General features: G+C 39.4%; 45 protein-coding genes (2 of these 45 cut by a window edge). 15 read left to right on the plus strand and 30 right to left on the minus strand.

Annotation, left to right across the window (positions count from 1 at the left end):
• The 3 genes in view from H7U17_RS18350 to H7U17_RS18360 are tightly spaced (at most 16 nt apart) and all read left to right on the plus strand, a layout consistent with a single transcriptional unit that may run on beyond the window.
• Positions 1–326 carry the 3' portion of an ROK family protein gene (locus tag H7U17_RS18350; RefSeq protein ID WP_186758220.1) on the plus strand. Its footprint begins 502 nt before the window's first position, so only the last 326 of its 828 coding nucleotides appear in the window; its start codon lies beyond the left edge, outside the window; the stop codon is at positions 324–326.
• A gap of 16 nt (positions 327–342) precedes the next feature.
• Entirely contained in the window at positions 343–1,602 is a 1,260-nt protein-coding gene (locus H7U17_RS18355) for an MFS transporter (protein ID WP_186758221.1), read from the plus strand.
• Between the two features lie 2 nt (positions 1,603–1,604).
• Entirely contained in the window at positions 1,605–2,768 is a 1,164-nt protein-coding gene (locus H7U17_RS18360) for an AraC family transcriptional regulator (RefSeq protein ID WP_186758222.1), read from the plus strand.
• Positions 2,769–2,780: 12 nt separating this feature from the next.
• Here the strand turns inward: H7U17_RS18360 and H7U17_RS18365 are convergent, their stop codons facing one another.
• The gene (locus H7U17_RS18365; RefSeq protein ID WP_186758223.1) at positions 2,781–2,969 is read right to left on the minus strand and encodes a hypothetical protein; all 189 of its coding nucleotides are present in this window, start codon (positions 2,967–2,969) and stop codon (positions 2,781–2,783) included.
• Between the two features lie 69 nt (positions 2,970–3,038).
• Complete coding sequence (locus H7U17_RS18370; RefSeq protein WP_186758224.1) at positions 3,039–4,139, minus strand: acyltransferase family protein; 1,101 nt, start codon at positions 4,137–4,139, stop codon at positions 3,039–3,041.
• A 250-nt stretch (positions 4,140–4,389) separates the two neighbouring features.
• On the opposite strand from H7U17_RS18370, the gene H7U17_RS18375 reads away from it, so the two are divergent.
• A complete protein-coding gene (locus tag H7U17_RS18375) occupies positions 4,390–4,932 on the plus strand; it encodes an RNA polymerase sigma factor (RefSeq protein ID WP_186758225.1) in 543 nt (180 codons plus the stop codon).
• 109 nt (positions 4,933–5,041) lie between these two features.
• Here H7U17_RS18375 and H7U17_RS18380 read toward each other — a convergent pair whose 3' ends face one another.
• The 6 genes from H7U17_RS18380 to H7U17_RS18405 form a co-directional block, all read right to left on the minus strand.
• On the minus strand, positions 5,042–6,628 hold the full coding sequence (locus tag H7U17_RS18380) for a DUF4127 family protein (RefSeq protein WP_186758226.1): 1,587 nt from the start codon (positions 6,626–6,628) through the stop codon (positions 5,042–5,044).
• Complete coding sequence (locus H7U17_RS18385) at positions 6,625–8,361, minus strand: FAD-dependent oxidoreductase (RefSeq protein ID WP_186758227.1); 1,737 nt, start codon at positions 8,359–8,361, stop codon at positions 6,625–6,627. Before H7U17_RS18385 ends, H7U17_RS18380 begins: the two co-directional genes overlap by 4 nt.
• 2 nt (positions 8,362–8,363) lie before the next feature.
• Complete coding sequence (locus tag H7U17_RS18390; protein ID WP_186758228.1) at positions 8,364–9,233, minus strand: alpha/beta hydrolase; 870 nt, start codon at positions 9,231–9,233, stop codon at positions 8,364–8,366.
• 226 nt (positions 9,234–9,459) lie between these two features.
• Positions 9,460–10,629: an AGE family epimerase/isomerase gene (locus H7U17_RS18395; protein WP_186758230.1), complete on the minus strand. Its 1,170-nt coding sequence runs from the start codon at positions 10,627–10,629 to the stop codon at positions 9,460–9,462.
• Positions 10,630–10,677: 48 nt separating this feature from the next.
• Positions 10,678–12,099, minus strand: a complete 1,422-nt coding sequence (locus tag H7U17_RS18400; RefSeq protein ID WP_186758232.1) for a sugar porter family MFS transporter — start codon at positions 12,097–12,099, stop codon at positions 10,678–10,680.
• Positions 12,099–13,184 (minus strand): DUF4434 domain-containing protein, encoded by a 1,086-nt coding sequence (locus tag H7U17_RS18405; protein ID WP_186758234.1) that lies wholly within the window; start codon positions 13,182–13,184, stop codon positions 12,099–12,101. Before H7U17_RS18405 ends, H7U17_RS18400 begins: the two co-directional genes overlap by 1 nt.
• Positions 13,185–13,665: 481 nt before the next feature.
• Here H7U17_RS18405 and H7U17_RS18410 point away from each other — a divergent pair, with 481 nt between their 5' ends.
• Positions 13,666–14,907: an ROK family protein gene (locus H7U17_RS18410; protein ID WP_186758236.1), complete on the plus strand. Its 1,242-nt coding sequence runs from the start codon at positions 13,666–13,668 to the stop codon at positions 14,905–14,907.
• A gap of 228 nt (positions 14,908–15,135) precedes the next feature.
• Here the strand turns inward: H7U17_RS18410 and H7U17_RS18415 are convergent, their stop codons facing one another.
• The 4 genes from H7U17_RS18415 to H7U17_RS18430 all read right to left on the minus strand — a co-directional run bounded on the left by H7U17_RS18415 (position 15,136) and on the right by H7U17_RS18430 (position 23,480).
• On the minus strand, positions 15,136–16,416 hold the full coding sequence (locus tag H7U17_RS18415) for a glucuronyl esterase domain-containing protein (RefSeq protein WP_222439242.1): 1,281 nt from the start codon (positions 16,414–16,416) through the stop codon (positions 15,136–15,138).
• A 154-nt stretch (positions 16,417–16,570) separates the two neighbouring features.
• On the minus strand, positions 16,571–19,075 hold the full coding sequence (locus tag H7U17_RS18420) for an alkaline phosphatase D family protein (RefSeq protein WP_186758238.1): 2,505 nt from the start codon (positions 19,073–19,075) through the stop codon (positions 16,571–16,573).
• 280 nt (positions 19,076–19,355) lie between these two features.
• Complete coding sequence (locus tag H7U17_RS18425) at positions 19,356–20,555, minus strand: glycoside hydrolase family 27 protein (RefSeq protein WP_186758239.1); 1,200 nt, start codon at positions 20,553–20,555, stop codon at positions 19,356–19,358.
• A gap of 654 nt (positions 20,556–21,209) precedes the next feature.
• A complete protein-coding gene (locus tag H7U17_RS18430) occupies positions 21,210–23,480 on the minus strand; it encodes a glycoside hydrolase family 2 protein (RefSeq protein ID WP_186758241.1) in 2,271 nt (756 codons plus the stop codon).
• Positions 23,481–23,983: 503 nt separating this feature from the next.
• Here H7U17_RS18430 and H7U17_RS18435 point away from each other — a divergent pair.
• The gene (locus H7U17_RS18435; RefSeq protein WP_186758243.1) at positions 23,984–25,126 is read left to right on the plus strand and encodes an MBL fold metallo-hydrolase; all 1,143 of its coding nucleotides are present in this window, start codon (positions 23,984–23,986) and stop codon (positions 25,124–25,126) included.
• An 85-nt stretch (positions 25,127–25,211) separates the two neighbouring features.
• Here the strand turns inward: H7U17_RS18435 and H7U17_RS18440 are convergent, their stop codons facing one another.
• Both H7U17_RS18440 and H7U17_RS18445 read right to left on the minus strand, forming a co-directional pair.
• Positions 25,212–28,529: a tetratricopeptide repeat protein gene (locus tag H7U17_RS18440; RefSeq protein WP_186758245.1), complete on the minus strand. Its 3,318-nt coding sequence runs from the start codon at positions 28,527–28,529 to the stop codon at positions 25,212–25,214.
• A 5-nt stretch (positions 28,530–28,534) separates the two neighbouring features.
• Entirely contained in the window at positions 28,535–29,926 is a 1,392-nt protein-coding gene (locus H7U17_RS18445; RefSeq protein WP_186758247.1) for a sugar porter family MFS transporter, read from the minus strand.
• Between the two features lie 218 nt (positions 29,927–30,144).
• Between H7U17_RS18445 and H7U17_RS18450 the strand changes: the two genes are divergently transcribed.
• A complete protein-coding gene (locus H7U17_RS18450; RefSeq protein ID WP_186758249.1) occupies positions 30,145–31,032 on the plus strand; it encodes a helix-turn-helix domain-containing protein in 888 nt (295 codons plus the stop codon).
• A gap of 37 nt (positions 31,033–31,069) precedes the next feature.
• Here the strand turns inward: H7U17_RS18450 and H7U17_RS18455 are convergent, their stop codons facing one another.
• The 3 genes from H7U17_RS18455 to H7U17_RS18465 form a co-directional block, all read right to left on the minus strand.
• Positions 31,070–31,408: a hypothetical protein gene (locus tag H7U17_RS18455; RefSeq protein ID WP_186758250.1), complete on the minus strand. Its 339-nt coding sequence runs from the start codon at positions 31,406–31,408 to the stop codon at positions 31,070–31,072.
• Between the two features lie 139 nt (positions 31,409–31,547).
• Positions 31,548–33,104: a family 43 glycosylhydrolase gene (locus tag H7U17_RS18460; protein WP_186758252.1), complete on the minus strand. Its 1,557-nt coding sequence runs from the start codon at positions 33,102–33,104 to the stop codon at positions 31,548–31,550.
• Positions 33,105–33,370: 266 nt separating this feature from the next.
• The gene (locus H7U17_RS18465) at positions 33,371–34,483 is read right to left on the minus strand and encodes a glycoside hydrolase family 88/105 protein (protein WP_186758254.1); all 1,113 of its coding nucleotides are present in this window, start codon (positions 34,481–34,483) and stop codon (positions 33,371–33,373) included.
• A gap of 605 nt (positions 34,484–35,088) precedes the next feature.
• Between H7U17_RS18465 and H7U17_RS18470 the strand changes: the two genes are divergently transcribed.
• From H7U17_RS18470 to H7U17_RS18480, 3 genes are all read left to right on the plus strand, one after another.
• Positions 35,089–36,291, plus strand: coding sequence for a DUF5723 family protein (locus H7U17_RS18470; RefSeq protein ID WP_186758256.1), 1,203 nt, complete (start codon positions 35,089–35,091; stop codon positions 36,289–36,291).
• 162 nt (positions 36,292–36,453) lie between these two features.
• A complete protein-coding gene (locus H7U17_RS18475; RefSeq protein ID WP_222439243.1) occupies positions 36,454–37,125 on the plus strand; it encodes a DUF4136 domain-containing protein in 672 nt (223 codons plus the stop codon).
• Positions 37,126–37,143: 18 nt separating this feature from the next.
• The gene (locus H7U17_RS18480; RefSeq protein WP_186758258.1) at positions 37,144–37,764 is read left to right on the plus strand and encodes an OmpW family outer membrane protein; all 621 of its coding nucleotides are present in this window, start codon (positions 37,144–37,146) and stop codon (positions 37,762–37,764) included.
• A gap of 80 nt (positions 37,765–37,844) precedes the next feature.
• Here H7U17_RS18480 and H7U17_RS18485 read toward each other — a convergent pair whose 3' ends face one another.
• From H7U17_RS18485 to H7U17_RS18520, 8 genes are all read right to left on the minus strand, one after another.
• Positions 37,845–38,309: a COG2426 family protein gene (locus H7U17_RS18485; protein WP_186758260.1), complete on the minus strand. Its 465-nt coding sequence runs from the start codon at positions 38,307–38,309 to the stop codon at positions 37,845–37,847.
• 108 nt (positions 38,310–38,417) lie between these two features.
• Complete coding sequence (locus tag H7U17_RS18490) at positions 38,418–38,771, minus strand: hypothetical protein (protein WP_186758262.1); 354 nt, start codon at positions 38,769–38,771, stop codon at positions 38,418–38,420.
• Between the two features lie 180 nt (positions 38,772–38,951).
• On the minus strand, positions 38,952–40,334 hold the full coding sequence (locus tag H7U17_RS18495; protein WP_186758264.1) for an aminopeptidase P family protein: 1,383 nt from the start codon (positions 40,332–40,334) through the stop codon (positions 38,952–38,954).
• A 110-nt stretch (positions 40,335–40,444) separates the two neighbouring features.
• Positions 40,445–41,671, minus strand: coding sequence for an alkaline phosphatase family protein (locus tag H7U17_RS18500; protein ID WP_186758271.1), 1,227 nt, complete (start codon positions 41,669–41,671; stop codon positions 40,445–40,447).
• On the minus strand, positions 41,668–42,558 hold the full coding sequence (locus H7U17_RS18505; protein WP_186758273.1) for an endonuclease/exonuclease/phosphatase family protein: 891 nt from the start codon (positions 42,556–42,558) through the stop codon (positions 41,668–41,670). The genes H7U17_RS18500 and H7U17_RS18505 overlap by 4 nt, the downstream gene beginning before the upstream one ends.
• A 147-nt stretch (positions 42,559–42,705) precedes the next feature.
• Positions 42,706–44,499 (minus strand): RagB/SusD family nutrient uptake outer membrane protein, encoded by a 1,794-nt coding sequence (locus tag H7U17_RS18510; protein WP_186758275.1) that lies wholly within the window; start codon positions 44,497–44,499, stop codon positions 42,706–42,708.
• Between the two features lie 19 nt (positions 44,500–44,518).
• Entirely contained in the window at positions 44,519–47,752 is a 3,234-nt protein-coding gene (locus tag H7U17_RS18515) for a SusC/RagA family TonB-linked outer membrane protein (RefSeq protein ID WP_186758277.1), read from the minus strand.
• A 513-nt stretch (positions 47,753–48,265) separates the two neighbouring features.
• Positions 48,266–49,165 (minus strand): metallophosphoesterase family protein, encoded by a 900-nt coding sequence (locus tag H7U17_RS18520; RefSeq protein ID WP_186758279.1) that lies wholly within the window; start codon positions 49,163–49,165, stop codon positions 48,266–48,268.
• 245 nt (positions 49,166–49,410) lie between these two features.
• Between H7U17_RS18520 and H7U17_RS18525 the strand changes: the two genes are divergently transcribed.
• The gene (locus tag H7U17_RS18525; RefSeq protein WP_230981491.1) at positions 49,411–50,019 is read left to right on the plus strand and encodes a TetR family transcriptional regulator; all 609 of its coding nucleotides are present in this window, start codon (positions 49,411–49,413) and stop codon (positions 50,017–50,019) included.
• A gap of 101 nt (positions 50,020–50,120) precedes the next feature.
• On the opposite strand, the gene H7U17_RS18530 is transcribed toward H7U17_RS18525, so the two are convergent.
• The gene (locus H7U17_RS18530; RefSeq protein WP_186758281.1) at positions 50,121–51,035 is read right to left on the minus strand and encodes a DUF5996 family protein; all 915 of its coding nucleotides are present in this window, start codon (positions 51,033–51,035) and stop codon (positions 50,121–50,123) included.
• A 117-nt stretch (positions 51,036–51,152) separates the two neighbouring features.
• Entirely contained in the window at positions 51,153–52,367 is a 1,215-nt protein-coding gene (locus H7U17_RS18535; RefSeq protein ID WP_186758283.1) for an OprO/OprP family phosphate-selective porin, read from the minus strand.
• A gap of 326 nt (positions 52,368–52,693) precedes the next feature.
• On the opposite strand from H7U17_RS18535, the gene H7U17_RS18540 reads away from it, so the two are divergent.
• The 4 genes from H7U17_RS18540 to H7U17_RS18555 all read left to right on the plus strand — a co-directional run bounded on the left by H7U17_RS18540 (position 52,694) and on the right by H7U17_RS18555 (position 55,227).
• Positions 52,694–53,623: a ribose-phosphate pyrophosphokinase gene (locus H7U17_RS18540; protein ID WP_186758350.1), complete on the plus strand. Its 930-nt coding sequence runs from the start codon at positions 52,694–52,696 to the stop codon at positions 53,621–53,623.
• A 42-nt stretch (positions 53,624–53,665) separates the two neighbouring features.
• Entirely contained in the window at positions 53,666–54,253 is a 588-nt protein-coding gene (locus H7U17_RS18545) for a 50S ribosomal protein L25/general stress protein Ctc (RefSeq protein WP_186758285.1), read from the plus strand.
• 91 nt (positions 54,254–54,344) lie between these two features.
• Positions 54,345–54,905, plus strand: a complete 561-nt coding sequence (pth, locus tag H7U17_RS18550; protein WP_186758287.1) for an aminoacyl-tRNA hydrolase — start codon at positions 54,345–54,347, stop codon at positions 54,903–54,905.
• Between the two features lie 25 nt (positions 54,906–54,930).
• A complete protein-coding gene (locus H7U17_RS18555) occupies positions 54,931–55,227 on the plus strand; it encodes a thiamine-binding protein (RefSeq protein ID WP_186758289.1) in 297 nt (98 codons plus the stop codon).
• Between the two features lie 42 nt (positions 55,228–55,269).
• On the opposite strand, the gene H7U17_RS18560 is transcribed toward H7U17_RS18555, so the two are convergent.
• The 3 genes in view from H7U17_RS18560 to H7U17_RS18570 are tightly spaced (at most 17 nt apart) and all read right to left on the minus strand, a layout consistent with a single transcriptional unit that may run on beyond the window.
• Positions 55,270–56,532, minus strand: coding sequence for a replication-associated recombination protein A (locus tag H7U17_RS18560; protein WP_186758291.1), 1,263 nt, complete (start codon positions 56,530–56,532; stop codon positions 55,270–55,272).
• Positions 56,533–56,549: 17 nt separating this feature from the next.
• Positions 56,550–57,575, minus strand: coding sequence for a threonine aldolase family protein (locus H7U17_RS18565; protein ID WP_186758352.1), 1,026 nt, complete (start codon positions 57,573–57,575; stop codon positions 56,550–56,552).
• Positions 57,565–57,671, minus strand: partial view of a glycerophosphodiester phosphodiesterase family protein gene (locus H7U17_RS18570; protein ID WP_230981493.1) — the end only. It continues 811 nt past the right edge of the window; 107 of the gene's 918 nt are visible here — the last part of the coding sequence; its start codon lies off the right edge, out of view; its stop codon occupies positions 57,565–57,567. The genes H7U17_RS18565 and H7U17_RS18570 overlap by 11 nt, the downstream gene beginning before the upstream one ends.

Raw genomic sequence — 57,671 nt, forward strand, 5'->3', positions numbered from 1 at the left:
CCAGTGGAAATTTCTTCAGTGTTACTTATGGCATTTCTGCATTAGAGGCATACCGGTCAGCCTGTAAAGGGGACTTAGAAGCACTGGATCAATGGAGAAAATTTGGACGCCATTTTGGTAAAGCTGTGCTGGCTGTACTTTATGCTTATGATCCCGAGGCCATCGTCATAGGAGGATCAATTTCCAAAGCTTATTCCTTCTTCCAATCCGGAATGGAAGAAAGTCTATTGGAATTTATCTACCCAGAGTCATTTAAACGGCTCAAAATATTAATTTCAGAAAACGATCATATTCCTGTGTTGGGAGCTGCAGCTTTAATCAATTAAAAATCACCTCATACCTATGAAAAAGAAATACTTTATTGTTCTGTTGATCCTGTTAATTTTCTTTGTCATTTCTTTTTTGACCAATATACTGGGGCCCATCATTCCAGATATCATTGATAGCTTTGAGCTTAGCTTGGGACTTGCTGGTTTCCTGCCCTTCTCCTTTTTTGTCGCTTATGGTGTAATGTCCATTCCATCGGGACTTTTGGTGGAAAAATACCATGAAAAAAAAGTGTTGTTATTGGCCTTCTCCATGGCCTTTTTTGGCGCATTGCTTTTTGCCATTTTGCCAAGCTTCGTAGTGGCCTTACTTTCCCTCTTTATTATAGGGGTGGGCATGGCCATGTTGCAGGTAGTCATCAACCCCTTATTAAGAACTGCGGGCGGTGAGGAGCATTTTGCTTTCAATTCTGTATTAGGTCAATTAGCCTTTGGAGCCGCTTCATTCCTTAGCCCCAATTTATACAGTTTTTTAGTCCAAAACATCCATCATGAAAATGCCTCTGCCCTCACCAATTTACTGAGTCCATTGGTTCCTGAAAGTCTCAAATGGGTTTCTCTCTACTGGGTATTTGCAGCTATAGCTCTTTTGATGATCCTGATTATTCTTTTCGTTCGTTTCCCCAAAGTAAAATTAAAAGCCGATGAAAAAATGAATATCAAAGAGGCTTTTAATGACTTGATTAGCAACCAATCCGTATGGCTCTATTTTCTGGGTGTTTTTTGCTATGTAGGCACTGAACAGGGCATTGCCAATTGGATTTCAAAGTTTCTACAAACTTACCACCAACTTGATCCAGCAGTGGAAGGCGCCCGAACCATATCCTATTTTTGGGGATTGCTTACTATTGGTTGTTTGCTTGGGTTAGTACTATTAAAAATTGTCAACAGCAAAAAAGTATTGGTTTACTTTACTTCCGGGGCCATACTTTGCCTGCTGATCGCATTGTTTGGGACCACACAAATGGCGCTGATTGCTTTTCCTTTAACAGGATTCTTTGCCTCCGTAATGTGGTCCATCATCTTCTCCCTGGCCCTTAATTCTGTACCAAAGCACCATGGCACCTTTTCAGGTATCCTTTGCTCTGGAATCATTGGAGGCGCCATCGTTCCTTTAATTATCGGAGGAATCGCAGAACTGATTGGCTTACAGTTGGCCATGCTGTTTTTATTAATAACTTTAGGTTATGTTTTAAGTATCGGCATCTGGGCCAGACCATTGGTCAACAATGCCACCATTACTAAAATCAAGGACCTTTTTCAAACCGCCACCTAGCCATGCATAAGGTAATTTTGTTATTGGACTTTGCAGAAGAATACAGTAAAAGTCTTCTTAAGGGGATATCAAAGTATAGTGCAGAACATGGCCCATGGACTTTTTGCAGGATGCCTCTGTATTATCGGGAAACGGTAGGGATCCAGGGCATTTTAGCTTGGGCAAAGGATTGGGGAGCTGATGGAATCATCGGCCAGTTTTATAATGACATGGACTTGGATGTGATCCTTGATTCAGGCATTCCTATTATCGCCCAGGATTTTAAGGAACGATTCGAAGTACTTCCTAATATCACTGGAGATTACCATAAAATGGGTGCACTCGGAGCAGCTTATTTTCTAAAGAAAGGCTTCAAACATTTTGCCTTCTATGGCTTTAATAATATCGTTTGGTCAAGAGAAAGAGCCGAAGGTTTTGAGCAGCAAATCAATGAGCATGGCCATAAAGTACACTACTTCGAACACCGAAAAGCACGGAGCACAGACATCTGGCATTTTAAAAGTAATTCTCTGATCAATTGGTTACAAAAACTACCCAAACCTATTGCTCTGATGACTTGTGACGACAATCAAGCCCTACATATTACTGAGGCCTGTCGTCAAAACAAAATCCGTATTCCTGAAGAAATTGCCGTGTTAGGAGTCGATAACGATGTCATGCTTTGCGAACTTTCTGATCCTCCTTTGTCCAGCATTGCTATGGACATAGAAAAGGGAGGGTATGAAGCTGCCAAATTATTAGAACATATGATCAACAATGGCAATACAGCCCATTATGATATCATCATCGAAGCTACCCAAATCATCACCAGACAATCTACCGATATCTATGCTACCAATGATGAACACATCGCTTCAAGCCTGAGATACATTCACCAGCATATAGAATCCAATCTTCAGGTAGATGATGTGGTTAAAGAGGTTCCTCTCTCCCGGCGGTCCTTGGAAAAGCGATTCTTGCAGATTACCGGCTATCCCATTTACAAATACATTTCCAATCTCCGAATTGAAAAGTTCACCCAAAAGCTACTGGAAACCGATATGACAGTATTCGAAATCGCCATGGATATGGGATTAAATGACAGTAAAAATATTGCCAGACAGTTTAGGCAAATAAAGGGCTGCAATCCCATCGCCTATCGCAAGAAATATCTTGCGGGTAAATAACACAGTACCATTTCAACCATCATTTTGGGGCTTTCCGTGGAATTCATTCAATACTTTTTCAAAATAAGCCCTCAAGTAAATTTCTTGTGTTTGGCAAAAGCCCTTATCCTCCATAGCGTCAAGCATTTCCTCCATCTCCTCTCTGCTGATTTTATTTTCTATTAACTTCTGCAATAATCGATATGAGCGTCCATTCTCCATACTAAATCAAATGCGCACATTCAAAACATGCCGTACTTCCAAGGATTAATAAACAGCATAAATAATTGATCAAAGCTTAATAAATATTCTTTTTTGGTAAAGGATATAGGCTGGTATAAAATTAATTCCGACAAAAAAGACCGCGAAGATCATACTGGCTAACTCAGGTATTATTCCCAAATTTATAGCTGTAGCCATAAATTGTTCACTTATGCTTTCTTGACCTATGATGGGCCACTCATAAAACAGTAAGGACAACACATCGGCCAGTACATAAACAGCTATCGCATTGGACCCAAAAATAATCCAAGGCTTAGTGCCCTTTAAATTGCCTTTGACATCAACCCAAAAATAAAAAGCACCTAAAAAACTGAAAGCAACACCCGCTGTCACCAATACAAAAGAACTTGTCCACAGATTTTTGTTCAAAGGGAAAAACAAGGACCAAAGCAAGCCTAAAACAGTTAGAACCAGACCTACAAACATCAAATTATTAGCTTTTTTCACTCCTTCTGATGCTGACAACAACAACTTCCCTGCGAGCATACCTAAGATTCCCGTCGCGATTGCAGGTAGTGTGCTGTAGATCCCTTCTGGATCCCAAGTGCCATTCCACATTTTACCAAGAAGAAGCAATTGATCGATCCATGCGGCCAAGTTTTTTCCCGGTTCCAACATCACTTCCCCAGTACTTGGATTAGGAATCAAGGTCATGCTCAACCAATATCCAATTAAAATCAAGCCCACTGAATAAACTTGCTTCTTCCACCCAATATTAAGGAAAATCAAGGTACATACGACAAAAACAATGGCAATGCGCTGCAGTACCCCCGCTATACGAACATCAGTAAAATCAAATTGAGGAATCAATCCCAAAACAACGCCCAAAGCGAATATTTTAAGGCCCCTGATAAACAGTTTTTTATAAAGATCACTTTTTGATCCTCCTCGATTTAATCTTTTGGAATAGGCTAAAGATATAGATACGCCAACAATAAATAGGAAAAATGGAAAGATAAAATCCGTTGGGGTGATCCCATTCCAATGGGCATGTAATAAGGGTGGAAAAACGTGATCCCAACTGCCTGGATAATTCACTAAAATCATTGCGGCTATGGTAGCCCCCCTCATCGCATCTAGAGAGATCAATCGCTTACTGTTTCCTTTCATCCTTTGTTTTTTCTTTTAGATAACACTATTTAATACTAAGAGAAAAGAGTTTAGGCTACTGTTTCACCCATCCAAAAGTGGAAATTTCATAACATTTTTAATCCGATAATTAACAAAAATTTAACCCACTTTAAATCAAGCAGTAACATATTGAAAGAATTCGCAAAATGAGGGTTTTAATACGTGTTTTACGAACAATTTATTATTTGAATAAGGGATATTTATTCCATGGAAACAAAATTATTTGACCATGGACCAACCTAACAAACAAACTTTAGCATTATTTATACAAGGTGATCCTTCTGCCACGGACACTATTTACCGATACTATAGGATCCCTATTATCCGGTTTGCCAAGTCGATCTTAAAAGACGAATTCGAGGCTGAAAACATCTTTCATGAAGTCTTCACCAAAATGATTTCACGAAGAGAAAAAATCAATCCGGACATGAATTTCAGCTCCTATATTTTTACTGCAGTAAAAAATGAGATTTTTGATTATTTCAAAAACGTAAAAAAGAGCCATCAACTTAAAGAGCAATTCTGGACCAATATTCAAATGACCTCAGTAGAGGAAAAAGTAGAAAAGGAAGTACAGTTGGACAGATTGGAAGAATTGATCGGGCAGCTTTCCCCCAAGAGGAAGTTGGTTTTGGAAATGAATATCTTCGAAAAAAAATCCTATCAGGAAATTGCCAATGAACTGGCCATATCCATCAACACTGTCAAAAATCAGTTGATCAAGGCCAAAGCTCTCATTCGACAGGAAATGGATAATGTACTTTCAAAGTAAAAGATATTTCCCTCAACTTAGCTTATGGGGAAGAATGCATATAGATCCGTTTTTTAGCTTGCAAAGCATAACCCAAAATGCCGCACTATTTATTTCATAAAAATACAGCTCAGCGAACAAGGTCAAAATCCACTAGGGCCTCAAAGGTTCTGTTCCAAGGGAGCGAAAATTGAATATTTTCAATATTGTACCTGTACCGAACAAAAAACACTTCTTCTAAGCGTTTCACCTCTTTTTCCAGTTCATCCCTACCCTTCCTTTCCATTTCTAAAACAATATCTTCCGTCCTTATAGAGGCACTACGACCTACTTGCTGATAGTAGCTGTTAAGGTATTTACGAATTGGATTATTATAATAGTAATCATTCATCAGCCTATGCAGCGTAAACCAATACTGTGCTTTTTGCACATTCTCCAGCAAATTTTGATCTTCCCCTGTCATTTCTAGGCCATTATAATAAACAACACCATGAGGAATCGCTGTACCAATGGTATTCCCAGCTGTATTCCAAGAAGCATAGCCGTAAACTTTATCCAAAACACCCTCTTCCTCCAGCAAATTGGTAAATTCCTCATCCCCTCCCTGAACATCTCCTACAGGGTCTATATCCGCAATTATCAAGCGCTTACCTTCTTTAATTGCTTGGCTTATCTTTTCCACAAAAGGCAAAGCTTCAGCATCTAAATTCCTTGAACTATAGACATAAAAGATCAAATCAGCCTCCTCCTCGGAATTGACCAAAATACCCCCAGAAGCCTCAATATGCTTGGCCACAGTTGTTTTTAAGGGCTTATCTTCAAAAGCCATTACCTCTTCTGACATTGTATTGGAAGAAAAAACTGGTTTTATCTTGGGGGCCAACCCTGTAAAATCATTAATTGCCCTAGCTAAAAGTAGCATAGCCACTTCATCTGTACCGGCCTGAATAGCCACCTTTTCTTCCAACTGATGCTGCTCCAAAAATTTCCTTAAACCTTTCTTTTCCTTCATATGCACTCCTTCCGGCTTGGCATCATCTTGTGACAAAATCAAGTAATCGATTATTCCTTTGTTTACATAGTCCATCATCAGTTGATTGACCTGCAAATTTCTTTTTCTAGCGGTCTTATAATCCTTCAATGCTTTCTTGGGAATTATATTCTTCAGCTTTTTGACCTCCTCCCTAGCACCCGCATCTGATTTCACCGAAATCTCAGCCCATTTAGCCAGAGCCTCCCTGTAATCTTCATTGGTACCATCAGCTGTTGGTGCCAAACGCATGACTACACTTTGGACGTACAAAGGCACCTCAGGAGCGATTCCATGGAGGCGTTCAATAACTTTCACCCTGTCCAGGGCTATTTCAGCGTCTACCTGATGCACCCGACTGGCTACCAAACCTCCATATGCCAACATATCAGCAGCAATGATTACTGCATCCACATCTGAATAGTCCTGCGCCAAAAGCCACTGTATAAGCACCTCCGACTGCCCCGGCTCCTGCAGATTTCCTAACAGGGCCTCTGGCGGACTTACAAGTTGGGTCAAAGCGATCTCCCCCATCCTAACCGGGAATTGCAAGCAAGGAGGCCGATTATCCAAAGGGACAAAAACCACCTTTTTACCTGGCTCCCTGTCTTCTACCTGTGCCTTAGACGTCAGAGACACCATACCCAAACACATACAAATGTAGATTGCAAATATCTTTTTCATCATTCAGTTATTGGAGACCACTTATTAGCTATACCTTGAGACTGTAAGAATCCTTGAAACTCACTTAACCTTTCCCTCTCTTTCCATACAGTTTTCGGGGAAATTTCATGAGAAAGGGAATAACAGCATAACATTCCAACAGCTTCTCCTATGCTCCACTCTACTGGATGCAAGCGGTAGCATCCGTTGGTGATATGGGTAGTACCTATATTTTTATTGGCAGGAAGCAAATTTTTCATCTTCTTGGGAAGCAAGGCTCCAAGAGGGATTTCAAAACGCAAAGAACTGAAATCTATATAATTATCACCCCCGGTACTTGGATGTAAATCAATATGGTAATAACCAACCCCAACACTATCATCAAAACTAGCTGCCTCCACCTTCTCCTCTGGCAGTCCTAATTTCTTCGCCCGCTGTTCTTTACCCACATGTTCTTCCAAAATGGTAAACGCTGCCTTTATCCTTCTGGCCTCTCTTATATAAGGATATTTGGCCAAACCATCCTCTGTCCCCATAATATCATTCCTCAAACGCAATCCTCGCCAACCTTTGCCTCCATCGGGCCTAGGGGCTTCTGTCTGCAACCAATACAAAAGGGAAAGACTCAGCTGTTTGGATTGTTCTACATGCTGTCTAAACTCACTCTCTTTTACATCCACCAGATTACCTAGGAAATAATCATTTTGAGGCCAGTTTACTACAGAAATATCACCTTCAAAAAAGCCTTTATCAAAATTATGCTTATCAATAATCTTTCTGTAATTCCACAAATTCAATTGTCCATCAAATTCAGTTCCCCGAGGATCAAAAGCCAATGCCTTCGGCTTTAAGGTTTTGGGGTTGCTATAATTCAACTCCAATAACTTCCCCGCCCACTTTGGTTCCATTTCAGGTCTAAAAGACTGCCAGAAATCATAATTATCAGGCTTCGGAATCGTCCAGTCCTCCCCTTCCACATAATCCATCGCAAAACACATAGTAAAAGCCTGTTGATTATCTGGATTGGCTTGTTCGGCAGCATGCAATTCCCCTGTCTGATGCTTAGATTCAGTACCTTTCTGATAGGCTGTCCCGGTCAGTGGCAACAAGTCTCCCAATTCTGTGGCGTCCACAAAGTATTTGCCCTCCAATACCTGCTCCCTTCCAGATCGAAGGGAAACAGCCACAAGCTGGCTCACCATATCACCTTCAACCATAGCATCTTTGATCTTCCACTCCTTCAACAATATCAACTGACGATTGCTTATATAGGGAGCAAATAACTGTTCAAGGACCTTAACTGCTACCAATGGCTCATGACATAATGCAGAGACCACTCCATTTCCTGGATTCAGAAGGGGATTTTCTGCTTCCTCTTTAACAAGCGGATAATGGTCCATATAATAAGCCCTGACAGCTTGACGGAACAACCTGTAAAGCTCAGTGCAACCCTGATTTTCTATCCAATCATGCTCATCAGGCGGCACACCTTGCTGACTTAACTGACCTCCTATCCAATCAGTTTCCTCCGTCATAACTACCGAAAGGCCATTTCTAAGTGCTGCCAAAGCAGATGCACAACCACCTAAACCAGCCCCAGCTATAACTATATCTGCACGATAGAGATTGGATTCTGGAATATATCTGGCCTTACTGACAGCTTGGTTACTTATAGCATTTGCAGCAAATGGCCAGTTCACCGGACTTGCCAATAGGCTACCTAAACCTGCTTTGGCTATAAAACTTCTTCTATTCATTTTTATTTACCTAAATTCTCCCAGTCTGATCTATCATGAAGATAATACCAAGCCTCATCACTCTCAGTAGCTGGTGTGTTTTTAATAAAATCATCCATTTCATCAAAGGCCCGAAACATCGCGCTACTGATTTCATGCCCTCCATCACGATAGGCATGCAGCTCTACTGATAAGCCCAAAGATTTTGCTTTTTCAAAGATGGACATGGATCCAAATAACATCATATACCCAGGACTTGTACCTGGGCAGAAATGGTGCGGCGCCGTTTCATATGGCACTAATTGGTCATTGGAGCCATGATAAAGCAAAAGTGGCACCCAATTCTCCCTATTTACCAGCCTTAGGTCTAATACGGCACCTGCAAAAGACATAGCTCCCTTGAATTTGAAACCCTCAGCAATGTAAAATACATCTGGCATACTTGACTTGAAAGGATTAAAAAGAACCTGCAAAATAGCTTCAGCTCCAGCACTACTACCAGCCAAATAAATCTCATCTGGATCAACCTGATAAGCTTCCGCATGTTCTACAATATACCTTGTGGCTGATACAGCATCTTCTGCGGCATACCTTATTGCTTTGAGTTTTTCAGGTGTTGGAAAATCACAGCCAAAGCCATGACCTTTAGCATAAAGGCGATAGGAGATAACAAAAACATTATAACCTCTTTTTTGCATTTCCTCGGCAAAAGGTGCTTGATTTTTAGGACTCCCCCCAGAGAACCCACCACCATGAACAAACACAATACTTTTTTGACTATCTCCTATTTTGGCAGGATAATAATCGAAATAAAGCTCCTCGCCATCGACTGTCTTATAACTTACGCGCTCAGAGACCTGGGCTTCCACATTTATATGGCAAGACAAAAACATACTTAAAAATAATATCCCGAGATACCTCATCGCATTTTGATTATTGATCTGTAATTAATTTTTTTATATATATCCGCAATTTTATCAGGTAAGATTAAAAGCGAATTGAAACAACTCTTTTGATTAAAGTATCAGCTGCTTAGGTCTTCTGACTTCAGTCTTCCGACCACTTGAGCAAAGGATTTATAGTTACTGACATCATAGCGGATAATCAGAAATTTTTATCCTATTCTTTCTCTCCCTGAAAACGCTCGAAAGTTTTCCAAATCAAAAGCAAGGCCCTAGGGACATGGAAGCATCCCTTCCACTTTCCCCCTTTGGCAGGAATAAGCACATCACCATACCTGTCCAAATACCCAAACCACTCCCCATTTTCCTCATCTCTAAAATGCTTCCAAGCATACTGATGTACCTTCTCGAACCAATCTAGACATTCCTCCCGCTTGGTATGCTGATAAGCCTTGGCCAAGAAAACCAAAGCTTCCAAATGGACCCACCAAAGCTTCTGGTTCCATTCTAACTTTTCAGATGGAAGTCCTTGGATATCCAAAAAATAATAGATCCCTCCATATTCTTGATCCCAGCCCCATTCCAAGGTCTTCATGCCAATATTAATCACCTGATCTATTAAAGACTCATCTTCAAATCTTTCAGCTACATCCATCACAAACCACATGGCCTCCAGAGCATGCCCCGGATTGGTCAAGCGTCCCTCATACGTATCAGAAAATCCCCCCTTCACAGGAACATTTTCCCTCATCAATCCAAATTCTGGATCGTAAAAATCATTTAGTATTTGATGGACCGTCTCCCTTGCCAACAAGTCCACCCTAGACTTGTCCAGCAAATGCTCTAATTCCAGTGTCAAATTGCATAAGATCATTGGCAGGGAAAAGTCCTTCATATCCCTTGTACCAGGATATCTTTTATTATATTTTCCTTTTGGATTTTTTTGCCTTCGGAGAATGGCTTCAAATATCTCCAAGGTGGTTTTGGCATAAACCTCTTGTTTATCAATGCGGCTGTATTCACTTAAGGCCATCGCTGCAAAACAATCAGAAAAAATATTATACGCTTCAACTAAGGGGGCTCCCTTCTCATCCAAAGAAAAATAAAAGTTTCCTTCAATGTCCCTACCATTTTTAAGGATAAAATCAAGTCCATGTTTGGCCATCTCCTTCCACTCGGCTTTTGGACTTAGCTCATTATACAGTTTTGAAAACATCCACACTTCTCGTGCTTGAAGCCACATAAACTTGTCCCTGTCAAACACCCTGCCTTTTACATCTAAACTAGTATAGTAACCTCCATTTTTGGCATCCTTACTATATTTCATCCAGAAAGGCACTACATTATCCAGAAGTTCACTTTTATATAAACGCGCGTAATCTTTCATATTCCATTGTATTTTAAGCCATCATATTTTATCAAAATGGGCTTATTTTTAAACTTTTCCCCCTACATCCTCGGCTTTCAATTTCCAAAACTCCTCTATTTCCTCCAATGACTTCCCTGCCGTCTCAGGAACCATATAATAGATGATATACAAATAAGGCAAACACATAAAAGCAAAAAGTACAAAGGTTCCTGCTGGGGACAATTCCTCCAATAAAACCGGTGTCAGCTGCCCCACCAAATAGGTTCCTAACCATAAGGAAAAACCTGCAATGGACATGGCCACACCTCTAATTTTATTTGGATACATTTCCGATAGCAACACAAAAATCACTGCAGAAATAGAAATGGCAGTGCAAAACACATAAGCCAAGAACAAACCCAATAAAATCAATGGAGGTAAGCCCCACTGCTCCCCTTTACTAAAAAAAACACTGATTAGAATTAGGGTAATCAGCATCCCTGAGACCCCAAAATACACCAACTGTTTCCTACCCAGCTTATCAATGATCAATAAAGCCAGCACAGTAGTCAATACATTCACCAATCCAACTAGTACTTGATAAAATAAGGCATCATTTCCTGGAAGGCCACTTTGCTCAAAAATAGTAGGCCCATAATACAGAACTGCATTCACCCCCATAAACTGACCCAAAATAGCGATCGCAGCCCCAATCAATACTGGCCGAATAACAGACTTTGATTTCATCAGGCCCCAAACACTTAAAGAATCATCCTTTCTATGCTGGTTCAGTATTTCGTTGATTTTATCCTTGGCAGATTCCACTGAGCCTGTTATTTTCGAAAAAATCTGCTCAGCCAAACTAGCATATCCTCTAACAATTAACCACCGAGGACTTTCAGGGATAAAGATCAAAACGCCTAAAAACAAGCCTGCCGGTAATATTTCCATCAATAGCATCCCTCTCCAAACTTCTTCCTGAAAAACGAGCTCCATCCAGCCAAAAGTATTCAATCGATCAGCAAGCTTGGCCAATTCAAAATTCATCAAGTAAGCCCCTAAAAAACCGATGGTTATTGCCAGTTGGTACAAAGAGACCAAGGCCCCTCGATATTTTGGTGCCGCAATTTCCGATATATACATAGGGGAGATGATAGAAACCATGCCAATCCCCACTCCACCTATGATTCTATAGAGGACCAAATGGGTATAACTACCGGCCCAAGCACAACCAACAGCTGAAACGGAAAACAATAGGGCAGAAAGCAATAACATTTTCTTCCTACCAAAATAATCGCTCATCACTCCAGCACAAGCCACTCCTCCGATAGAACCTAATAATGCACAGCCAACATACCAGCCTTGCTCCATGGAGCTAAGTTGAAACCGGGAGGTCACCATATTAACGGTCCCCGAAATTACTGCCGTATCATATCCAAAGAGGAAACCTCCTATGGCAGCTATAACCGACAAAAAAATAATATACCTCAGATTAGTTCCGGCCTCCATTATTTCTTGATTTCAAAATATTCTTTGTAACGATTATATAAATGGCCTGCCTGAAGATAGGCTGACTGAGGGCTCATAAAGTGGGAAAACTCAAAAGTAATTGCTTTATCATAACCAGCTCTTTTGGCGGCCTCCAGCTTCATACAGAGTTTATCAAACTTAATGGGAAAAAACTTAATGGGCATATCCCGATCAAAGCTCTCGGCATTGGTCCAGCATTTCATCCCATACTTATCCGCCAGCTGTTTATTCACCGTAAAAAATGCATCCAATTCATCATAATCAATATGACCATCCTGGAAAGCACAGGCGTCAACAACCTCATGGATTCCTGAAAATATCTCGCCCCATTCCTGTTCATGCTCCTTTACCGATACTGACTCAGCCTTGCTAAGATCATTTGATGCAGCAGAAACAGCCTTTTTTCCATCTATCCAAGGAGAAATAAAGGTAGGTAGCCCTCCACTCACATCTTTACATTGTTTTCCCAATGTATAAAAAGAATCAATTGCCCCCTTGGTTTTCCTGCTGATTTCTCCACTCAAATACCAACCCTGAAAACTTTTGTACTTTTGACCGTATTGCTCCCATACTTCATCGATTACAAATCGGTTATGCTCTATTTCTGCAGCTAAATTCCCCGTGTCCCAGTATTCCCCTGAATCATATAATCCAAAATAAAACTTCATCCCATATTTATCCGCCAATCTGAGGTACATATCAAGAAGATCAGTCCCTGGACGATAACAGCCCCTGTTCATCAAATACTTGGAGGGATAAGTCAAAAACTTGCGATAACCAGACCTAATCATAATAACGGTATCAATACCGATATCCTTCATATGACGGAAATCCGCATCCCATTCTTCTTCACCCCAATTCTGGTGAGGAATATCATGGGAAATCTCATCCAAAAAAGTCCCTGTGATCGGAAGCCCAACATCATCCTTTTTTACAAGATCAAATGGAGCTGCTCCTTCCAATACTGGTGATTGCCCTCCCTTAACCAAAGCTGGCCCTGCAAATAAGGACGCTCCTATCAAGGAGGTATTTTTCAAGAATTTTCTTCGTTTCGGTGAATTCATATTATTCAATGTTTTTTTCGGGGACCTTTCTTATAGAACTAATTTACCCTAATTCATAGGGTAACCTCCTTTTCAAGCTTATTTATATGCTTTAAATTGACTACTGTTCATCTGCAAAGCCAAGAAAAGAATCTTTCAAATCAACCATGCATAAATGCGGTGACTTCCAGCTCAATAAATAAACCGAGGCTTAATTAATAAATTATTTTTCTAATTAACAACATTATAACTAATTTTTATATTAAATAGTGCCAGAGAAAATTTATAGAAACATATAATGGATTAGCCCAAGACTTTGTAAAGCCCGTTTTTAATTAAAACCAAATTTTCAATTAAAAATTAAAACAATCCCACTTCAAAACCATGTCCACATAAAAACAAAAGCCGAAATACTTTAAAAATTTATTTCTTAATAATAGCTTATTTAATTAATTTAGTTGATTAATTAGATAATACTACTCCATATAAGACACCATCAATTATGTCAAACCTGCCTGAAAACAGCTTTTTTGAAAGCCTTAAAGCCGAAGATCTATCTGGAGTAGCTTACAAAAACCATCTATTGAAAAAAAAGGTGCTCAATTATTTTTCCAACTTTGGTAACTCCACCATTCAGGACTTAAGTAAAGCCCTCAACATCAGTACTCCAAAAATGGGACAGATCATACTTGAACTGACAGAAAATGGAGTCGTACAAGACTATGGAAAAGTCGATTCATCCGTGGGAAGACGTCCCAATCAATATGGATTAAATGCTTCATCTGCATTTTTCGTTGGGATAGAAGTCAAAAAGGAATATATTAACCTTGGCCTCACCGATTTCAAAAACCAATTACTCAAATTCCTTCCACACATCCCTTACAACCTGGACAATACCGAAGAAGCCCTTGACGAACTATGCAAGATAATCAACCAGCAAATTGATAAGTTCAATGTTCCCAAATCGAAAATCATCGGTATAGGCATCAATCTCTCCGGAAGGATCAACTATAAGACAGGATACAGCTACAGTTATTTTAATTTTAGTGAAAATCCATTAAGCAAGGTATTCAGAACAAAAACCGGCTTCCCCACCTTCCTAGAAAATGACAGTCGGGCAATGGCCTTTGGGGAATTTAAAGGAGGAGGAATAGTAAAGGAAGAAAAAAATGTACTTTTCATCAATGTCGGCTATGGCATCGGCATGGGAATTATGATCAATGGAGAGCTTGTATATGGAAAATCTGGTTTCTCAGGAGAAATCGGCCATATACCTTTGTTTGAAAATGAAATCATTTGCCATTGTGGTAAAAAAGGATGTCTTGAAACCGAAGCATCCGGACGCGCACTGATCAGTAAATTCTATAAAAAATTACAAGAAGGCTCGCAGTCCACACTATCTCATAGGATAAAATCAGAAAATGACTTAAAATTAAATGACATCATAAACGCCGCTTTAAACGATGATGTCCTAGCCATAGAACTCATCGACGAAATAGGCAAAAAGTTGGGAAGAGGAATATCTGCATTATTGCATTTATATAATCCTGAACTGGTCATCATTGGTGGAAGCCTTGCTAAAACAGGTGATTATTTGTTTTTACCCATCAAAATGGCCATCAATAAATACTCGCTGAGCCTAGTCAGCAATGATAGTAAAATCGTCTTGTCAGAACTTGGAGAAAAAGCTGGTGCTCTGGGAGCCTGTCAACTAGTGAGAAAAAGACTGCTGCAATCCGAGTAAATAATTTTCTATCCCTTTTGACCTTCCGTGACACCAGCCCAATTAATTCTCAGAAGAAGAGGAGTTGATATTTTTTTTATCCAAAGGATCAAGGCTGTAAAAAATCCAAGTAATTAAATCCTCCAATGACTTTAACCTTTTCTAAACAATAATATTTACTAAACCTAAGCCTAGTTCAGTTGGTCCTCCCTATTTTTTATAAACCAAAACTATCCTGCCGAGAATGAATCATTTTTCCTTCATAACCACATCAGAGGCCCATTTTAAATATTGTCCCCAGTCATAATCGGTCACATTATGCTTTCCCTCTCGAATATGGTAAGCGACTGATTGATGCAAGGGTTGATGGATTTCGGGCATTTCAGGATTTTCCAAAACAGATTTACCAAAAAGTTTGTAAACTTTCCCCGAATAATAAGCTCCAAGGTATTCCCCTTTGGGATCTGCCCACCTATCCTCTACTGCACTGGCCACATACACTGGTCTCGGTGCTATCAGTGAAATCAGTTCATGTTGGTCTACAGGGAGTTTTTCTTCGTTGTGACCATATTTTTTAAAATTCTCTGTAAACCAGTGTGGAAAGGACTTATTGATGACTGCTAAAGTCTCTCCATACTTCCTTTTGGACAGGGCAGCTCCCCCACATCCCGAATTATTGGAAATTGCTGCTGCAAAGCGATCATCATTTGCCGCTGCCCACAAAGCAGTTTTTCCAAGCCTAGAATGACCAAAAGCAATTATATGATCTGAATCCACCTTTTCATTTTCCTGCAAATAATCCATTGCACGACTCATTCCCCAAGCCCATGCGGCAATACTTCCCCACTCCCCATTTTTAGGACGCGACTGGCCTGACTGATAAAAGAATGGGTGTATTCCATCTGAAAAATCATTTTTATCAGGATCTATTTCCCCGTAATAAAAAGTGGCCAAGCCAAAGCCAGCATCTATAATATCCTGAATAGCCCATCTATAACTGCGAACCCCTCGGGAAGTTTCAGTAAAACTATTGTCGCTTATATCATAAGATGGATTATTCCTGGCCCAAGCATCTGAAATCACCACTTTCTCGTCTAGGGTTACAGAATGGTTGCCATAAAAATTTGGACCAAGAAATATAGGAGCCTTTGTTTTACCTTTCGGCAGATACAGCAATAGATTAAAATCCAATTGGCTATTTCCCTTTATAATACTAATCTTCACCTGCTGGCGCAAAGCTCCTGAATAAACGGTAGATGGCCCTTCTTCCAAAATCTTAAACGAAGTCATGCCCAATTCACCGGGAATTTTCCCAAACATTTCTGTAGTAAAAAAATCCATCAACTCTGGTCGACGTTTCTCCAGCCAAGTCTTAGCATCTTCTACCTGTTCCCCCGAAAAAGTCATCAGAGGATCAGGAATTTCAAATTGAGGAACCTGCTCCTCATCATAATTAGTTCTTGACTGGCTATATGACCAATGACACAAAAAAAGCAGCACTATGCTGATAAGACCAACTCTATTCATCATGTATATAAAGTTTGATAAAAGCTTGAGTTTAATAGTTTTTCAAGATCAATAAACACAAAAAAGCCACATTTATCAATGCGGCTTTTGAAATTTAATGTTAAAATCTATGACATGGCACTTCTAAATAGCCATCTATTTTTCACATCATTATGACCTAGACTTTAATCTCATCAGCTGCATTGGTAGTAATTTTTATCCCTTTCAAAATCACTGGATCAGCCTCTCCAATCTCCAAGCGATAAGTTCCGCCCTCATATACTGCGGGGATAAACTCGTTTCCTCTAACCCTTAATGCTTGAATAAGCTCTCCACTAGGCTCATGGTAAATTTTAATGACCTCATTGGCTTTTTTAAATTGAATTTTTGGCAAATACCCCATGGGCTTTCTGCCATCATTATCCAATTGGGAAATTGTCAGCGGCCATCCAGGAAAGGTGTTTTTTTCAGATGGATTATCCAAATCTGCCAAAAACCTGATCGCCTCCATTTTAATGGTCCTGTGTACTTGGTCAAAAGTTATCAATCCAAAGCCAGAGGCCTTTGCTTGTGCCATCTTATATCTATTGGGTTCCTTAGGAAGCTTATCTACAGGATTTCCAGTAGCATAGATATAATTTCGGTTTCCGAAAACATCCCTATAAATACCGGTATTAGGAAGATGGTGACTAGGACGATCTGAAAAAGGCAAATTCAAGGTATCTGGCTGACACCACCTTGGATATCCTGTAGAAATGGCAGGAGTACAGAAAGTCCATCCAGCATCCCTATCTGCATCCAAACTGTACTGCAATAAAAATGGAATATGCTGATCACCATTGACATGAAAAGCACTGGCTTTTCTAATTACTCGCAATACTTGATCCCGCTGACGTTTTGGCCATCCTCCTGAATCCAAATCTCCCTGAAGATAATCTTTTTTCGGGCCATGATAGGTACAAACATTGGCAAATAGCGTTTGGCTAAGTAGTACTTTCATATCCACACCCTGCCAATCTTCTACCCAGTTTTGTAAAAACTCCAATTGTTCCTCTCCTACCAAATTCAAACCTTCAGGGTTGAGCTCGCTGGACGGATAAAAATCCTTAATATGATCTATCCTGCCTGTATTTTCTATATCCAGCATCTCCGGTCCAGACTTAAAAATTCTGTCACTTACAATGGCAAAACTGACCCTCCCATACTTGAGCTGGGTAAACCAAGTAGTAAACCCCGCTTTTAAAGGGCTGGCTTTTACGGGGTCTGGCAGGTGAGATGTTTGTGTTTGATTGACCACATTGATCATAGGAACTGACTGAACAAAGCCCCCATGTGCATCCATCACGCTCTCCCATTTTTCTATGGAGACTTGCAGGCCTCCTTCACCCCACAAATTCCCCTGAAAGACATCATGGTCATCAGGTGTGCATATGGTGGGACGATCTTTCATGACCTCTCCAAATGCCCAACCAAACATATACCATTTCCCTAAGTAACTTAAAATGGATGCTTCAACAGGTGCTCGCTTGATCGGGTAGCCACCATTACTTTCATAAATCTGGTCTCCGGAAAAATACAGCAGATCAGGATTGGTCTTTTTCAGATTTTCAGTCAATGGGCGATAGGGATACCCTGAAGCATGTTGGCAGGTCAAGCCACCTAATACAAGATTTTCACTGACAGGCTCCTTCCTGACAATTCCCTTATAAGGATATAGCTTTCCATCCAACTTATACTCCACTTTAAAAGGAACATCATGGCCAAAACGCCAATCTGACACCTCAAAACGTGCAGTATAAGCACCCTTGTCCACCTCGTTTACCTGAATTTCCTTCCATCTCTTGCCCGATTTTATAGAAAAGCGAACCTCTTGGGCATCATTTTTTCCAATAGGCGGGAGCTGTGCTGTCAGTTTCAATTTATCATCGGAAAGCGTATACATGGTCCATAATATCGGACCAAAGGATTCCTCAGGCATATAAACCACCTTCGTACCTCCTAAGTGTAGATTGTTCCAAGAAACACTTGGGCTTTCTTCTTTTCCCTTACAGGTAATAGCGACCAAACCGGAAATTCCATGATTCACTTCCCCAACCAAGGATTCCACAACTGATTTATCCTGAACCAACTCCAATTTTAAAGTAGTTCTTCCCCCATGATCCTCAGCAGTAAGCTGTAGTTTGAAGGATGAAAAAACATCGGTTGAAATACTTTTTTCTTGTTGACCCAAAATCAATTTACCATCTGCCGACACCCCTACAAAAAGACCTTTTCCAAAATAACATGCAGCCTGAGTATTACCTGGGTCCGTTTGGTCTTGAATCCCAAGTGTAAAACCAACCTGGAACTTGCTTTCAGCAGCTTTTAGCCCCATCTCTGAACTAATAAAGAAGTCCCCCTTGCCTGCCTCCAATTGGTATTCCAACACATTCAGATTGGATTGCCTTTCTGATCCTATAAATTGCAACCCTCCATTCTTCACTCTCCAATCCTCCATAGGAACAGCCCAAAAAGATGGGGCAATCCAAACCCTATCTGGGAGCTTTTTAAAATCCATAAAGAACGATCCCTCCTTAGCCAATTGTTCAATAAAACCATGCTGAGCTTTAAGGCTTTGCCAAGGAAGCAGGCTGGGCACCATCACTCCCATGCCTTGTAAAAATTTTCTTCTATCTAACTTCATATTCTATATTGAGATACCCCAAAGATCTTAATTTCGGTAGTCACTTTATCAGTATTACCAACTATATCAAATGGGTCAGGAACTTCATTAATCTTGATATTATTTATTATGTATTTCCGCTATTGCACCAGTAAGTTTTACCATTCAAAACATTTCCTAAAAAGAGAACACATATCTCTCTGAAATACTAAATTAAATCTGTGTAGATCCGTGGAGTCTCCCGATAAATCGGGACAGGCTGTGATAAATAAGTTTACTGGTGTTAAAACGGATAATCATATTATTTATATTGAAATAAATTAAATGGCTTACTTTCCCCTTTAATTTTGAGTACAACCACCCCATGCGATGGGACATGAAGTGAAACTGTTTCCTTATTTGTACTTGGGTAAAACTTTTTCGACCATAAATCCTTCATTTTATAGCCTTCTTCAGCTAGCAAACCCACATCTTCCAAATTGAAGTCTATTGTTTTCCCTTCTTCAGACCTGTTCAGCAATGTAACAGCAACTTCACCACTTATGCTTGAAATCAAGGGTTTGGCCCAAACTTCCAAATCTCCACGGTCAATCACCCTCCTGGCCTGGTAAACCATCGGGTCCTGATTGATTGATATCAACTCTTTATTGGTCAAGATACTTAAGGTCTCTTCCGAAATAGTAGTCAGATCATTACTGGCTATAAGCGGTGAATTGAGCATGCACCACATGGTAAAGTGAGTTTTATCCTCTTCATAACTCATCCCTCTGCCTACCTGTAACATATCCATATCATTTACATGTCCAGGCCCTGAATACTTCCATAGGTCAGCATTGAGATCCACTATCCCCATAACGGATTCAAAAGTATTGGCTATATCTGCAGAAATCCTCCAAGAATCGGCAAGGTTGACTACCCATTCACCAGGGAATTCCCACCTGCAAACATTAAAAACAACTGAAGGGTCCATCTCTCGGATAATATTTCCAATTTCAGTATACCTTACCTCTTCAGACAAATCCATCCAGTCTCCTCCACACCAATCCACTTTCACAAAATCATATCCCCAATCCTCAATCATGAGGGAAAGGTCTCTTTTTTCATGCCCATAAAGCCCCACTCCTACTCCAAGGGTGTCTTTATCCCAATACGATGCGCAAGTATTGATTCCCGCATCGGTATAAATCCCGGCCATTAAGCCCTTGCTGTGTATATAGTCAGACAAGCTCTTCATTCCAGAAGGAAACTTTTCTGGGTGTGAATATAGGTTTCCTTCTTCATCCCGGCCACCAAAATACCCATCATCCATATTCAAATAAGTATAGCCTGCCGCGAGCAGTCCTTGCTCTACCATCGCATCTGCTTGGGATTTAATAATTTCTTCATTGATATTCACACGATAGTTGTTCCAGCTTGCCCAGCCCATTAATGGGGTTTGAGGACGTTGGGCAATAGCCGAAAAACCAATAAGCATTAATAGTAATAAGATGTTAAACTTCATTCTTTTATGGTTCATAGTATTCAGTGGTTTCATTTCAATGTATTAATTTCTTTAGAAGCTTGGTAGTATAGCTTAGTTTTCAATACTCGCGACCAGAGTAATACCCAGAATGAGAACGCCTTACCTTCTGCTTCCAACCTATATAATTCCAGGCATTCAAGCGACCTATAAAATCTTCAAAGTACTAATTCTCCGGCTCAGTCCCTGACAACTCCACATCAGCAGGCACCCTTAGCTATAGGATTCGACTGTGGAAATAAACCCTGTACAAATACAACCTGTGCCCCTAAATATGCTTCCTTTCCTCCTTGTTCAATTCTTTAGAAAAAGGATTGTAATTATAAACCCTTCCCAATGTATTTATAGAAAAATAAGGAACAATGGGATCTTTTTCAACATCTTGCTATTAACGAATTAGCTTCAAAGGACCACTTGGAGCCATAATCAAGTCATTCCACATCTTGGAAGCTTCTCCTTGAATACTATTCAGAATTTATACAACTGGATCCCTAGGCCTATGGGCCAAAAATATCAGAAGTACGTTAAATAAAAAAGAAACCGTCTTATAACTCTCCATCTAATAATTAGATAGGATTATTATAAGACGGTTTCTACCAGTCCCCTACTTTCAGTAATGGAAAATCTAAATTATTATCATTTTAAGCTCTCCAAAGTTTTCTCAGAAAGTGCTTTATCTCCAGTAGCAATAGAAAGGCCTGCATCGATATACTGCCCTCCTATATCTTGTTTACCATAGACAGCTATAATATTGGTACCATTTGCTATCAAGGCTTTTTTGGCTTCATCAGAAATGGTGGTATTGATATAATTGGCAGTAAACCCATCCAATTCAGCGGCTTTGACTCCATTGATATACACCTCACATTCATCGTCATGATGGATATTTAATCGAAGATCGTCCAAGTCAATTTTGGAAATATCTCCCAGTTCAAATGCTCTTCTTAACCAGATTCCATCACTTTCCCAAGTAGTACCATTTATAGCTCCAGGAGTGCCTTCAGAACCAAATCCAGCTCGTCCAGTCTTCCAGCCAGAAGTAGAGAAGCCTGGTTCCATCCAATTATTGGCAGGCTTTTCAAAAGTATACTTCCAGTCTATATTCCTCTCTTTAGCTGTCAAGACCAAAGGATATACATGGTCTACCTCTTCTATGATTTTCTTATTAATAGGCGCAATCTTATCTGCATCCACCTTCATTACACGATCATAGGTCATGATCCCATTAAGCTCTATTTCCACGTCAGTGATTTCAGTATAAACTGCAGCACTCAAACCGTGGTTGGTCTTGAACTGTACCAACATATCTGCAAATTCATCGTACATGGAAAGGTACTCTTCTTCACTATCAATACTTATGTATTCCTTCAAATCATCTGGATTCCAAATATGACCATCCATCTGATAGCCAATACCACCGTATTCACCACAAACCGTAGCTTGATGGAAGCTTTGGGCATATGCAGGAGGAGGATAGCTATGGACATCATTCACATCTGCAGCTCCATGGTTAGTACCTCCACTGGCTTCATTGACTACTCGAGAAGGATCCAGTCCTTTCACTAAAGCTGAGTAATGCTCCGTATCATGCTGTCCTTGGGATTCGTTGAAAATCACCCACATCACGATACTTGGTACATTTTTGAGGTTGTCCACCATACGCATCAACTCTTTTCTAAAGGCTTCCTTGTTTGGTTCTGGTGCTGCATGGGTGTAGCTGCTGGAAGAAGGCATGTCCTGCCAAACCATCAGTCCCAATTTATCTGCCCAGTAATACCATCTCTTCGGCTCGACTTTGATATGTTTTCTCGTCATATTAAACCCAAGCTCTTTGGTCTTTTCCAAGTCATAGCGAAGGGCCTCGTCCGTGGGTGCCGTATATAATCCATCAGGCCAATAGCCTTGATCCAATGGTCCCATTTGAAAAACAAATTCATTGTTCAGGTAAAGTTTTTGGAATTCACCTTCCTGTTCCACTGAAATCTTCCTCATCCCAAAATAGGTATCCACCACATCGACTACTCTATCTCCATCTTTAAGGGTAATGGTCATATCATAGAGAAAAGGGGAATCTGGAGACCAAAGCTTTTGATTCTTGATCGCAATGGCTGTCGGCTTCATCGGCTTGGAATCAACGGTGGCAACCACCTTATCTCCATCTCTAACTTCTGCCGTATAAGTCAAGAACCTGCCTCCTGAAGTTTCCACGGATAAATTAAGCTCGGAATTATCAATATCAGGCACCATTTCAAAATCCACTATTCTATTTTCTCCTACAGGCTCCAACCATACTGTCTGCCATATCCCTGTGACAGGCGTATACATGATATCTATCTGATTAAGAGCTTGCTTTCCTCTTGGGAAACCTTCACGGGTGGTAGGGTCCCAAACCTTTACAGTAATAGTTTGCGTACCTTCCTTAAGGTGATCAGTAATATCAAAGCTAAATGGATCATATCCTCCCTCGTGCTTTCCCACTGGTTTATCATTAATAAACACAATGGTTTCATAATCCACTGCACCAAAATGCAATAGGATACGCTGCCCTTTCCAATCATTTGGCACCGTAAATTCTCTGCGATACCATAATCGCTCATGGCTGGTTTCTTGTACACCCGAGAGTGCCGACTCTACAGCAAAAGGCACAAGAATATTTCTTGACAATTTGCCTTTTGGATAAGGTTCCCTCTCCCATGTACCCGGTTGGAATTGCCAAAGACCATTAAGGTTTTTCCATTTTTCCCTTACCATCTGTGGACGGGGATATTCTGGAAGTACATTTTCAGGATCCACGTCTTTGGCAAACTTGGTCATTAAAGGGGCTTGCTTAGGAGTCCACTGCTGTGCATTGGCGGTCATCACCAACCAAAATAATACAGCAACTCCTAAAAATCTGTTTGTACGCATTAGTAGTTTTGAGTTTAATGTTATTGCTTTATATTAATTGCTAAAAGGGTTTTGCAGTCAATAAGCAAATCCCAAACCCAAAGTTAAAAAGCAGTCAAGCCTTCCAATATTACTTATCCTTCAAAAAAGTAACAGAAATCCTTCTCTTAACACAAAACCGTCAACAGAATTCAATTTTTTAAACAAGAGTTCTCATTTTTTACAAAAAAAGTCACCTCGGATTATTTACCACTAGATTTTATCTATGGATATATTCAGCAAAAAGTATTGACCATTTCAATATATAGAAATGTTTTGAACAACTTTAATTATTGGCTGTTAGCTACTGAAAACACCTCCATTTATAGTAAGATTACTTCTCAAAAATCGAAAATAATCAAATATTGAAAACTATATTAATTCCAACAAATTATACCTTATACTCGTTTTGATTTACTTGGTATAATCTGACAATTGCCCAATTTCTTAATAAACAAACAATAATATTCATAAAGCCCCTGCTAATGGCTAAAAAGAAAGTCAATACGATCATTCGATACGCATTATTTCTGATTCTAATTATTCTAGTCTTTGGAACAATTGCTTACTCCTATACAAAAGTAGCTCCCCAGTTTGGAGAGAGGCCCGAAGGTGATTATTTATCAAGGATCAACAATTCACCCAATTACGATGGAAATCAATTCATCAACCTAATTGAAACGAGCACAGGATCATTATGGGATGTTTTACCACTATTGCCGGAACTTCTATTCTCTGAACAAAGTGCCCCCACTAAACCTTTGGAGACACACTTCGAAACCATACTGGCAAAGAAAGCTGACTCATTATGTCATATCACTTGGCTTGGGCATTCTGCATTTTTAATTGAACTTGAGGGGAAACGAATTCTGATCGACCCCATGTTAACAGAAAACCCTTCTCCCCTTCCCATTGGCACAAAAAGATTCCCGTATGAATCCCCCATTCCAATAGAAAAACTTAATGATATTGATGCGATTATCCTATCTCACGATCACTATGATCATTTGGACTATCCATCCATTCTCCAGTTAAAAGAAGTCACCAAGCATTTCTATGCACCACTAGGAGTGGGGGCTCACCTTAGCGCTTGGGGAATTCCAGCATCCAAAATCACTGAATTGGATTGGTGGGAAGAGGCAAAATTAAATTCCATAGAAATCATTGCCAGCCCTTCCCGACATTTTTCTGGAAGGGGATTAACTGACCGAAATAAAACCCAATGGGCCAGTTGGATCATCAAATCTGAAAATACTTCCATTTACTTCAGTGGTGACGGTGGCTACGGCCCCCACTTTAAAGAAATAGGCAAAAGACATGGACCCTTTGATTTAGCTCTAATGGAATGCGGACAGTACAATGATGCCTGGCCAGATATCCACATGCTTCCTGAACAAAGTGTAACTGCGGGGAAGGAAGTTAAAGGAAAAATATTAATGCCAATCCACTGGGGAGCCTTTAGCTTATCTACCCATTCTTGGACCGAACCGGTAACGCGATTTAAAAAAGAAATTGAGCAACTGAATATGACCATGATCCACCCTGTTATCGGCCAGCGAGTACAACTTGGAAAAGATTACCCAAAAGAAGAGTGGTGGTTGAAATATATGGATGAATCCAGTCATTAATTCTTCTAGTTACTAAAAGAATAATGAAAGTAAAAAAGCACCCCTTAGAAAATTTAAAGGGGTGCTTTTTTATATCTCAAACACTTTATAACCAGACAGGCTCATTTTTATCTACTAAAATCTTATGAACATGTACTCCCAAATGATAAATATCTTTCTCTGAAGCCATTTCCATGGCCTTTTGGGCTGCAGAGACCTCCCCTCTACCAAACTTCCCTAGTCCTATCAGATAATTACAATGGATATGGTTGCGGACATTAAGGTCCTCATCCCAAATCAGCAAATCAGGCAAGGAAACTGCAAAATAATCAATTTTGATATCATCAAAAATATGGGTTTCTCCATAATCCACCAGTTTGTTGAACCGCTTCATTGCCGCTTTTTGATCTCCCAGCTTCAATAATGCAAGGCCCTGGTAGAATATTTTATCTGGTTGCTGATCATTATAATACAATGCAGGACTTGGATCACTCAATCCTTCAGAGGCTTTTTTCCAGGAATCCTTTGCTTTTTGCTGATCGCCTAAGCCCATATAAGCACATCCCAACCAATAAAACACATCATTTTCCTGAGCGCCAAAAAGCTTACCTTCCCCTAGATTATGAGGATACTCTTGGGCTGCTTCAAGGTATTTAATTGCTGCTTTATATTCTTGCTGTCCAATGGCAGCTTTGGCAAGCTCCACATTGCAAAGGATGTACTGAGCAGGTACTTTCCCTTCACCTCCTTCCCATGGATGAAACTGTCTTTTCATTAAAAGATCTAATGCTTTCTGGTGTTCACCCAGCATATTCAGAAGGGTAATATACTCGAGATATACATCATCCCTATAATTAACCAGCTCTATATGTTTCTCCAAAAACAACCTACGTACTGCAGGCACCATATTTACTTTTTTGTAAAGCTGGTCCAGTTCCATCAGTAGCCTTGGGCTCTTATCCAAAGAGAATGCCTTTTCCAATAGCTTTTGTGCTTCATCCTTTCTATCAAATTTATTATAGTAGATCAAAGAAAGGTTTCTCAATACCAATGGTGAATCTCCATTGAGTGCCAGAGATTTTTCCCAACAACTTCTGGCATCCTCATAATGCCTCTTGGCCAACCAGAAATTTCCTAAATAATATAAGGCTTTATCATCTTCCTCATTGACTGATATGGCCGTCTGAAGCATAATTACTTCTTCCAGTCTATTTGGAAAACAATAATCTGTCGGCATCTGAGTAGCCAGTTTATAATACGACAAGGCCAAGACTTCATCCTCCAACTGTCCATAAAAGTATCCCATGGCATAATAAATCATAGGATATACTGACTTTTTACCCTCAGTGTGGACTTTCAGCAAGTCTATTGCCTCATGATAAAGCCCGGCTTGAGCTAAATCCAAGGCGTACTCTAGATAGTTATGGGCATAATCACGGATCAGTTCTTTCAAATATTCTTTGTCCGATTTTTCGCCACTGATCAGGTACTTTTCGAAAAGAAGCCCAAAGTTGAATTTGTCAATTTCCAAAGAGGCTGAAATCAAATCAATTGCTTCTTCTGTTTTGCCCAACTTACGTAAAATAGCAGCCTTTAAATGTCGCGCTTTGTGGTTGTGCCAATTTCTGATAAGAGACTTGTCGACCAGTTCTAGGGCTTTATTGATCTCTCCTCTGATAAGGGCTATTTGCGCTAAATTAAAATACCCCGCGTCCTGCCACGCCGCATTCCAGCAAGACTTAAAAAAGGCATCATAAGCCTCATCCAATTTCCCCTGTAACCTCAAGGCTACTCCCTTATTGAAATAAGGTTCACCGTCATAAGGATTTGGATTGAATTTGGTAAGCGTATCTATAGCTACCTGAAAATGCATTGTTGCTTCCTCAAACTTACCAGTCCTCATTAGGTACAAGCCCAATGCATTATTGGACCTTACATCCCCAGCATCTCGGCCAATGGCCTCTTTGTAATAATCCAAAGAACTATAAGTCGCATGCCTATATTGCTCAATATGGAGCCCTGTCAGGTACAGCTCCTCATTGGTTTTTATGTCTTTAGGATCTTTGGCTGCTTTGGCTGCTTCAGGAACTGGCTTAAGTTCTTCAGCCTTTTGTTTCCAATCTACCAATACACGTCCATTCTCATCCTTCACTTCAATCGACAATCCTCCTACATGTCCAGATAAATCTATCGATTGGCAGAACACACTTTCCGGATTTAAATCAAAGGCTGATTCCCATAATACCATATTATCATGTAAAAGGATTATCCGGCTGTTTGGAAACACCCCGGTAGCATACACAACGCAATTTGCTTTTCCATCTTCGATCGTGATATTTAGCATCGCATCTTTTGTAGCATTTTTCACCACTCCTACTTCTTGGTAGGGCATAAAATACTGAGTAAAATCACGTTCTTCATAAGGCTGTATCCAGGAAAAATCAGGTTGATTATCCGTATAAACCCCACACATCAGTTCAATATAGGGGCCATTACGATCGGTCAAATTCCGGTCCCAAGCATGTCCGAAATCACCATTACCCCAAGTCCACTGCTTCTTGCCAGGTGAAACGTGGTGATCTGCAATATGCAGCAATCCTCCTCGGGTATCATTCTCATACCCCCCCACAAAATCAAAATCTGAATTAACCGCCATATAGGAAGTTGGTACAGGAATGTTTTTATATCGGGAAATATCCACTCCAGCAGAGTAATCTACTTTATAATATGTTCCTGTAGCAATTGGAAAGCGTGACACATCTCTTTTTCCATGGTCAAAGACAGCATTGACATCTTCTGGGAATACTGATTGGTAATGGTCATTTACTGCCACCGCTGGGTTGGCCCACCAAAGAAAAGTCTGCGGATGCGGAGTCCTGTTATATAGTTTGCCTTTAATCTCCAAATAAGCTTTATCCGGGTACAGGGTAAATCCTGCCATCCCTTTGGTGCGGAACATACGCTCCACTTCACTCACCCAAACTGTCACACTTCCATCAGTATTCTCCTCAATAGTAGAGTCAACGGGATCATAGGTGCTTGGCCTATGGTGCTGTGGCCAGTTAAATTCAATACCTCCAGAAATCCAAGGTCCTGTCAACCCTACCAATGCAGGCTTGATCACTTCGTTATAATAAACAAAATGTCTTTCTTTAACTTTATCATAGGCCATTTGGATCCGCCCACCTAATGCAGGCAGCACCATTATTTTTATATAACGGTTCTCCAGATAAATCACATCCCATTCTTTATCGATTTTCTCATCACTGATCTTCTCAATAACAGGATTGGGATAAACAGATCCACTGCTGCCCTGATAAACCCTCTTTTCCAAGAAAATGGGGTATTTCTCTGCCTTACTTACTTCATAGGTAGGTATAACTAGTTTCTCTCTCCAAGCTTTTACCTTTTCAAAGCTGCTCATATATTTTATCTTAAGAATTCCTTTTCTATTTCTTCTAAACTTTTGCCTTTAGTCTCTGGTAATTTTTTATGGATAAACAAAAAGCCCAAAACACTGATACCACTATAGACCCAAAAAGTACCATAAGCCCCTAACTCACTGTTTAATAAGGGAAAAGTAAAGGTCAGCACAAATGAAGCTACCCAAAGGCTGAAAGTGGCAATTGACATGGCCAGTCCACGCACCCTATTGGGGAATATTTCGGATAGCACCACCCAGGTGATCGGAGCCAGAGACATCGCATATACCGCTATTGCAGAAATTACCAAAACTAAAATAGGTAGGCCTGTCCAACCAAGAAAATAGCTTAGCCCAAGGACAAAATAGATAATGGCCAACGCTCCTGAACCGAATAACATCAGCTTTTTACGCCCCCAATTATCCACCGTTCTCATGGCCATCAAGGTAAACACCAAATTCACACTACCTGTGATTACAATATTGAAAAGCATGTCTCCTACACTGTAACCTGCGCTACTGAAAATTTCTTCCGCATAATTAAATATGACGTTGATACCGCACCACTGTTGGAAGGTGGCCAATACAACCCCCAGTATCACAATAGGTTTTATTTTAGGTGCATTTAGATCCTTGAAATGAACTTTATCATCCTTTTCATTGAAAGTTGCTGTGATTTTGCTGACTTCTTTTTCTGCATACGCCACTCCTCCTATTTTGCTTAAAATATGAGTCGACTTGACCTCATCCCCTAGTTTTAATAAAAACCTAGGGCTTTTGGGTACAGCAAACATCAATAAGAAAAAGGCAGCAGCAGGTAAGAGCTCCGCCCAGAACATCCATCTCCAGCCCATAGTACCATTCCAGGAAGCCTTCATGGCGGATGAAGAAATTCCCTCTGGAACAGGTTCTGCAATAAGATAATTGGCAATCTGTGCGGCCAAAATCCCTACTACAATCGTCAATTGATTGATAGCCACAAATCTCCCTCTCAATTCCGCAGGAGCCACTTCGGCTATATACATTGGGGAGAGTGTTGAGGCCAAGCCTATTCCCACACCACCAATCAAACGGTAAATAATAAACCAATAAAAATCGTCTGCATAACCACTACCAAATGCTGAAATCAGAAATAATGCTGCGGACCAGATCAAAGGGTATTTTCTTCCATATTTATCGGACACGGTCCCTGAAAGCATGGCCCCAAAAATACAGCCCACCAATGCACTGCTCATTGCCCAACCTTGCAATTGAGGAGAATCTTTAATTTCAAAAAACAACTCATAGAAGGGCTTTGCTCCTCCAATAACCACCCAGTCATAACCAAACAGCAATCCGCCCATGGCAGAGGTAAAGGCCAAAGCCAACAGGTAGGGAAAATTATAATTATTATTGTTCATTGTTATTTTAGGTTATTTCAATTCACTACTGATCAAAGAAATGTTGAGGTCTTTCCCCTCAGTTGTACTGAGGAATATTCTGCATTGAACAAACTTAGGTGAATATAACTTAACAAAAATGGATAAAAACATTCTTAACATGGACAAAAACACAAAAATGAAATGATACCGAATAGAATTTATTATATATTCGTCACATCAATATTTTCATAAATCCCATGAAAAACAAAGCCCTTGTAAAAGCAGGTTTTATTGGTGAAAAAATGACGGTAATACCAAGAGGCTTACTTAAAGAATATTCGGATTCTGCTATAAACCGTGACTTGTACCTTACCGATATTGGCTATTTTCCTAAAGCCCTTTACCATTTTCGAAAGAGGCCTAAAGGCTGTTCAGAACACATTTTAATCTACTGTATCGAAGGCCAAGGAACTGTAGGTATTGAAAAAAATATCCACCATTTAAAACCCAATTCATTTCTAATCATAGAAGCCAATAAATCCCATTATTATTACTCAGATAAAGAAAACCCATGGTCAATCTTCTGGATACACTATTCAGGGAACCATTCCCAAGAAATCTATAGGCGTTTTGCTGGACAAAACTATGGGAGACCAATCATCATTCCATTTGAAAAAAACCGAATAGCAGAGTTTGAATACCTGATTGATATCTTTAAGAATGGCTTGTCCAAAGAAATTTTCGAATATTCCAGCATGCTACTCTACAAAACTTTAGGTTCATTTATTCATTATTCTCTAAAATCCAGTAAAAAGACCGAATCAAACCATGATCAATTGATCAATAATATCATTAATTATCTCAATGAACACATTTATGAAACTGTAAAAATAGAAGACATCTCAAAAGCATTTAACAAATCGCCTTCTTCTATCTTCACCTTATTCAAGCAAAAAACAGGACACTCGCTTATCCATCATTTCAACTTATTAAAAATCCAGAAAGCCTGTGAACTCATCAATCTAACTTCATTATCCATCAAAGAGATCAGTTTTCAACTGGATTTCCAAGACCCGCTTTACTTCTCCAGACTATTTAAAAAGTACATGGGAGTTCCTCCTTCTAAGTATAAAAAGAATTTGTAAACTTTCTCTTGGGAAGAAAAGACCTGTTTCTTTCCTTTCATTTGAGCTCAGCCCAAAGTTTATAGGCCTTTTCTATTTCATCAATAATAGAATGGCATATGGCCTCTAATGATCCGCCCTTGATTTTATGTTCAATTGAAAGTGTCGCTTTTTCCCCTTTTTCATGCTGATAATCTCCTTCACAACACCACTTTTTCACTTTATTCGTCGACATTTCAAACTCTATGACCAGCTTAAAATTTTCTTCGGACTTTTCTTCATTCTCTATAAAAATCAAGGAAATCAAATCTTGATGTAAATTGTCAGATTCTGCCTTAATCGCCATCTTCAAATTGTTCAAGCCTGAAAAGGAAATAGTTTTTCTCAATGGTACCATATTAATTGTTTTGCCTTACTCCTTCTTCAAGTTACAAAATTTAATCCCGAATTAAACCTCATTATACCCAAAAAGAAACTAAAAAAGCATCTGCCTGGGCAGATGCTTTTTCCATGATTGATCAATTATTCCCTCTACTCTAATAGGTCAAGTTAAATGTTTCAAATTCTCCTTGACTATTACCTTTAACAAAAACCCCAGGCTTTACCCCCCATTGCCAAAAAGACAAGAAATCACCTATCAAAGGAGCGTCTCCTTTGCCTTCCGAAGCAACCTTAATCCATTCACCAGATTCAGATTGGTAAGAAAAGCTCACCTTATGGCCTTCTGATACTTTAGCCTTTAAAGAAATCTCCTCATCTACTTCTGTCTTCGCAGTCCCCAGCTTTTGATAAGCTCCACCACGGATTTCAAACAGTTCCAGCCCCTCGCTCTGAAGCGCCAAACCTATCATATTCTCATGAGTACCATATAAAACTAAGCCTTTCGAAACGCCTTGCTGCAAATTTAATTTGACCTCAGCTTCATAATTTGCCTTTTCAGGCACCAAGTTGATGACCGCACCAAGACTTTTATCAGTCATATCCCCTTTTCCTGATAATTTTAAACGACCATTCTCTAACTTAACATCTGGAGAATAACTTGACAAATCCCATCTCCAGTGGGCAGACAATTCATTTGCATTAAAGTCATCTTCAATATCAATTGGTTCCACTTGTCCTGAAGACTTATTAATCAATTCATTGGTCTTAAAATAAGGCCATCCAGTCTGTTCATCCCAATAAAACTGGTTGATCAATCCGGATCTCCCCAAATAAGGAAAACCGTCCTCCGCATAAGCATGGTAAATATAATACCAGTTGCCTGACTCACTCTCTATAGGTGTACCATGTCCAGGACATTTCCAATCACCAAAATCACTTAATATTGGATTGCCTCCATATTTTTCCCAGGGCCCAGTAATGGACTCCGCCCTAGCTACTCCAACCTTATAATCACATCCACCTCCGCAACAAGCCGCACCAGAATAAATTAAATAATAGTAACCATCCTTTTTCACCATGGACTGCCCCTCTATTCCCCCTCTTTCCCAAGTATCAGCTTCTGCTGTTACTACTTCAAAAACTTCTCCTTTTAATTCTAATCCATCTTTAGATAAACCAGAACCTAAAATTTGAATAGGTTTATCTGGATTCAGACCATAAGCTTTCCAAGTAATATAGAGCTCTCCACCATCATCAAACACAAAAGCATCTATACTTTCTGAGCCCCATTCGATTAATATACCTTGGTCCTCAAATCCTTTGCTGATATCCTTGGTAGTAGCTACTCCTATACAGGAAACCCCATTTTTTCTTTTGGCGGTGTAATAACAATAATAGGTACCGTTATGGTAAAAGAGTTCTGGGGCCCAAAAGCCGGATTTGGTCCATTCTGGTTTTTCAGAAAACACATAGTTTTCAAATGTCCAGTTTTTCAAATCTTTGGAACTATAGATAGGATAAATCGGAGCCCAATCATTAGAAGTACCGCAAGCATAATAAGTACCATCTACTTCAATTACCGACGGGTCGGGAAATTCCCCCTTGATGATAGGATTAGCAATAGGTTTCACCTCATCTGAGGTTTGCTTGTCATTTCCTCCGCCACAAGCAAAACAACAAAAGATAATAAAGATCAAAGCATACTTGCTCATAATTAATAGGTTTTAATAGTATAATTAGGGTTAATTTATTCAACAGGCGGTTAGCCATCATTTTTTAAATTTGCTACTCTAAAAAGAAAGTAGGAGGCTCCAGTCCTTTTCTAGTTTTCTAATTCAAATTGCCTACCCATCAGCTTTCTTCTCCTCTCAACCTCTTTTTGAAGAGATTATTAATAGAGCCAATTCAAAGTAAAACGCCTCTAAAGATATTTAAGGCATCCATGATCATGAATGCCTTAAATATTGTTTATTTGACTTTATTTATTGTATAGTTTGTATACTTCTGTACCCGCACTCAAAAACGCACCCGTGCCATAAACCTCGGTTTTATCTGGCCAGGCTTTTCCAGGAGCAGCACCTATTGGCTGCACATAGCCCAACATCCCTTCATCAGTTATATGGGAAACCATGGCTTTCCAGGCCTTTCTAACAGCTGGTTCATAATCATCTGCATCTAACAATCCTTGGTTTATTCCCCAAGCAAGTCCAAACGTAAAGAAAGAAGATCCACTCGTTTCAGGTGTAGGATAAAAATCCTGCCCCAATAAACTCATAGCCCAATGTCCTTCTGGAGTCTGTATCTCCAATAGCTTTTTGGCCATTTTCTTATAGATTTTGGCGAAGTATTTATACTCTTTTGAGTTTGGCTCTAGTTCAGTTAAAATATTGGCCAGTCCTGCAAACACCCATCCATTACCTCTGGCCCAAAAAACCTTGGTTCCATTGTCTCTTTGGCTTATATAGCGTTCATCTCTATAGTATAAATGTTCCTTTTTATCGAAAAGAAAATCTGTGGTCGCTTTATATTCTTCTACCATAAAGTTCAGGTATTTTTGTTCACCTGTGATTTTATAAAGCTTGGCCCATACTGGTGGAGACATAAATAATGCATCACACCAATTCCATCTGTCTTGGTGATAAGGCGTCGCCCAATTCAACAAACTATTAGAAGGATGATAAAGGATAAAATCAAATTGTTTGATGGTCGGTGCCAACATGGCATCATCCCCATATTTTCGGTATAATTCAGCATACAACTGGCCTACCGTATGATCATCAGCGTGATACTTCCTTTTATAAAGGCTCCAATTATGCTCTTCAGCGATGCCCCTTAGCCATTCATAATATTTTTCATCTCCTGAAAGCTCGGCCCATTTTACCATGCCGACATAAAGCGCGCCATTTGTCCAATCCAAGGGATGATGGGGTTTACTATGGCCACTATAGCTATAGCGGAAATGCTCGATTTGCCAATCGGCCACTCGTTTCATTTCTGCTTTCACTTCCTGCGGATCAATATCTTGGGCTAAGACAATAAATTGAATCCCCAATAAAAAAATTAGGGAAAATTGTAATTTCAGGTATTTCATTGGTCAATGGTTTATTAAATAAATATTTTCTACTTTTTTACAAGTAAGCCCCTAAGATAGGGGCAAAAAATATTTTTTATTACCCATTTATATAATTTAGCCCAATTTCCAGCTTAAAAAGCCATTTCCCTCACTTGCTAGCATAACCAAAAGTTGTATTTATCCTATTTTATTCCTCCTGCCAGCCCATTGACTAGAGGAAACTTAAAGGACCCTCTAAATGGGTTTATATCCATATGTAAAAAAATGCTATACGTAACTTCAACATCCATTTTAACGAAAAAGCTAAAAGTAATTCAAAAAAGATTTAATTGAACATATCGTTAAAAAACAATCTCTTTACCAATCCTATTATTTTCATAATATCTATCGTAAATTAATAAGCAATAACCTCCATTAGCCTTATCTACATTATTCAGTCATTTTGTACAATTCCTTTTGGAACAATAATTATGGAGATTTGGAAAAAAATAATTGCCAAAAGATCTAAATTATTCCTATTTCTTTTTCTGGCAGCGTTTTCCCTCAATGCGCAAAGCTTCCACGGGCTGCACTCTAGTTCATATTTTCCTCTTCAAAAAATCTCAAATCAACCTGCCGATATCTTGGAAAGTCGATATAAGTGGCAAGTCAACGTACTTTCCCCCCAACTGGATATTTATAAAAACCGCGCCCTCGATGACAGTTGGATGGGACAATTAAGCAACAGCTTGGGCATTACCAATTTCAAAAGCATATTCAGTTCAAGCCGTGCGGATTATTTCCTTCGCTCTCAGATCATCTTTCCTTCAGTCGTCTATAAACCTAGTGATAAGCATGCATTTGCCCTTACTACTAAACTCAATGGATTGGGGAAATTCGAAAGTACAAGCAGTGCCTTTTTTGACCTACTTGTAGGGGAGCTGCCAAACGAGTTTAAAAACATAAATGGTGATTTTTTCAAATCAGTTGTCAATACCTGGTGGGAATTCAAACTTAGTTATGCACATAAGTTATATGAAGACGACGCTCACAAATGGACAGGGGGATTAAGTGCCTCAGCACTTAGCAGCTTAGGGTCTGCTTATGTGGAACTGGAAGACATTTCTGCTGAGTTTGACCAAGAAATGATTGATCACTTAGGTATTAATGTACGTTATGGCCTCTCTGATAATGTCTCAAAATCCATTTATGAAGATAAGACAAACTTGATGTCCGGCTTGGGCTTCAGTATTGACCTAGGTGTTAATTACATCAAAAAAAGCAGCCAATCTAGAATCCCACATGAGTACAAAATCGGTTTTAGCGTCACAGACATTGGACACATCAACAACAAGCAAGCTACCGAAACCGCCCTATATTCCATAAATGCTGAAAATATTTCCACAAAAACATTCAGCAATATTTCTGATATAACTGAACTTATAGACACACTAAACAATCTGGTTAATACAAATAAGGTTTCAGGCAACAGCTTTAAAACCAATTTACCTACCAACTTTATGTTGACAAGTGACTTTCACTTGAATAATTTTTGGTTCCTAAATGCGATGGTAAGACAAACGCTAAATCCCTTCCGGGGTCTTGGGAGGGAAATCATTAACCTTTCTGAGTTTATGATGAGCATTACACCGAGATTTGAAAATGAGGTATTTGGTGCTTTTCTTCCCATAGGGTATTCCAACAAACGGAATTTTACAGTAGGAACAGCATGCAAATACCGGTTTATTTTTGTGGGATCGGGAAATATTTGGACCAGTCTCATAAACCAAGACAATACTGAAATTGAACTTTATATCGGAATCAATATCCCTATTAACCCTTATTGATAAACCAAACTAATTCTTCAAGCCTCCTTTTTACTAAAAAAAGCTAGTTTATGAAAATTTTTATAAATTTTCTCAATCAGTCTATATCAGCCTTCAACTTTGATTGGTATAATTCATAAATTAATAATTAATAGCATAGTCTCACAGTTAAAAGCTAAACTAATGGTTAACACTAATTTTATTTGGAGAATTCTTTTATTACTGTTAATAGGAGTACAAGCCTGTACGCCAAATGGCCCTGAGTATGTAGATGAATTAGACCTGGTCATAACATCCAGGGACAACGACACTAATTTTGACAACTTTTTGACCTACACCTTAGCCGATAGCGTGGTTTTTATTTCTAATGATGACGATGATGAACTCTCCGAAGAAACAGAAGAATTTCTACTCAATGAAATCAATGAAAAATTCCTAGAATATGGCTGGCAAGAAACACAAGCCCCTGAAACAACAGGATCTGATGTAATTATACTTGCAACGGTCATCAACACCGTTAACTTCAATCTAGTTGGTTGGTGGGACTATTGGGGATGGTGGCCAGGATGGGGATGGTATCCACCGGGATATCCTCCAGGAGGCTGGTATCCTGGATACCCAGGAGGATGCTGCTATTTCGGAGGTGTTTACTCTTATAGAGAAGGTACAATTTTAGTAGAAATGATCGCGCCTAACGAAGCCTCCTTTAACGGCGACAACGAGCCTGATCCCATACCGGTAATATGGACAGGTGCATTGAATGGCCTATTGCAAGGAAGTCAAAGTAACATAGAGAGCAGGATTACTACCAGTCTTGACAGAATGTTTTTAGACTCTCCATATTTGAACAAATAAAACTAACCCTAATCAGAGATGTATAAAAAACACCTTTTACATATCAACCTCCTTCTAGTAATTGGACTTTTCTCCATGGGCTCTGCCTTTTGCCAACAAAAAGGAAGCAATAAGTTCACCCTGCACTATATTCCTTCCATGACCATGGGGGATGCTAAGGATTTTACCGATGAATTCAGCTTTAGGGGTTTTGGCTTTTCTTATGAATATTTTGTCAAAGACAACCTCTCCGTTGGTATCAGCTCAGGACTATCCACCTACTATGAGGCCAGCGAGGGCTTGGTTTCTGAGACTATAGAAAGAGACAATAAAACACTCACTTTATCTGCTAAAGAATTCAACTATATCAACACTATACCTGTTTTACTGACATCCAGTTATTACTATGGTGAAGCTGGAAAAGTCAAACCCTATGTTTCTTTAGGAATTGGGGGGTATAATGTTCTAAAGTGGAAAGAACTAGGACTATACCGTTTTGAAGACAATAAGTTTTTATTTGGAATAGCACCAGCTGTGGGGGTCTCTATTCCAATCGCCTATTCTAGTAGTTTAGATTTGGGTGTCCGATACAATCAAACTTTTAGCTCTGACAGTTTCAGCAGTTTGGATTTCAGGATAGGCTTTTCCTGGTTTTATTAATTTCTATTTTGCCCAAAGTACTTGCACGGGAAGGTATTTGTATATTAACCGCATCAAGGCAATAATTGATGCGGTTATATTTATATCAACTCTACTCCTAATTTACCCAAATGTGAACCAAAAGCTAAAATCAAACATGAAATCACCGCCCCCACACTTATTGCAAAAAAGGATTGCTTACGAGGAAGTTTAAAAATATAGGCCGCAATAGTTCCCATGTAAACACCAGTAAAAGGCAGTGGAATCATCACAAAAACCATCAAACCCCAAAAGCCATATTTTTCAATTTTGTCTCCAACACCATTCTTCGCCCTTCTCATCAATTTCACCGATTGGTTCTTATAAACCTTGTGTTTCCATAGCTTTTCATTAAAAGTATCAATGAGGAACAATAAAATGGGAAAAACCAGCAAGTTGGCCCCCAAGCCTACCAAAAGCGCTAAAAAGGGATCCAAGCCATTGATAATAGCATATGGAATGCCTACCCTAGACTCTCCAAAGGGTGAAATACTCAACAAGAAAGTATGTAGAATAATATGTATCATTTTAGAATTATAATAGTAAGAAGTTTCCAGTGGGAGAGCTTTGACATACTGCCCCTCCAATGGACTCCTGTTTCCTGGGATTGAATTATTGAATTTTGGTAATTGGATTTAACTCAAAATGGGAGGTGCCCTTCCTATAAAAACATGGGATAGGTCAAATATTGAGTCTTCCAGTTCTACTGATAAAAAACTTAGATCAAAATTGTTTTTACCTAATGTGAAGGGCTTAACCCAAATGAAAAAATTCTTTACTAGTTGATGATTACCCTTAGAATGGTTTCTGGTTTTTTTCGATATGGGACGAAACTGGGCTTTACTCTTTAATGCAACGACCTCTACTTTACTTTCAACTTCTCCCTTAGGCAAAGTAGTAAATACCGGCTTAAGCTCCTCTTCCGAAAAGAAAAGAATGCCTGCTAACAGCAGCATTAAGTTGGTCGATATTTTGATTAATTGATGCATTATTAATTATTCCAACACTACTGATCCTTTATAAATTAAATCACCATTTTGAGAATCATTCCACCTATTCTTACCTTACCAGAAATTATTAGACTTTTTCCAGCTGCAAATTAAATGCAATTCTACCAAAAAGTAAATTCACCTCTCAGAATTTGATCCAAGAGGTGAATTATTTCTATATCATCCTTTTAAAGCTTCAGTTCTTACACGCTCCACATCATCTGGAGCAATAGGTAATGGAGTACCTAATAAATCTGCCCCATCTGCTGTGATAACAAAATCTTCCTCTACTCTTATACCTCCAAAATCTTTATAGGTATCAAGTAGATCATAATTGATATAATCATCAATTTTCCCAGAAGACTTGTACATATCAATAAGTTCTGGAATAATATATATCCCAGGCTCAACGGTAATCACATTTCCAGCTTCCAACTCTTTACCTAATCTTAAAGATTTCAGACCAAATTCTGTAGATTTTTTTAGTTCAGGTGTATACCCCACATATTGCTCTCCAAGGTTTTCCATATCATGTACATCCAAGCCCATCATATGGCCCAAACCACATTGGAAAAACATTGTATGTGCTCCAGCTGCCACAGCCTCCTTAGCATCTCCTTTCATCAGTCCGACACCTTTAAGTCCTTCAACCAAAGTCTCCGCGGCTAATAAGTGGACATCCTTAAATCTCACCCCAGGCTTCAAAGCCTCCACAGCTGCCCTATGGGATTTATAAACAATCTCATAAAGTTCTCTTTGACGAGCATCAAACTTGGCACTGACAGGAAAAGTCCTGGTCATATCACCAGCATAAAACTCAGGGGATTCTGCACCACTGTCAAAAAGCAATAAATCTCCTTCATTTATGGTATTCCCATAGTAATGGTTATGCAAAGTTTGACCATTTATCGTAGCAATAGGAGGAAAAGACAAAGCCGCGTTTTTATCCCTGGCCACCTTAGTAGCAATAGCCACCAACTCATACTCTTTCATTCCTGCCTTGGCCGCCTTCATCACTGCTAAGTGCAATTCTGAAGTGGTAGTAACAGCTTTTTCCATTTCTACCAACTCCTCCTTGGACTTGATATTCCTTTGATCAGCAACGGCCTGAATAAATGGCGCAGAAGCCATGGCCTCCACTTCTTCAACAGACTTTCCGAAAATCTCCCTTAACTTCAAGACATGCTCACCTCTATAAGGAGGTAATATTTGGCAATCTCCTTTAAGCGTATTTGCCAATTTGCTCAAAGCCCCTGTATTGCTCACACCTACCTTTTCCGCTAATTCTGCTATGGTCGGCTGTGGACCAGTCCAGACAATGTCATCTATTTCATAATCATCTCCGAAAATATAATCCTTATCACCATCACAATCAATCACCGCTATCAAACCGGGAAGGGATATTCCAAAATAATATAAAAAGGTACTGTCCTGTCTGAAAGGATACCAGTTATGTTTAAAGTTAATACTTGCCTCATCATTGCCTAAAAACAATAACTGTCCACTACCCATCTTAGCTTTTAACTGGGCTCTTCTTTCTTTATAAATCTCTCTATTAAACATTATATATGGGAAGGTTAATTATTATCCTGCAAAGGTCTTAAAGTATTTTGGCTCAACAAAAAAAGAGCCACAATAATTGCAGCTCTTCCTTTTCAAACTTAATATATCCTTTACTCTCCTACTATCCAGTAATTTAAATATCCTGAAGGTGTTTCCAACACTACTTTATAAAAATCACTTTCTGTACCTTGGAGAAAGTATTCTGCCCTTTCTTCACCTATTTCAACTTCACCCATCAACCAATAATTGTCCATACCTCCTTTATTAAAATTATTCGTACCAGAAAGCCAAACCCTACCTGAATGACCTTTGGAATAGGCATTCCATGAAATTTTAAGCTTTCCATCTTCCACTTTAGCTTTTAATCCGCTAGCATCTACTTCACCTATAAAAGGAATCCCATCCAATTCCATCGCTTGTTTTTTAGGGATTTCTAAGCCAAGATGATTGGCTAAAGAAGGTAAAATATCCACCATTGCTGGAGTCGACTCAAAATGTTCATTGGTGTTTTTCGCATTGGTAACGATCCAGATAGTCCTTTCTCTATCCGTATGTCCTCCATGATGGTAGCCATCAGCTCCCCTACCATGATCTGTAGTGATGATCAACATCCAATCTTCATCAAAATTAGCCTCTCTATACTTGATAGCATCCCATACCCTACCTATTTGAACATCAGCTTTAACCAATCCATCAATCATCTGAGGACTATTGCCGAAGCGGTGTCCCATATCATCTGTATATTCCAAATACATCCATGATAGGTCTGGCCCCTCTTCATATAAGTACCGAGCAGCCTCTTGGGAAACAGCTTCATCAATCAAATGAATAAAATTCCTCTCATCATCATGGGGAAAATTCAATGTATCCAACTCAAAGCCATCATAATAGTAATCAAAAGTAAAGTGGCCAGTTTCTGGCAAATTAGCCCCAACCAGCTTGGTTCTATTATCTAACCAAGTTGAGAAAATGGCTGTCTTTTTTGTTGGATTAGCCTCCTTAAATAATCTGAAAATAGTCCAGTAATTATAATTAGGCTTCTTGATAGAGTTTCCCCATACATTATGTTTATTTGCCCAGGTTCCGGTAAGCAATGTATTATACCCTACTGCTGAAATGGTGGGAGTCTGACTGTAACCATCCACTTCGCCCCCCATAAGCGCTTTGGTAAATCCTCCTTCAGCTATCACCTTATCGATATTTGGTGTGGCTACCGAATCCATGACATCTGCTGGAATTCCATCCAAAATCACAAATAATGCTTTCTTGACCTTTTCTTGTGCCCTGGCTTCTACCAGCGCCATGCAAAGCAATGCAATTAATACTATTCTTCTCATTTCTTTATCAATTTGTACTTGGCCCACACAAACCCGTGGTCCGAAGGGTAGTTAAATGTTTTGCCCCTAAATTTTAATGGTTGATTATAATCGACTTTATGTATTTCTGACGAAATGGCTTTTAACCGCTTACTCTTATATAAAAGATAATCTATCCGATGATCGTCCTTTTTATTGGGCATTCCCCAAGAAATTCCTGGGTGTTTTTTCGGATTGGGATTTATTTCCCTAAAACTATCTTTTAAACCTGCATTTTCGAATTGTCTGGTAGTCCACCATGGAACCTCTTTACCACCATGAACATCTTTCGATTTTTCTGTCCAGTCCAAATGCGACCAAACATTAAAATCCCCCCCTAGAATCAAAGGCCGCTCATTGGTATTTTGAAGAAAGGGCTGTAAATGCGCTAAAATGGTCCCCACCTCTTTGGTTCTGGTCCCAGATTTTTCCCAATCCACCAATTTCTCCGCACTTTTCTCCATTAAATGAGGCTGATCATGCCAAGGCTGGTAATTTAACCAGGTATCAAAGACCAAGATTTTTTCTTCTTCGGATAACTGAATTTCAATTCCTCCAATATTGAAGTAATTATAAAAGTCAATCCTTTCACCAAAGGGGAATCTACTCATAATGGAAAGGTTGACCGCAGGATCATCCAAGGCTGTACCTTGCTGGGCTATTAGATGATAATGATAACCCAAAGCATCTGCAATGCGCTTTCCCGAACCATATGTTTCTATCATCAAAATAATATCTGATTCAGAAGCTTTAATGATACCTATAACATCCTCCACACCATCTCTACCAATAGATTCACTCTTTCCCCCATGCCATATATTCCATACCATTACGGAAAATTCCAATTCTTTATGTTCTTCTTGTGCCAATCCCCTAAAGGGAATTAAGCTAATCCAAAGAAGAAAAAAACACCTACATAAAAACATACTTTTGGGCTTATTATGAAACACCAAATGGCTTGCCTCAATTAAGACAAAGCCATTTGGATTTGATGATAATCAATATTGACTTTTATATTACTCCCAACCAAATATCTGTTCTAGATTTGGATTAAGCGTAACTTGCTGGATTGGAATTGGACGATAATAATATTTAGGTTCAACAAAGCTTCTTTCTTTTGTTTCAGTCTCCATATTACCACCATTCTCTCCATCTTTTAAATACACATCCACACTTTCACCAATAAAACCTGCCTTATAATAGATAAGGGTTTCCCCTAAACTATTTTTCTCTTTGGCATCACCTGTTGGGATATCTGTGTCCTTACTGACCAAAATAATGTCTTCTACACCATCGCCAGTCATATCATATTTTCCAAGTCCGTCAAAGTACATCCCCTCAGGAATGTTTTCAAGCAATTTGCCAGCATGCCATCTCATCAAGTCATCATATCGAAAACCTTCCATGGCAAACTCTATCCTTCTTTCTCTCCTGATCTCCAAAATCACTCCTTGATTAGCTCCAGTCAAATTCGGGTATTTTGAAGCTAAGAAACTGTCCGGATTCGCATTAGCTTCGGCCATATCCAAGCCTGGTAAGTTCACACGCTCACGGAGCAAATTAACTGAAACATCCAAATCACCTTGGGTAAGCTCATTCAATTCCGCTTTGGCTTCAGCATATGTCAATAATATCTCCGCGTAGCGGTAAACTGGAAAATCCATCCCCCTTTGATCGTCAAAATCAATGGTATTTGCATAGCCCTTCAATTGATGATAGCCTGTGAAGTTTTTGCTTAGATTCTGTATATACGGACTTGACTCAGCACGACGAACCCACCCTGGATATACCAATGTTTGGGTCAAACGTGGATCCCTATTTTGAAATTCTTCCACGTATCCCATGGATTCATGACCTGGAATATCGGTAAAACGGCTTCCATCTGCCATCAAGTAACTCATCACTAAATCCCTGGATGGAGACTGTTCATAGTCACCAAAAACAGTTCCGCCATCAAAGCCTCCTCTACTTTTTGCGTTGTCATAAGCATTGACCAAGATGACTTCTGGGTTGCCAAATAAAACCTGACTGTCAAACAATCTCAAGTAATCTGCTTCTGGGTTGCCCGTGGTGTAGATAGAGAAATTTCCTGAGTCCATGATCTCCTTGGAAATATCCCTGGCTTTTTCTAGGAATTCATTGGCTGTACTCTCCAATCCCAACTCAGCATGGTATTTCCTGTAAGTTCCTTCATAAAGCGCCACCCTAGCATAGAAAGCTTTCACTGCCCAAACATCAGGGGTACCACTAGGAACAGATTCTCTCACATTAGCAGCAGCATAGGCCAAATCTTCCATGACCATCTCCATGACCATTTCCCTTGGGTCACGTGCTTTATATAGCTCTGCATCTGAAGGGTTCAAGGTAACCTCATACCAAGGGACATCTGAATACCGACCAATCTTCCCAAAATAAAACTGAGCCCTATAATACCTAGCCAAGCCTGCAAAGTGCGCCTTAGTTTCTTCAGCTGCTTCTGCCTGTTCATAATTGTCCAAGAAATAATTGATATCCCTTAACCTTCCCCAGCTCCAGCCTCCAGTAATTGTTTGGGAACTTGGACTACCTGTCATCATACTTTTTATTTCAACAGCAGCAGTAGTAGCCATATTATCACTGCTCTGGTCTCCAAGGTAAGCACTCCAAGGGCTTTCCAGAGACAGCAAGCCATTTACATATAGTTCCAAATCTTCGCCACTTTTAAAAAAAGCGTCTGGCGCAACTGAGGTTTGAGGATATTTATCCAGAAACTCTTCGTTACATGAACCCAATGCTAGCATTGCGCTCATAGCAATTATATATTTTTTCATGATCTTAATCAGTTCTTAATTACAAATCGATATTTACCCCAAAGGAAATTTTTCTCTGGAAAGGATATGCCCAGCTACTTCCTGCATTAACTGCTTCAGGATCCACAAACTTCTTGATTGAAGAGAACTCATATAAATTTTCTCCCGTAGCAAATATTCGGATTTTATTCACCTTAATTCTCTGGGTAAGAGATTCAGGCAAAGTATACCCTATGGTAATATTTTTCACCCTTAAATAAGCCCCATTCTTCAAATACTTAGTTTGAGGAATATCCAACCCAGCGCCATAATTGGCATCAGCTAACCAAGATTGTAAAACAGGAAATTCAGAATCAGTATTGGCATCAGCTAAACCCGCATCAATATAGGCCTGGGAATGCTGGGCCATCAAAGCATCACTATCTGCCTCTCCTCTGTAAAAGTCAAGGTTCCAAGGATAAACATTGGCATATGGCTGCTGATAAGGACCCCAGAACAAATAATGAGTAGGGTAATAGTCTTTTTTACCAACACCTTGCAAGAACAATGATAAATCAAATCCATTCCAATCCATATTAAGATTCACCCCGTAACGATACCTGGATGTACTGTTGCCAATCACGCTCAAATCTTTTGGATCACTTTCGGTTTGACCTCTTTCAATCTTACCATCGCCGTTCAAGTCCTGATACTTTGGCCATCCAGGCACAATGTCCAAGGCCCCCCAAGGAACAATTGAGGACTGATCCAAAGCCTCTATTTCATCTGTTGATTTGAAAAATCCATCATTTTTCAACCCCCAAATCTCACCTACTTCCTGACCTTCTCTCCAATTAGAAAGTAACCTGTTCTCATTTTGGAATCGGGTGATATGGGATCTAGAATCTGATAGCACCGCCTTAACATTAAAATGTATTGGATTTGAAATATCTCCGAACTGAGTTCTATATCCCAATGAAAGCTCAAAACCTTCTGTTCTCAAATCTGCTGCATTTTGCTTTGGAGGGTTCGTTCCTAAAACGCCTGGAAGTTCTACAGGATCCGTAAGCATTCCTTTAGTATCCCTGAAGAAATAATCAAAAGTTGCTGTCATCTTATCATTAAACAAACCTAGATCAAGACCAAAATTTGTTGTAGTCACTTCCTCCCAAGTATACATATTTGGATCTACTGCCAAGGAAGGAGAAGATGAAATTACTGTTCTTCTTTCACCATCAATCAAATAACCGGACAAGTTAGTCGGCAAGGATTGAATATATCCAAAATTGGACACATTCTGATTACCCAAACTACCATATGATGCCCTCAATTTAAAGGTTGGGACAACAGCGTTTAAACTCTCGAAAAAGGACTCATCACTAACTATCCAAGCCATTGAGGCTGAAGGGAAAAATCCCCATCTGTTATTGCTCGGAAATCTTGAAGAACCATCATATCGACCATTAAATTCTAAGATATAACGCTCCTTGAAAGAATAATTAGCCCTACCAAAAATACTTCTTGTTGCATAAGCACTGTAGGAAGGCGTAATAAAAGAATCACCAGTAGTCAAGCCAATATATGGTAGGGTGGAAGAAATCAACACTCTTCTTTCAGATTGAATAGAAGAATACTCATAACTTTCTTGATTATATCCAGCAAGAATACCAAAACTATGATCCCCAAACTTCTTATTGTAATTACCATAAAGATCGAAAATGGTATTCATTAATGTTCCATTCCTTTCGATCACAGAACCATCTCCCCCTTCAGTTCTCACATCATCAGGTCCAAAGCCTATATCAAATTTCTTCCTATCCCAGTGATATTTCCATTGCTCTCTTTTGAAACTGGCATTACCTGTTACCGTCAAATCTCCATTTAAGAAAGTACCAACCGCTCTAAACACATTTCTAAAACCAAACATATCTTCTTGGTTTCTTCCTCCATCAGTCAACCTTGCCGCCAAACGACCTGCACCTGTATTGGCCCAAGTTCCATCAGGGTTCTTTGCCACATCCGTTGGCTTTTGATAATAGATATCCGTAATACTATTGGTTGGATCGGCTCTTTTTGTTTGGTAAATATTTAGGTTATTATCCAGTTTCAACCAATCTATTGGAGATGCTGTGATCCTTGCCCTTAATCCATAACGGTCCCAGTAATCAGGTGCCAATTTGTTCAAACCATTTTCACTGGTATAATCACCAGAAATATAATACCCGATAGGCATCTTCCCTCCACTACTTCCATTGATGGACAAACTATGGTTTGTGGAAAGGCTTGCAGAATGAAAGAAATAGTCATACCAATCATTATTCCCCATATAAGCCCAGCGGTTAGGGTTGTTGGGATCAATTCGGGTATCTGGGAGAGTAGGATCTTCGGAACGCTCTTTTGCCCACTGGTAATGAGCATCGGAATAATTCACATAATCCCAAGGGGTATTATTTGTCGACGTTTCCAAAACCCGTGAATAAATATAAGGATCAGTGACAGGTTCTGGTAAAACGGTAGGTTTGCCCCAGGCAAAATAGTTTCGGTAAGACACTTGTTGTTTGCCTTCAACACCCTTTTTAGTAGTAATAAGGATCACTCCAAATGCAGCTCTAGCCCCATAAATTGCTGAAGACGCTGCATCTCTTAAAACTGAATAAGACTCGATATCTGCAGGGTTTAGCCTAAGTAAATCATCATAACTACCAGCGACACCATCTATCACCACTAATGGTCCCCCTCCATTGATGGAAGTAAAACCCCGGATGTTTATATTAGGAATAGAACCAGGCTTCCCTCCTGCATAGGTAATGTTCAAGCCAGGACTCACCCCTTGCAAACCTTGAACAACATTGGCTATAGGCCTATCGATAATATCTTTACCGGATATCTGATCAACGGCACCTGTTACATTTATTTTTTTCTGGGTTCCATACCCCACCACTACCACTTGTTCTAGCAAGGTCTCTTCCTCTTCCAGACTTACATCAATAATGGTCTTGCCACGCACTGGAATTTCCACTGATTGGTATCCAATAAAAGAGAACACCAAAACAGCTTGTTCTGAAGGCACTGAAATAGAATAATTACCATCCAAATCAGTAACGGTACCGGATTGTGAATTCTTCACAAGGACAGAAACCCCTGGCAAAGTCGTTCCAGAACTAGCCTCGATAATAGTTCCCGTAATTTGTCTCTGTGCAAACGAAACCAGACTAATACTCATCATTAAGAGTACCAAGCTTAAATCCTTTACACTCCTTCCAAATACAGAAGGCTTTCGTAAATAATGTTTCATAGATAAACGATTTAAAATGAAATTGTACTTATGGGTTTATGGTAAAATAAGCTTGAATGAAGTCGCATCATCTCAAATTACTTTACTGAACATTCATTCAATATTAAATATTGTATTTTAATATCCAAAAGAATTTATCAATATTTCATTAACTATTAACAGGTATTTAACACTAAAAAGATCAATTTTACAAAATACAGGAAGAGACAAATAAGAATAAATAACAAATACGATTAGCTTATATAGGCGATCACCAAATATTCAATTATACTTTTATCATTCCCCCAAACTTTCACAACGAAACGAAAGTTTGAAAGATTTAAAACACCGTAATACGTAGTTAACAATAAAATAATTGCAATATTTAATAGACACAGTCGTGACTTTGTCTAATCAGAAAAAAATCACTGTTTCAATTTGGCATTTTCCCAAACCGGAAATAAAAAAGCCACCTAAATCCCAGGTGGCTTAAACAAGTAAAACAATACATGTAAAATCGACATCTTCACAATCCTATTCATATGGCTCCGAAAGCGCATAGTATTCATTTTCCAAGCTTCCATCAGCGTAGAGTTTCAAAATGGCATAACCTGGAGGTGTTTCGAGGTAAAACTGGGGTCCAGCAGATTGCTCATCTCCTTTACCCCACCAAAAACCACTCAATGAACCATTACAGAAATAATTCACACCATTATACCAAACCCTATCAAGCATATGCTGATGACCACTTAAGCAAGCTTTGACCTTGTCTTTATGCTTATAAAATAATTTTTTTAATTCCTTATGATCACTATGCTGCCCACCTACCAAGGAATTGGTTATACTTGTAATCGGATAGTGGGACATTAATAAAGTAGGCGTACTAGCAGGAAGTCGCTCCAATTCATCCTCTAACCAAGCCATTTGTTCCTCCCCCAAAGTAATTCCCTTATGATTACTATCTAAAATAATGAAGTGCCAGCCCCCTTTTGTGAAACTGTAATAATTGTTTGGAATCCCCAGGCGCTGCTGCACATATGGCTTTCCATACATTTCATCATCCTTGGAGGGAACATCCCACCAACAATCATGATTACCTATACAGCTAAAAATTTCATAATCTTTAATTTCTTCAGTGAGCTTATCCCACTCAGCCCATTGACTCAATGCATCTTCCCTTGTTTTTCCCTCATAAGAAACATCCATAATAGTATCTCCTCCATTGAGGAAAAAATCAGGTTTGTGTGCCTTTACCAATTCCAGCCATTCTTTGGCCCTTTCTAAAATATTATTCCCAGGCTGGATATGTACATCGGTAATGTGAGCAACTGTAAGCACAGGCTCACCATTTCTCGTACCTCCTTTAGCCACTACTGGAACAGCACAAGAAGCTGCAACAGTCGCAGATTTAAATAAAAAACTTCTCCTTTTCATAACTTATTGTTTATTATTAAAGCGCTTAATTTTTATTAATCATGGACCACCAAAAATGAAAGTACATTTTATACCAAATATCTTCGCGTAACCCAAGAGGTCTGGAAAACCAAAAATATTTCTACAATAAGAGGTCTTTACTTATCGAAAACTGAATAACCATTCAATATTATATACTATAAAAGTCAATTCAAAGAAATTTGAAAGCAAAAAATTTCAATTAACTTTGCGATAACATTCCAATAATGATGAAAAGCAAAATATCAGAAACCCGAAAAAAAGAAATCATCGAAGGTTTTTATCACCTAGCCAAGGAAAACGGATTGGAAAATACTTCTATTGCGAAAATCGGCAAACACTTAGGCATCCCCCCAAGCTTGGTCATGCATTATTTCCCTACCAAGGACAATCTCATATTAAATTTGATTTCCTATATCCTTGACCAATACCTATTGATTTACAAACCCAAAATGCAAGAGCTCAAGGAAAGTCAAGAACACATCGACCCCAAAACTTTTGTAGACAGGTTATTTTCAAGGGACTGGAATCAACTATTTGATGACGGAGTATTTTACAGTTGTTTCGCATTGATTTTTAGAAATGAAGTAATCAAAAGAGAATACCGAAAACTGCATGAAAAGCTTAGGGAATCCCTTAAAGAGATCCTTGATAAGGATGAAAATTTAAGAGAAAAAGACACCCAACTTCTGGCCGAACAGATCTTTGTGGTGGTAGAAGGTGCGTACTACTACCTTTCCATGATAGACGATGAAAAATCATACAACCAAAAACTTGATTTCTTCAAAGGCCAAGTTTATGATTTGTTACAAAAGGAAGTAAGCTCAAAATTATAGAAAGATTTCCCCCAGCTTCACTTGACCTCTTCAAATCCCACTCATTAAACTTCCCTTATAAATAAAAAAAAAAATAAAATAGCCGTAAACCAAACTAAAGCTCAAAAAGGCTTATAATTCAGCCCCTCAATATCCCAACCGGCCCTTTTGGCTCCGGCATTATAGGCACTGTTTAAAAATGATAACAAGACTTGATTGGGATCATCTTCTTTTTGAAGTTTATTGTAGGACAAAAATGCCATCGGGCTACCATTACTGTCAACCCATTCAGCATAATCAGGAATCAATTTTTCCTTATCAATTCCTTCTGGAGAAGGATAAGTATAAGAATAAAAAGCCGGCTCCCTCACAACATCATCTCCTGCCCAAAACCCAAAACTAATCACTTCATGTGAGTAAGCATCTTTATCAGGAGCCTTTGCTGAGGCATCCATTTCTGGTCCTTTCTTTCCAGAAAACCTGGTAACCGCTAGGTCCATATGATGCCAATACAAATGCACAGGACATTGCTTCCCATAAAATCCTCCGCTAAAATCAACAAAAACACTATCCACCCACCTCAGTATGGTCCAATAGTCCTTTACCGCTGCTTTATCATAGAAATGAAACTCCTCTATTTCTCCAAAAGGCTTTTTCGGCTCTAAATCATACGGTTTGTCTATTATCTCCACATCGATATCTAACGCAGACAAAATCCGAAAAAGATTTTTCTTAAAAGCAGCCACTGATAAGCCATCCATCAATTCAAAGCTCCTGATCTCTCCCTCACAAGTCCTGACCTGCAATTGATGCCTGATAAAATCAAAATTAATTTCAAACAGTCCACCTATTTTGTCCATAGGCATAGAAAAAGTCGACAAACCTGTAGCTGTAACATGAAGCGTAATATGCCACCAGTGGTTTTTGGGAGGCTTTAACTTTAAAGCTATCTTACCCACAATTTGAAAATATAAATGCAGGGTCTTTTTGGTATTTTCCCAAGATGACAAAGGTAAAGCAGGTAAACAATGAATCATGACTATTAGGATTAAACTTAAAAGGCCAATCCGGCAAAAACCGAACTGGCCTTTTATGAATTTAACCATTTATTAGTCTTAATTCAATAAAATCACAATCAATTATGACACAAGTCATTAGAACGAAAAGTCATACTGTATCCTAAATCTCCAACTGGAAGCCCTTCTGTTAACAGAAGCCCTATCAAAATCAAAATAAGTAACATCTGTTGTAAGCTTACTCCTATGATCTGCAAAGAAAACATTCAAGGCAAGCGCATATTCTTCTGTAGTATTTCTTGGTATGGCTTTATCTGGCTGATAATAGGCATACCTACCTGCCAATTCAAATAATGGATTTTCTTGCTGGCCTTTTTGATGATTCAAAACATAACCTGCTTGACCATAATATCCTACCAAATGATGGTCTGCGGACCAGCCTCTTGTATCCTTTATTCTTTTTCGATGGTACTCACTCTGCCAACTGAAACCTTTATATTCAAAAGCTGATTCAAGCACATACTGATCTACCTGATATTGACCTGGCTGCCCGATATCCTCATAACCTTCCAAATCTCCACCTCCACCAGAAGAGAACCTAGTATACTTACTGGTATTGGTGGCTCCTGCAGCAGCTATAGAGGCCTGTGGAGTCGTAAAATAATTCAAGTCTGACCCCGAGAAGTCAACACCATCCCCCAAAAAATTCCAATAAACTTTCCCTACGTACATCAAATGATGATCGTCATTATCCCTAGCTCCTCTACCGTTACCAGTCAGTACTGACAAACTATAGTTAAAGTCCAATAAATTCCCTTGATCTATTCGCCCATATGCAGACACCCCTTGCTGCCTATCCAAAGTAAATGGACGGTTGATAATAGAACGTTCCAACATCTGCTGCTTTCCGCTGGAAATGGAACGCTCTCTGGAATAATCAATTTTCCATTGCCCAACCTTAAAATTAAACCACTGCCACTTTTCTACCTTCACCTCAAAGTTCAACAACCTGTTGGCCCCTAATTCATATTCAAAATAATATTTAAGCCAAGGCTGATGAGCAAACCCTCCTACTTTAAGTCTGGCCCTGTTTATTTTAAATATATTTCTGGTTTGTACTTCAAAATCGTCAAATGTAATCGGATCTTGATCACCTGGATAGGCATATCTAAATTGAAGCCTGCCACCAATCTGAAGCCTATATTTGTTATCAGGACTTGTAAATTGAAAACCTTTAGAGGTATATTGAACATCTACTTTTGTAGAGTCATTTTCATGACTTTGCACAGCTTTCGCACTGACCGTAATCGTACAGACCAGGACAAATAAGGCAACGGCCTTCCTTAATTCCATAAGAATTGCTTTTTTTTTATAAAGATATAGTATGCTTTTTTATTGTCGAAGATTCCTTGCATTTCTCTGACAATAATACAGCGGGTGGTGAATTAATTTCTGAATTCAGGCTGCAAAATTATATGGATTGTTTTTCTTTTACAGGCTTACCTGTGTTATCCTTATGTTAACATTGATAGACACCTATTAATATAAAGGTAATGATATGATTAATATCTTAGGGTATTAAACCTTTAACCCTAATCCTTTTATTAGCAGTTCCACCTTTTTTTCTATCTTTGTGGAGAAATATTGTCTTAACTATTCCTACAACAAATACACACATGATGCCTGAGGTTAAACTCTTTGCCGGAACCAATACCAAGAAACTTGCTGAATCAATCGCCACCAACTATGGTCAGGAATTAGGAAAATTAACACTATCCAAGTTCAGTGACGGAGAGATGTCTCCAAGTTTTGACGAATCCGTGCGGGGATGCCATGTATTCCTTATCCAGTCTACTAACCCTAATGCTGACAATCTACTGGAATTGTGCCTAATGATTGACGCTGCAAAAAGAGCCAGTGCCTATAAAGTATGTGCAGTAGTTCCTTACTTCGGATACGCCAGACAAGACAGGAAAGATAGACCAAGAGTTTCCATCGCCGCTAAGCTGATCGCCAATATGATCACCTCAGCTGGTGCTGACAGGATCATGACCTGTGATTTACACGCTGGTCAAATACAAGGTTTTTTCGATATTCCTTTGGATCATTTAAATGGATCAGCTATTTTTGTGCCCTATTTGAAAAGCCTGGATTTGGGCGACAACCTTATCTTTGCATCTCCTGATGTGGGAGGTGTAGGAAGGACTAGGGCTTATGCCAAGCATTTTGAAGTAGAAATGGTCGTTTGTGACAAACACCGCAAGAGAGCCAATGAAGTAGCTTCCATGCAAGTAATCGGTGATGTAGAAGGAAGAGACGTGGTTTTGGTAGATGATATGATAGACACTGCTGGAACTATCTGCAAGGCTGCCCAAATACTATTGGACAAGGGGGCTAATTCGGTTAGGGCGATTGCTACACATGGTGTTTTGTCAGGGAAAGCCTATGAAAACATTGAAAACTCTGTACTGGAGGAATTAGTGGTCACAGATACCATTCCTTTAAAAAGGGAGTCTTCAAAAATAAAGGTTCTGACAGTAGCAGATTTATTTGCTAAAGCCATTCATGCCGTAACAGGCAATGACTCTATCAGCGCCCTGTTTATTTAAAAGAGAATTTTAATTTATACATACACTTATATATTCTAGATTATGAAATCGTTAGAGATTATAGGGTTTAAAAGAGCAAATCTCGACAAGTCGGAATTGACTCAAATCCGTGAAGAAGGAAGCGTACCATGTGTCGTTTATGGACCAGGTATCAAAGAGCAAATTCACTTCCATTCTCCTGCCATTCTTTTCAAGGAGTTGATCTACACTCCTGAAGTACATATGGTAGACCTAAACATCGAAGGAACCAAAGTAAAAGCAATCCTTCGTGAAGCACAATACCATCCAGTAAGTGAGACTTTATTGCACGCTGACTTCTTAGCGTTCAGTGAAGATAAAGCCATCAAAATGGACATTCCTGTGGACATCCATGGTTCTTCTCCAGGTATCCTTAAAGGGGGTAAATTAGAATTGAAAGCAAGAACCCTTACTGTTAAAGGTTTAGCAAAAGACCTTCCAGACAGCATCCCTGTTTCTATTAGCCATTTGGAACTAGGTAAATCTGTTAAAGTAGCTGAGGTTAAAGCTGAAGGTTTCGAAATTCTTACTAGCCCTAATGTTTCTATTGCTACTATCGGTATTCCTAGAGCACTTAGAGGTAAAAAAGCTACTGAAGAAACTGAAGATTAATTCAAGCTTCATACATAAAATTATGAAATCCTACCGCCAAACTTGTCGGTGGGATTTTTTATTTTAACTTGTTTATCCACAAAGGCACATCATGAAGTATTTAATTGTAGGACTGGGCAATATTGGCCCTGAATATGAACTTACGAGACATAATATCGGCTTCCTCACACTAGATCGATTGGCAGATCAAGAAGGAGTTTCTTGGAAAAGTAATCGATTGGCTTTCACAACAGAATATAAATTTAAGGGAAGAAATATCCATATGATCAAACCCACCACTTATATGAACTTAAGTGGTAAAGCCATGAATTTCTGGATGAAGGAGTTAAAAATCCCCAAGGAAAATGTATTGGTCATTGTCGATGATGTGGCAATTCCCTTTGGAAAGCTGCGCTTAAGAGCCAAAGGGTCTTCTGCAGGCCATAATGGACTGAAAAATATTGAAGAACTAACCGGCGGACAGAATTATCCCAGATTGCGCTTTGGCATTGGAGATGATTACCCCAAAGGAAGACAAATAGATTACGTACTAGGCAGATGGTCACAGTCCGAAATTGATGAATTACCGATTATCATGGACAAGGCCATCGACATGATCAAAGGCTTTTGCACCATTGGCATCAATATGACCATGAGTCAATTCAACGATTAACCCTTATACTTAAAATCTATCCAAAATGAAATCAATCAATCTAGGCCTACAAATCGTCCCAAAAAGCAACCATCTCGACACCTATAGCCTCGTGGACAAGGCCATCGAAGTCATAAAGGCTTCAGGTATAAAATATGAAGTAACCCCTTTTGAAACTGTAATGGAAGGCCCAGAAGATGAATTGATGGCCATTGCAAAGAAGGCCCAAGAGGCAGTACTAGAGGCTGGGGCCGATGAAGTATTGGTTTACTATCGCATGCAAATCCGAAAAAATGGAGCAGTTACCATGGAGGAAAAGACCGCAAAGCACAAGCAAGCTTAAACTATCTGAATCCATCCTCAAAGATATGAAAGGGTACTGGTTTCAGTACCCATATTTTTTCCCCCACATTCTTTGAAGATTTTTCCGAAGATCATTTTCCCGAGCATTTTTTCCAGGATCATACAACTTTTGCCCCTTCAGCTTATCCGGCATAAATTCTTCCTCTACAAAATTCCCTTCGTAGTCATGTGCGTACTTATATCCCTTACCGTAATTCAAATCCTTCATCAATTTTGTCGGAGCATTCCTAAGGTGAATAGGAACAGGCAAATCTCCCTCTTGGCGCACGATAGCCTGAGCCTTGTTGATCGCCATATAACTGGCATTGCTCTTAGCTGAACTGGCCAAATAAGTCACACATTGAGAAAGGATTATCCTGGCTTCAGGATAACCGATTATTTTCACCGCATCAAAACATTGTGTAGCCAAAAGCAGCGCATTGGGATTGGCATTACCAATATCCTCAGAAGCCAATATCACCAATCTCCTGGCGATAAACTTCACATCCTCACCTCCTTCAATCATCCTTGCAAGCCAATAGACCGCTGCATTGGGGTCCGACCCCCTGATAGACTTGATAAATGCTGAAATAATATCATAATGCTGCTCTCCCGATTTATCATATATCGCTACCTTTTGCTGCGCTATATCAGTCACCTTCTCATTGGTCACCACCACGGGGTCCTCTGGAATGGCATTAACAACTATTTCCAATAGGTTCAAAAGCTTTCTCCCATCCCCTCCTGACAACCTCAGCAAAGCTTCTGTCTCTTTTAATTCCACCTGCTTGTTCTTCAAAAGAACATCCTCCTTCAAGGCTTGTGCAATCATTACCTCCAAATCTTGCCTTTCGAGAGAATTGAGCGTAAACACCTGACACCTTGACAATAAGGCCGCATTGACCTCAAATGAAGGATTTTCAGTCGTAGCACCAATTAACCGGATCTGCCCCTTCTCCACTGCTCCCAATAAAGCATCCTGCTGAGATTTATTGAAACGGTGAATCTCATCAATAAACAATACTACTCCCTGCTGAAAACGTGCCTTTTCAATTACTCCACGAATATCCTTTACCCCAGCACTAATAGCACTTAAAGTATAAAAAGGCGCTTTTACCTCATTGGCAATTATATTCGCGATGGTAGTCTTCCCAACTCCAGGAGGCCCCCAAAGAATCAGAGAAGGCACTGTCCCTGATTTTATGGCCCTGTATAAAAAAGTGTTTGGAGCGGTAAGATGGGACTGCCCTATTAGGTCTTCCAACCTCACTGGCCTCATTCTTTCTGCTAATGGCTCTTGACTCATGCTCTCACTGCTTTGCTTTATGATAACGTTTTTGAAGGCAAAAACTTCCTTTCAAATTCTGCCAAATGTACATCCGAAAAATCCAAATGTGTCACAAATCGAACCTGATCTTTTCCAAACTGTACAGCCTTAATACCCTTTAAGGCTAAATCGCTTAACATCTGCTTTGGGCTAAGCCCTTCCAACTTTGCTATTACAATATTAGTATGTACAGGAAGGATTTCAGAAATGTTTGGGTGCTGTTGCAATAAGCTGCCCAGAACCTTTGCCCGACGATGGTCTTCAGCGAGCCTCTCCACATGATGGTCCAAAGCATAAATACCTGCAGCTGCCAGATATCCGGCCTGACGCATCCCTCCTCCCATTGATTTTCTTATTCTTTTTGCTCTTTTAATGGTTTCTTCATCCCCTAATAAAACAGACCCGACAGGACATCCCAAGCCCTTGCTAAGACAGACTGAAATGGTATCAAACATGACTCCCCAATCTCTGGCACTTTCTTTACTTTCCACTAATGCATTGAATATCCTAGCTCCGTCCAAATGCAATTTCAACCCTTCCTCTTCACATACCTTTTTAATAGGCCGAACTTCATCAAGCGTATAAATACTCCCTCCACCTTTATTCATCGTATTTTCTAAAGAGACCAATGCACTCTCTGCTGCATGCACATCATAGGGATTGACAGCTTCCTTAACATCTTCCGCAGTCACCTTCCCCAATTCTCCTTCTAACAGCTTCACTGAAGCTAGGGCATTGGACATGATGCCTCCAGCCTCGTAAAGAAATATATGGGAATTTTTATGACAGATAACCTCCTTCTGAGGACCTGTATGAAGCTTAACGGCAATCTGATTGGTCATAGTTCCTGAAGGACAAAAAAGTCCAGCCTGCATCCCAAAAATACTCGCCAACTTTTCCTCTAAACGATTCACGCTTGGATCTTCTCCAAATACATCATCCCCCACCTCGGCATCAAACATCGCTTGCTTCATTTCAGCAGTGGGCTTGGTAAATGTATCGCTTCTTAATTCAATATTCATCATTATGCTGTTTTAACACTTCTGCAGCTTCTAAGGGTCTATCAGTAGCTAGAATATCGGTACCATTATCTAGAAATTCCTTATAAACATGATCAC

This window comes from Echinicola salinicaeni (genome assembly GCF_014280965.1).
Lineage (GTDB): Bacteria > Bacteroidota > Bacteroidia > Cytophagales > Cyclobacteriaceae > Echinicola > Echinicola salinicaeni.

Excerpts from the sequence above, each read along its gene's own strand:
- H7U17_RS18525 (WP_230981491.1), top strand. The coding sequence starts at position 49,411 with ATGATGAAAAGCAAAATATCAGAAACCCGAAAAAAAGAAATCATCGAA.
- H7U17_RS18520 (WP_186758279.1), bottom strand. The coding sequence starts at position 49,165 with ATGAAAAGGAGAAGTTTTTTATTTAAATCTGCGACTGTTGCAGCTTCT.
- H7U17_RS18390 (WP_186758228.1), bottom strand. The coding sequence starts at position 9,233 with ATGTTTTTGTCTTGCCATATAAATGTGGAAGCCCAGGTCTCTGAGCGC.
- H7U17_RS18430 (WP_186758241.1), bottom strand. The coding sequence starts at position 23,480 with ATGCGTACAAACAGATTTTTAGGAGTTGCTGTATTATTTTGGTTGGTG.
- H7U17_RS18565 (WP_186758352.1), bottom strand. The coding sequence starts at position 57,575 with ATGAATATTGAATTAAGAAGCGATACATTTACCAAGCCCACTGCTGAA.
- H7U17_RS18355 (WP_186758221.1), top strand. The coding sequence starts at position 343 with ATGAAAAAGAAATACTTTATTGTTCTGTTGATCCTGTTAATTTTCTTT.
- H7U17_RS18530 (WP_186758281.1), bottom strand. The coding sequence starts at position 51,035 with ATGATTCATTGTTTACCTGCTTTACCTTTGTCATCTTGGGAAAATACC.
- H7U17_RS18410 (WP_186758236.1), top strand. The coding sequence starts at position 13,666 with ATGTCAAACCTGCCTGAAAACAGCTTTTTTGAAAGCCTTAAAGCCGAA.
- H7U17_RS18365 (WP_186758223.1), bottom strand. The coding sequence starts at position 2,969 with ATGGAGAATGGACGCTCATATCGATTATTGCAGAAGTTAATAGAAAAT.
- H7U17_RS18415 (WP_222439242.1), bottom strand. The coding sequence starts at position 16,416 with ATGATGAATAGAGTTGGTCTTATCAGCATAGTGCTGCTTTTTTTGTGT.
- H7U17_RS18455 (WP_186758250.1), bottom strand. The coding sequence starts at position 31,408 with ATGGTACCATTGAGAAAAACTATTTCCTTTTCAGGCTTGAACAATTTG.
- H7U17_RS18405 (WP_186758234.1), bottom strand. The coding sequence starts at position 13,184 with ATGAATTCACCGAAACGAAGAAAATTCTTGAAAAATACCTCCTTGATA.
- H7U17_RS18400 (WP_186758232.1), bottom strand. The coding sequence starts at position 12,099 with ATGGAGGCCGGAACTAATCTGAGGTATATTATTTTTTTGTCGGTTATA.
- H7U17_RS18545 (WP_186758285.1), top strand. The coding sequence starts at position 53,666 with ATGAAATCGTTAGAGATTATAGGGTTTAAAAGAGCAAATCTCGACAAG.
- H7U17_RS18495 (WP_186758264.1), bottom strand. The coding sequence starts at position 40,334 with ATGTTTAATAGAGAGATTTATAAAGAAAGAAGAGCCCAGTTAAAAGCT.
- H7U17_RS18510 (WP_186758275.1), bottom strand. The coding sequence starts at position 44,499 with ATGAAAAAATATATAATTGCTATGAGCGCAATGCTAGCATTGGGTTCA.
- H7U17_RS18480 (WP_186758258.1), top strand. The coding sequence starts at position 37,144 with ATGTATAAAAAACACCTTTTACATATCAACCTCCTTCTAGTAATTGGA.
- H7U17_RS18555 (WP_186758289.1), top strand. The coding sequence starts at position 54,931 with ATGAAATCAATCAATCTAGGCCTACAAATCGTCCCAAAAAGCAACCAT.
- H7U17_RS18535 (WP_186758283.1), bottom strand. The coding sequence starts at position 52,367 with ATGGAATTAAGGAAGGCCGTTGCCTTATTTGTCCTGGTCTGTACGATT.
- pth (WP_186758287.1), top strand. The coding sequence starts at position 54,345 with ATGAAGTATTTAATTGTAGGACTGGGCAATATTGGCCCTGAATATGAA.
- H7U17_RS18485 (WP_186758260.1), bottom strand. The coding sequence starts at position 38,309 with ATGATACATATTATTCTACATACTTTCTTGTTGAGTATTTCACCCTTT.
- H7U17_RS18370 (WP_186758224.1), bottom strand. The coding sequence starts at position 4,139 with ATGAAAGGAAACAGTAAGCGATTGATCTCTCTAGATGCGATGAGGGGG.
- H7U17_RS18460 (WP_186758252.1), bottom strand. The coding sequence starts at position 33,104 with ATGAGCAAGTATGCTTTGATCTTTATTATCTTTTGTTGTTTTGCTTGT.
- H7U17_RS18465 (WP_186758254.1), bottom strand. The coding sequence starts at position 34,483 with ATGAAATACCTGAAATTACAATTTTCCCTAATTTTTTTATTGGGGATT.
- H7U17_RS18420 (WP_186758238.1), bottom strand. The coding sequence starts at position 19,075 with ATGAAGTTAGATAGAAGAAAATTTTTACAAGGCATGGGAGTGATGGTG.
- H7U17_RS18475 (WP_222439243.1), top strand. The coding sequence starts at position 36,454 with ATGGTTAACACTAATTTTATTTGGAGAATTCTTTTATTACTGTTAATA.
- H7U17_RS18490 (WP_186758262.1), bottom strand. The coding sequence starts at position 38,771 with ATGCATCAATTAATCAAAATATCGACCAACTTAATGCTGCTGTTAGCA.
- H7U17_RS18395 (WP_186758230.1), bottom strand. The coding sequence starts at position 10,629 with ATGAAAGATTACGCGCGTTTATATAAAAGTGAACTTCTGGATAATGTA.
- H7U17_RS18445 (WP_186758247.1), bottom strand. The coding sequence starts at position 29,926 with ATGAACAATAATAATTATAATTTTCCCTACCTGTTGGCTTTGGCCTTT.
- H7U17_RS18360 (WP_186758222.1), top strand. The coding sequence starts at position 1,605 with ATGCATAAGGTAATTTTGTTATTGGACTTTGCAGAAGAATACAGTAAA.
- H7U17_RS18450 (WP_186758249.1), top strand. The coding sequence starts at position 30,145 with ATGAAAAACAAAGCCCTTGTAAAAGCAGGTTTTATTGGTGAAAAAATG.
- H7U17_RS18435 (WP_186758243.1), top strand. The coding sequence starts at position 23,984 with ATGGCTAAAAAGAAAGTCAATACGATCATTCGATACGCATTATTTCTG.
- H7U17_RS18540 (WP_186758350.1), top strand. The coding sequence starts at position 52,694 with ATGCCTGAGGTTAAACTCTTTGCCGGAACCAATACCAAGAAACTTGCT.
- H7U17_RS18560 (WP_186758291.1), bottom strand. The coding sequence starts at position 56,532 with ATGAGTCAAGAGCCATTAGCAGAAAGAATGAGGCCAGTGAGGTTGGAA.
- H7U17_RS18425 (WP_186758239.1), bottom strand. The coding sequence starts at position 20,555 with ATGAAGTTTAACATCTTATTACTATTAATGCTTATTGGTTTTTCGGCT.
- H7U17_RS18500 (WP_186758271.1), bottom strand. The coding sequence starts at position 41,671 with ATGAGAAGAATAGTATTAATTGCATTGCTTTGCATGGCGCTGGTAGAA.
- H7U17_RS18380 (WP_186758226.1), bottom strand. The coding sequence starts at position 6,628 with ATGATGAAAAAGATATTTGCAATCTACATTTGTATGTGTTTGGGTATG.
- H7U17_RS18375 (WP_186758225.1), top strand. The coding sequence starts at position 4,390 with ATGGACCAACCTAACAAACAAACTTTAGCATTATTTATACAAGGTGAT.
- H7U17_RS18440 (WP_186758245.1), bottom strand. The coding sequence starts at position 28,529 with ATGAGCAGCTTTGAAAAGGTAAAAGCTTGGAGAGAGAAACTAGTTATA.
- H7U17_RS18515 (WP_186758277.1), bottom strand. The coding sequence starts at position 47,752 with ATGAAACATTATTTACGAAAGCCTTCTGTATTTGGAAGGAGTGTAAAG.
- H7U17_RS18385 (WP_186758227.1), bottom strand. The coding sequence starts at position 8,361 with ATGAATAGAAGAAGTTTTATAGCCAAAGCAGGTTTAGGTAGCCTATTG.